Source organism: Umezakia ovalisporum Ak1311 (genome assembly GCF_029891685.1).
Taxonomy (GTDB): Bacteria; Cyanobacteriota; Cyanobacteriia; order Cyanobacteriales; family Nostocaceae; genus Umezakia; species Umezakia ovalisporum.
Genome location: NZ_JANQDJ010000063.1, coordinates 1 through 57,671, shown reverse-complemented (window position 1 = coordinate 57,671; position 57,671 = coordinate 1). Strand labels below are relative to the sequence as shown.

At 41.6% G+C, this 57,671-nt stretch carries 48 protein-coding genes and 1 pseudogene (1 of these 49 running past the window's edge); 29 read left to right on the top strand and 20 right to left on the bottom strand.

Annotated features, from left to right (window positions below; translation table 11 throughout):
- The 3 genes from NWP25_RS11710 to NWP25_RS11700 all read right to left on the bottom strand — a co-directional run.
- On the bottom strand, positions 1 to 3 hold the 5' end (the start) of the coding sequence (locus tag NWP25_RS11710) for a zinc ribbon domain-containing protein (RefSeq protein ID WP_280651739.1). 99 nt of this gene lie to the left of the window's left edge; the window shows 3 of its 102 coding nt (coding positions 1-3); the start codon lies at positions 1 to 3; its stop codon lies off the left edge, out of view.
- Positions 4 to 171: 168 nt separating this feature from the next.
- The gene (locus tag NWP25_RS11705) at positions 172 to 600 is read right to left on the bottom strand and encodes a hypothetical protein (RefSeq protein WP_280651667.1); all 429 of its coding nucleotides are present in this window, start codon (positions 598 to 600) and stop codon (positions 172 to 174) included.
- Between the two features lie 38 nt (positions 601 to 638).
- A complete protein-coding gene (locus tag NWP25_RS11700) occupies positions 639 to 1,619 on the bottom strand; it encodes a M48 family metallopeptidase (RefSeq protein ID WP_280651668.1) in 981 nt (326 codons plus the stop codon).
- A gap of 117 nt (positions 1,620 to 1,736) precedes the next feature.
- Here NWP25_RS11700 and NWP25_RS11695 point away from each other — a divergent pair, with 117 nt between their 5' ends.
- The 3 genes from NWP25_RS11695 to NWP25_RS11685 all read left to right on the top strand — a co-directional run bounded on the left by NWP25_RS11695 (position 1,737) and on the right by NWP25_RS11685 (position 4,858).
- Positions 1,737 to 3,296 carry an ATP-dependent DNA helicase gene (locus tag NWP25_RS11695; protein WP_280699465.1) on the top strand — a complete coding sequence of 520 codons (1,560 nt, stop codon included), beginning with the start codon at positions 1,737 to 1,739 and terminating at the stop codon, positions 3,294 to 3,296.
- Positions 3,297 to 3,403: 107 nt separating this feature from the next.
- Positions 3,404 to 3,619: a DUF2839 domain-containing protein gene (locus NWP25_RS11690; RefSeq protein WP_280651670.1), complete on the top strand. Its 216-nt coding sequence runs from the start codon at positions 3,404 to 3,406 to the stop codon at positions 3,617 to 3,619.
- Positions 3,620 to 4,513: 894 nt separating this feature from the next.
- Positions 4,514 to 4,858, top strand: coding sequence for a DUF1815 family protein (locus NWP25_RS11685; RefSeq protein ID WP_280651671.1), 345 nt, complete (start codon positions 4,514 to 4,516; stop codon positions 4,856 to 4,858).
- An 8-nt stretch (positions 4,859 to 4,866) separates the two neighbouring features.
- Here NWP25_RS11685 and NWP25_RS11680 read toward each other — a convergent pair.
- Positions 4,867 to 5,034: pseudogene (locus tag NWP25_RS11680) on the bottom strand (transposase); the annotation flags it as partial.
- A gap of 205 nt (positions 5,035 to 5,239) precedes the next feature.
- Here NWP25_RS11680 and NWP25_RS11675 point away from each other — a divergent pair.
- Positions 5,240 to 5,740 (top strand): acyl-CoA thioesterase, encoded by a 501-nt coding sequence (locus NWP25_RS11675; RefSeq protein ID WP_280651672.1) that lies wholly within the window; start codon positions 5,240 to 5,242, stop codon positions 5,738 to 5,740.
- A gap of 188 nt (positions 5,741 to 5,928) precedes the next feature.
- On the opposite strand, the gene NWP25_RS11670 is transcribed toward NWP25_RS11675, so the two are convergent.
- Together NWP25_RS11670 and NWP25_RS11665 are read right to left on the bottom strand one after the other, a co-directional pair.
- Positions 5,929 to 6,114 carry a hypothetical protein gene (locus NWP25_RS11670; protein WP_280651673.1) on the bottom strand — a complete coding sequence of 62 codons (186 nt, stop codon included), beginning with the start codon at positions 6,112 to 6,114 and terminating at the stop codon, positions 5,929 to 5,931.
- Between the two features lie 332 nt (positions 6,115 to 6,446).
- Positions 6,447 to 7,643 carry a 1-deoxy-D-xylulose-5-phosphate reductoisomerase gene (locus tag NWP25_RS11665; protein ID WP_280651674.1) on the bottom strand — a complete coding sequence of 399 codons (1,197 nt, stop codon included), beginning with the start codon at positions 7,641 to 7,643 and terminating at the stop codon, positions 6,447 to 6,449.
- 215 nt (positions 7,644 to 7,858) lie between these two features.
- Here NWP25_RS11665 and NWP25_RS11660 point away from each other — a divergent pair, with 215 nt between their 5' ends.
- Positions 7,859 to 9,295, top strand: coding sequence for a DUF2079 domain-containing protein (locus tag NWP25_RS11660; protein WP_280699463.1), 1,437 nt, complete (start codon positions 7,859 to 7,861; stop codon positions 9,293 to 9,295).
- A gap of 20 nt (positions 9,296 to 9,315) precedes the next feature.
- Here NWP25_RS11660 and NWP25_RS11655 read toward each other — a convergent pair whose 3' ends face one another.
- Complete coding sequence (locus NWP25_RS11655; RefSeq protein WP_280656914.1) at positions 9,316 to 10,866, bottom strand: ArnT family glycosyltransferase; 1,551 nt, start codon at positions 10,864 to 10,866, stop codon at positions 9,316 to 9,318.
- Positions 10,867 to 11,651: 785 nt separating this feature from the next.
- Here NWP25_RS11655 and NWP25_RS11650 point away from each other — a divergent pair.
- Positions 11,652 to 12,560, top strand: coding sequence for a polysaccharide deacetylase family protein (locus NWP25_RS11650; RefSeq protein WP_280651677.1), 909 nt, complete (start codon positions 11,652 to 11,654; stop codon positions 12,558 to 12,560).
- A gap of 68 nt (positions 12,561 to 12,628) precedes the next feature.
- On the opposite strand, the gene gltB is transcribed toward NWP25_RS11650, so the two are convergent.
- Positions 12,629 to 17,311 (bottom strand): glutamate synthase large subunit, encoded by a 4,683-nt coding sequence (gltB, locus tag NWP25_RS11645; RefSeq protein ID WP_280651678.1) that lies wholly within the window; start codon positions 17,309 to 17,311, stop codon positions 12,629 to 12,631.
- A gap of 875 nt (positions 17,312 to 18,186) precedes the next feature.
- On the opposite strand from gltB, the gene NWP25_RS11640 reads away from it, so the two are divergent.
- The 9 genes from NWP25_RS11640 (at position 18,187) to NWP25_RS11600 (ending at position 28,032) form a co-directional block, all read left to right on the top strand.
- Complete coding sequence (locus NWP25_RS11640; protein WP_280699460.1) at positions 18,187 to 20,154, top strand: phosphodiester glycosidase family protein; 1,968 nt, start codon at positions 18,187 to 18,189, stop codon at positions 20,152 to 20,154.
- 280 nt (positions 20,155 to 20,434) lie between these two features.
- The gene (locus NWP25_RS11635; protein WP_280651680.1) at positions 20,435 to 20,854 is read left to right on the top strand and encodes a cupin domain-containing protein; all 420 of its coding nucleotides are present in this window, start codon (positions 20,435 to 20,437) and stop codon (positions 20,852 to 20,854) included.
- Positions 20,855 to 21,443: 589 nt separating this feature from the next.
- Complete coding sequence (locus NWP25_RS11630) at positions 21,444 to 21,782, top strand: HesB/IscA family protein (protein ID WP_280651681.1); 339 nt, start codon at positions 21,444 to 21,446, stop codon at positions 21,780 to 21,782.
- Positions 21,783 to 21,879: 97 nt separating this feature from the next.
- A complete protein-coding gene (rpsL, locus tag NWP25_RS11625; protein WP_280651682.1) occupies positions 21,880 to 22,263 on the top strand; it encodes a 30S ribosomal protein S12 in 384 nt (127 codons plus the stop codon).
- Positions 22,264 to 22,617: 354 nt separating this feature from the next.
- Positions 22,618 to 23,088: a 30S ribosomal protein S7 gene (rpsG, locus tag NWP25_RS11620; protein WP_280651683.1), complete on the top strand. Its 471-nt coding sequence runs from the start codon at positions 22,618 to 22,620 to the stop codon at positions 23,086 to 23,088.
- Positions 23,089 to 23,230: 142 nt separating this feature from the next.
- Positions 23,231 to 25,309: an elongation factor G gene (gene fusA, locus NWP25_RS11615; protein WP_280651684.1), complete on the top strand. Its 2,079-nt coding sequence runs from the start codon at positions 23,231 to 23,233 to the stop codon at positions 25,307 to 25,309.
- A gap of 22 nt (positions 25,310 to 25,331) precedes the next feature.
- A complete protein-coding gene (gene tuf, locus NWP25_RS11610; protein ID WP_280651685.1) occupies positions 25,332 to 26,561 on the top strand; it encodes an elongation factor Tu in 1,230 nt (409 codons plus the stop codon).
- Positions 26,562 to 26,745: 184 nt separating this feature from the next.
- Positions 26,746 to 27,063: a 30S ribosomal protein S10 gene (gene rpsJ / locus NWP25_RS11605; RefSeq protein ID WP_006196404.1), complete on the top strand. Its 318-nt coding sequence runs from the start codon at positions 26,746 to 26,748 to the stop codon at positions 27,061 to 27,063.
- Positions 27,064 to 27,384: 321 nt separating this feature from the next.
- The gene (locus tag NWP25_RS11600) at positions 27,385 to 28,032 is read left to right on the top strand and encodes an LON peptidase substrate-binding domain-containing protein (protein WP_280651686.1); all 648 of its coding nucleotides are present in this window, start codon (positions 27,385 to 27,387) and stop codon (positions 28,030 to 28,032) included.
- A 59-nt stretch (positions 28,033 to 28,091) separates the two neighbouring features.
- Here NWP25_RS11600 and pheA read toward each other — a convergent pair whose 3' ends face one another.
- A complete protein-coding gene (gene pheA / locus NWP25_RS11595; protein WP_280651740.1) occupies positions 28,092 to 28,961 on the bottom strand; it encodes a prephenate dehydratase in 870 nt (289 codons plus the stop codon).
- A gap of 44 nt (positions 28,962 to 29,005) precedes the next feature.
- Between pheA and NWP25_RS11590 the strand changes: the two genes are divergently transcribed.
- Together NWP25_RS11590 and NWP25_RS11585 are read left to right on the top strand one after the other, a co-directional pair.
- Complete coding sequence (locus NWP25_RS11590; protein WP_280699458.1) at positions 29,006 to 29,140, top strand: hypothetical protein; 135 nt, start codon at positions 29,006 to 29,008, stop codon at positions 29,138 to 29,140.
- Between the two features lie 325 nt (positions 29,141 to 29,465).
- Positions 29,466 to 30,059 carry a DUF1997 domain-containing protein gene (locus tag NWP25_RS11585; protein ID WP_280651687.1) on the top strand — a complete coding sequence of 198 codons (594 nt, stop codon included), beginning with the start codon at positions 29,466 to 29,468 and terminating at the stop codon, positions 30,057 to 30,059.
- A gap of 12 nt (positions 30,060 to 30,071) precedes the next feature.
- Here NWP25_RS11585 and NWP25_RS11580 read toward each other — a convergent pair whose 3' ends face one another.
- The 3 genes from NWP25_RS11580 to NWP25_RS11570 all read right to left on the bottom strand — a co-directional run bounded on the left by NWP25_RS11580 (position 30,072) and on the right by NWP25_RS11570 (position 36,174).
- Positions 30,072 to 30,743: a ribonuclease HII gene (locus NWP25_RS11580; RefSeq protein WP_280651688.1), complete on the bottom strand. Its 672-nt coding sequence runs from the start codon at positions 30,741 to 30,743 to the stop codon at positions 30,072 to 30,074.
- Between the two features lies 1 nt (position 30,744).
- Positions 30,745 to 32,859, bottom strand: coding sequence for an Rne/Rng family ribonuclease (locus NWP25_RS11575; protein WP_280699456.1), 2,115 nt, complete (start codon positions 32,857 to 32,859; stop codon positions 30,745 to 30,747).
- Between the two features lie 660 nt (positions 32,860 to 33,519).
- Positions 33,520 to 36,174, bottom strand: coding sequence for a TIGR03960 family B12-binding radical SAM protein (locus tag NWP25_RS11570; protein WP_280699455.1), 2,655 nt, complete (start codon positions 36,172 to 36,174; stop codon positions 33,520 to 33,522).
- A 596-nt stretch (positions 36,175 to 36,770) separates the two neighbouring features.
- Between NWP25_RS11570 and NWP25_RS11565 the strand changes: the two genes are divergently transcribed.
- Both NWP25_RS11565 and NWP25_RS11560 read left to right on the top strand, forming a co-directional pair.
- Entirely contained in the window at positions 36,771 to 36,971 is a 201-nt protein-coding gene (locus NWP25_RS11565) for a hypothetical protein (RefSeq protein WP_280651691.1), read from the top strand.
- A gap of 193 nt (positions 36,972 to 37,164) precedes the next feature.
- On the top strand, positions 37,165 to 38,337 hold the full coding sequence (locus NWP25_RS11560) for an LL-diaminopimelate aminotransferase (protein WP_280656917.1): 1,173 nt from the start codon (positions 37,165 to 37,167) through the stop codon (positions 38,335 to 38,337).
- Between the two features lie 49 nt (positions 38,338 to 38,386).
- On the opposite strand, the gene NWP25_RS11555 is transcribed toward NWP25_RS11560, so the two are convergent.
- Positions 38,387 to 38,746 carry a hypothetical protein gene (locus NWP25_RS11555; RefSeq protein WP_280651693.1) on the bottom strand — a complete coding sequence of 120 codons (360 nt, stop codon included), beginning with the start codon at positions 38,744 to 38,746 and terminating at the stop codon, positions 38,387 to 38,389.
- Positions 38,747 to 39,261: 515 nt separating this feature from the next.
- Here NWP25_RS11555 and clpS point away from each other — a divergent pair.
- Positions 39,262 to 39,543, top strand: coding sequence for an ATP-dependent Clp protease adapter ClpS (clpS, locus tag NWP25_RS11550; RefSeq protein ID WP_280651694.1), 282 nt, complete (start codon positions 39,262 to 39,264; stop codon positions 39,541 to 39,543).
- A 178-nt stretch (positions 39,544 to 39,721) separates the two neighbouring features.
- Positions 39,722 to 40,543 (top strand): CPBP family intramembrane glutamic endopeptidase, encoded by an 822-nt coding sequence (locus tag NWP25_RS11545; RefSeq protein ID WP_280651695.1) that lies wholly within the window; start codon positions 39,722 to 39,724, stop codon positions 40,541 to 40,543.
- 29 nt (positions 40,544 to 40,572) lie between these two features.
- On the opposite strand, the gene NWP25_RS11540 is transcribed toward NWP25_RS11545, so the two are convergent.
- The 3 genes from NWP25_RS11540 to NWP25_RS11530 form a co-directional block, all read right to left on the bottom strand.
- Positions 40,573 to 41,211, bottom strand: coding sequence for a pentapeptide repeat-containing protein (locus tag NWP25_RS11540; protein ID WP_280651696.1), 639 nt, complete (start codon positions 41,209 to 41,211; stop codon positions 40,573 to 40,575).
- A 43-nt stretch (positions 41,212 to 41,254) separates the two neighbouring features.
- Entirely contained in the window at positions 41,255 to 42,646 is a 1,392-nt protein-coding gene (locus tag NWP25_RS11535; RefSeq protein ID WP_280651697.1) for a DICT sensory domain-containing protein, read from the bottom strand.
- A gap of 233 nt (positions 42,647 to 42,879) precedes the next feature.
- Complete coding sequence (locus NWP25_RS11530) at positions 42,880 to 44,451, bottom strand: photosystem II high light acclimation radical SAM protein (RefSeq protein WP_280651698.1); 1,572 nt, start codon at positions 44,449 to 44,451, stop codon at positions 42,880 to 42,882.
- A 573-nt stretch (positions 44,452 to 45,024) separates the two neighbouring features.
- On the opposite strand from NWP25_RS11530, the gene NWP25_RS11525 reads away from it, so the two are divergent.
- The 7 genes from NWP25_RS11525 to NWP25_RS11495 all read left to right on the top strand — a co-directional run bounded on the left by NWP25_RS11525 (position 45,025) and on the right by NWP25_RS11495 (position 52,090).
- Positions 45,025 to 45,402 carry a DUF1830 domain-containing protein gene (locus tag NWP25_RS11525; protein WP_280651699.1) on the top strand — a complete coding sequence of 126 codons (378 nt, stop codon included), beginning with the start codon at positions 45,025 to 45,027 and terminating at the stop codon, positions 45,400 to 45,402.
- Between the two features lie 91 nt (positions 45,403 to 45,493).
- The gene (locus NWP25_RS11520; RefSeq protein WP_280651700.1) at positions 45,494 to 45,955 is read left to right on the top strand and encodes a DUF4079 domain-containing protein; all 462 of its coding nucleotides are present in this window, start codon (positions 45,494 to 45,496) and stop codon (positions 45,953 to 45,955) included.
- A gap of 591 nt (positions 45,956 to 46,546) precedes the next feature.
- Positions 46,547 to 47,299, top strand: a complete 753-nt coding sequence (locus NWP25_RS11515; protein ID WP_280651701.1) for a response regulator transcription factor — start codon at positions 46,547 to 46,549, stop codon at positions 47,297 to 47,299.
- 59 nt (positions 47,300 to 47,358) lie between these two features.
- Positions 47,359 to 48,690 (top strand): sensor histidine kinase, encoded by a 1,332-nt coding sequence (locus NWP25_RS11510; protein WP_280699453.1) that lies wholly within the window; start codon positions 47,359 to 47,361, stop codon positions 48,688 to 48,690.
- 28 nt (positions 48,691 to 48,718) lie between these two features.
- Complete coding sequence (gene phoU, locus NWP25_RS11505) at positions 48,719 to 49,393, top strand: phosphate signaling complex protein PhoU (RefSeq protein ID WP_280651703.1); 675 nt, start codon at positions 48,719 to 48,721, stop codon at positions 49,391 to 49,393.
- Positions 49,394 to 49,761: 368 nt separating this feature from the next.
- Positions 49,762 to 50,388 (top strand): Crp/Fnr family transcriptional regulator, encoded by a 627-nt coding sequence (locus tag NWP25_RS11500; protein ID WP_280699451.1) that lies wholly within the window; start codon positions 49,762 to 49,764, stop codon positions 50,386 to 50,388.
- A gap of 124 nt (positions 50,389 to 50,512) precedes the next feature.
- Positions 50,513 to 52,090: an iron uptake porin gene (locus NWP25_RS11495; protein WP_280656920.1), complete on the top strand. Its 1,578-nt coding sequence runs from the start codon at positions 50,513 to 50,515 to the stop codon at positions 52,088 to 52,090.
- A gap of 64 nt (positions 52,091 to 52,154) precedes the next feature.
- On the opposite strand, the gene NWP25_RS11490 is transcribed toward NWP25_RS11495, so the two are convergent.
- Positions 52,155 to 52,415 (bottom strand): hypothetical protein, encoded by a 261-nt coding sequence (locus NWP25_RS11490; protein WP_280699450.1) that lies wholly within the window; start codon positions 52,413 to 52,415, stop codon positions 52,155 to 52,157.
- 134 nt (positions 52,416 to 52,549) lie between these two features.
- Here NWP25_RS11490 and NWP25_RS11485 point away from each other — a divergent pair, with 134 nt between their 5' ends.
- Positions 52,550 to 53,152 (top strand): DUF3318 domain-containing protein, encoded by a 603-nt coding sequence (locus tag NWP25_RS11485; RefSeq protein WP_280651741.1) that lies wholly within the window; start codon positions 52,550 to 52,552, stop codon positions 53,150 to 53,152.
- A gap of 34 nt (positions 53,153 to 53,186) precedes the next feature.
- Here NWP25_RS11485 and NWP25_RS11480 read toward each other — a convergent pair whose 3' ends face one another.
- The 3 genes from NWP25_RS11480 to NWP25_RS11470 form a co-directional block, all read right to left on the bottom strand.
- Entirely contained in the window at positions 53,187 to 54,902 is a 1,716-nt protein-coding gene (locus NWP25_RS11480) for a glycosyltransferase family 39 protein (RefSeq protein ID WP_280651707.1), read from the bottom strand.
- Between the two features lie 222 nt (positions 54,903 to 55,124).
- The gene (locus tag NWP25_RS11475) at positions 55,125 to 55,961 is read right to left on the bottom strand and encodes a polysaccharide deacetylase family protein (RefSeq protein ID WP_280651708.1); all 837 of its coding nucleotides are present in this window, start codon (positions 55,959 to 55,961) and stop codon (positions 55,125 to 55,127) included.
- Between the two features lie 241 nt (positions 55,962 to 56,202).
- The gene (locus NWP25_RS11470) at positions 56,203 to 57,444 is read right to left on the bottom strand and encodes a glycosyltransferase (protein WP_280651709.1); all 1,242 of its coding nucleotides are present in this window, start codon (positions 57,442 to 57,444) and stop codon (positions 56,203 to 56,205) included.
- Positions 57,445 to 57,671: the final 227 nt, after the last annotated feature.

Sequence of the window (57,671 nt, the reverse complement as noted above, 5' to 3'; positions counted from 1 at the left end):
AATCTTGCCCCACTTGCTACAACTAGGTGCGTTTGCCTCATGATTTTAACATCTGTTTCGTTGTGCCTCAATTTATTTTATTGGCCGTAATTGATGAGCTATCCACTAATAAGAGTATCTCTGTGCCAATTTATATTAGCGAAAAAGTGTCAGTAGCAACCAATGAAAACTTTATTCCTGCCCTCTTTGTAGTGAATGCCGAGATGAAGTAGCCTGGATTTTCAGGTTAGTCCATTGGATTATGGCATTGATGAGGTCTTTTTGTTCTGGTGGTAAGTTTAGCTTTTCTAAACCCTGATTTATGTCATTACCAGAGCGCATATTCTCAGCTAGTTTGGCTCGCTGGGATGAATTTAATACCGCGCTTATTTCTTTATTTCTCCTTTGGCGCACCGCTTGGAGTTGTTGCTGCTGTTGGGGTGTGAGGTTAGTATCTGAAAATAAGCTAGATTCAGCATTTGTATTGCTAAATTGGCTAATAATAATCCTGGGAATAGGATTGATTTGAACTGGTGCAGCCAAGGCAATTCCCGGAATCAAAATTACAAAAGCCAAAATATTAGCGAATACTGATAGATGTTTTATAAGCTTAATTGCCATATTCAGAAACGCCATTTGAATAGATTGCTGGAAATTTGTCATGGGTTGTCATTGAAGTTGTCAGACTTTTTAATTTTGTTAATTTGTTGTTGCAATTCTTCAATTTGCCGTCGCAAAGTTTCTGCTTCCTGAGAGGCGGTTTGAGCAGTAATATCTACCGCACCTGATGCAGGGGACTGCTGATAATTTCCTTGGCGAATTTGCTGGTATTGTTCTGATACAGACCACTCCTGTAAATAACGTAAGCGTTCTACTGGGAAAGGATGGCCCAACATCATGCCTTGAGCGCCATTGTAGAGCAAGAATTTATAAACCTGATTCATTCCATTTTCGTCTAGTGAATGATAATTTTCTGACTGTTTAATAAATTCCTGTAAGCTGCATTCATGAGCATATTTAATACTACCGCCAGAAACTTTCATCATGGATGACATGACCGTGTTTAAGTCATCTATCACTAACAAAGCAGCGCGGTCTGCCGTTAATTCAGCTTTGCGTCGCCATTCAAAAAAGGCATAAATCAAAGCTTGAGAGACGAAATTGCCGATACCGAAGGTCATTTCGCCCAGGGCGGAAGCCGCGCTCATCGCCCACATGGCCATTTGAATTAAAATGGTATGACCACACTTAATATGCCCTAGTTCATGGGCTAACACTGCCCGAATCTCCCCTTGGTCGAGTAAATCTAGTATCCCTGTATTTATGAGAATGTAAGGATTCTCTTGCCCAAGGGCATAGCTATTTGCTTCGGGATTCTGCGCGACAAACAGTGTCGGTTCTGGGTAAATGTCCAAATCCCGGACACATTCGCGGAACATCTGGTAAATAGTGGAATATTGACGTGGGCCTACTTGGATGGCATTACCCATGAGATAGACTAACTGAGGGCGTTCGTAGACAAATTCCACAAATTTACGAGCTATTAAATTAAATCCCGGTAAATTTCGTAAAGCTTCCTCGGCTTGGCGATCCAGTGGATGCCTGAAGGCTTCGCTGGAAATTCCTTTGTAAGTTGGCATAATTGAGGGTAATGGTTAATTAGTTATGGGTCTTTAGTAGTTGCTAATGACTAATGACAAGATAATAGAAATGCGGCTATTGGAATTAGAAATTACTTTGTATGGGATGAAAAGCTGGTGATTGAGGCTGAAGTTCATTTGTCACTACATAACTTCCTGCGATCGCAGGCGGGGTTTCCTTCCTGGCCGCATCATTTAACTATGGCAAGGTTGGTAGCACGCGCCTTGCGTGTAGGACGCAGCGCCTTAATTCAAGTCGGGGCAGTTTCTGGCTATCAAGGTCGGTATCGCACTAGTTTTGTGGCATCGGCTTTAATGTGGCATGGCCCCGTGATTATCGTCGCTCCAGAAGCAGTACAGCAACGTCTACTCCAAGTGGAAATTCCCCGTCTTCAGCCATGGCTACAAGCTAATAAACCCATCCGGACTGGTGAAGTTTGGCCTGGCTCTGATTTTCAAGGAATACTTCTCACCTCCCCTGAAGCTTGGTTAAAAGCGCAGTTCACATCCACTGATAATTTTCCCCCAGGCATTCCCACAATTATTGATGGGGTAGATGATTTAGAAGATTGGGTACGTGATCAGCTTACCCAAGTTATTCAACCTCACGACTGGGATCAACTGATATTGGCTTGCCCTAATCAAGCGGAAATAATTCGCTCTGCACGGGCACAACTGACACATGAACTATTTCAGCACCCAGCTAATCCTTATGACTGCTATCTAATGTCTTTGACAGAAATAGATATTTTGGGTGATTTACATTCACAACTGAAATCAGTATCAATCTTACCAGATGCCTGGAAAAATTTCTGGCAGGAATTTCAATTGAGTAATGAAAATGTCCCCGCCTCATGTACCTCTCCTCTTTTCTGGGCAACCATTACCCGTCGTCAAGGATTATTTTCTTTACACTATGCTCCCACTGAATTAGGAAACAGTCTCGCGCCCATTTGGCAAAGACAACCAGTGGTATTGATTGGTAGCGCCCTGGAACCGGAAACTGAAGCGCCATTGTTTCGTCAACGTTTGGGTTTACATGAAGTAACTTGCTTGAAATTCTCCAATGATACTCAAGGGTCAGCAATTCAACTGTATGTACCCCATAAATTACCTCTACCAAATACCCCAGAATTTCAAGCAGCATTTATTCACAAAGTCCGGACGTTGATTTGTCTGAGCGCTACAGCTTTAGGTTTGACCGTGGTATTAGTGGGAGATGTCCCACTTAAGGCTCAAGTAGGTGCTATTCTCGCTTCAGAGTTTGGTTCACGGGTGCGGGTGGAAAAAACTTGTTTGGATGAAAATGGAATCTTGGTCAGTGGGTGGGAATTTTGGCGATCGCATCAAACTGTTTTGCCTGGCCCTCATCTGTTAATTATTGCGACTTTACCGTTACCATCTTTGGAAAATCCCCTCGTGGCTGGTAGAGTGGCTTATTACAAGCGATCACATCAAGATTGGTTTCGTTTATTTTTGTTACCAGCTGCTTTGAATGAACTACAACGAGCCATAGCGCCAGTACGACAAAGTCACGGTATTGTGGCTTTACTTGACAGTCGTGTAGTGAATCGCAGCTATGGCGCTCAAGTGTTGGCTGTCCTCAGTCCTCTAGCACGGATTAACTATCTTGATCCCAGTCTTTTTTCCCATCCTAGTGATGAAGATTCTACCTAGCTAAGTATTTACGTTTTGTCAATTACCTCGCGCTCATGTCATGGCAAGCGCTATCATCAATCTTGGTGTAAGTATCTTAAAACCTGATTGAATTTAGATTGCTGATTATGGGTGAAGCAAAGCGTCGTAAAGCTACACTTGGGGAAAAGTACGGCCAAGAAACTCGCATCTTGCCTTGGCTTCCTATCACCAAAACTCAATCTGAACAGTTTATGAAGTGGACTACTCGTGGAACCTGGTTCTGTATTGGTGCTATGGTGGTAGCTTGGATAACTATCCGTTTTATCGGTCCAGCTTTTGGTTGGTGGCAAGTAGTTTCTTAAAATACCCACCGCCATACTCAAAGCATCGGCTGTGGCGGTGGTTTCCAGTTTCGCCATGAAAAGTGACCAATACAAAAGTTTGTCAAAATTTATATCATTTGGATTTGCTCTGCTCAATATGTTTCTTATGTAGCCAATACAACCCTTTTTGCTCATGCCAGACTAAATTTTAGGTTTCTGGGCAGATGTTGCAGCACAACCCCCACAATGACAAAATAGTGGCAAAATGGCAACATACCTATTCCATGTTCAGTTATTCTCAGTGTTAAGCCATGGGTATTTAGGATACGTATTTGGTACTGTTGTGGAAATCACTTAAACATATCTTAACTATTCCTCCCCCATTGCCCACAGTCCCGAATCCCAAACCTAAATTTATCCACCAAAGTCTATATCTTTAGGAGGACTTGACTTTATATACCCAACAATTAAACACAACAGTGCTAAATTTTCCTTAAGGGAAACATAGGTTGACAACGCCAAAAAGAACCTAAAGCCCTCCCGTCTCAAGACCGGGAGATTCTTGCCTGAATGAGTCTATTGATATTAGACTGTATAAGTCACACAAAAATAATATCCGTAACTTTTCCGTTGTTTACCAATACCAAATTTGCGTTACTCTTAAAGCCGAATCATTACAGTTAAGCATTTAATCAGACAAAAATACATGAGAAAAACTTGACCTCATACAAGCTGTCTGATAAGACTAACTCATAAATTGAATAACTTGATACGGCAGACTGAATATTTATCTAATAACCTGAGCTAGGTAGCGAATTAACGATTTCATGAAGTTTTGGTAAATGTAATGGATAGTTTACAATACCAGTGGATGAAAAAATCTAAAAAAAATATAAAAGAAACTAAAATCACTGTGGTGTGTGGAGGAAAAACGTGTTTCTGAGACTAGCTTATCAACACCGACAATTCGTTCAAGACTTGGTAATGAACCTACAAGCCTTGGCAATCGTGTTAGAACGACGTGGATATCCTGCGTCCTGTTACACCTGTGGTGACCAAATGAATAGTGCTTCGTTTATGGTTAGCTTGGGGGACAATCACTTGATTCGATTCTTGGTATCCGATTACGGGATTACTTGGACAGAAATGCGAGATGACCGTGAGTTAATGAAGTTAGAGGGTGCAGAGGCAATTAGTCAGCTACAAGAGCTGGCTAATCTTGTCAAACAATCTACACCAGGTACTTCAAGTAACAAAACCCTAGCTAAAAAGTTTTAGGAATTGCCTTATGCGATGGGGTACTTCAGTCGAACCATGATGCGAATCATGGCGACATAGATGAGTGTCTCGGAAGTTTGAGGTGGTCGTTCATAATTTTTGCTTAAACACCGAGACAAATTCAGCCAGCCAAAGGTACGCTCCACAACCCAACGTTTAGGTAAATGGAAAAAACTCCTTTTCTTTGCGGAAGGCAGTGGCTTCAGATATGAGGGTAGCAAAAGTTTAGAATCCCCTCCCCTTTAGGCAGTGGAAATGTGAATATAAAGTTATTTGCTTTACTCATTCCAGATCCATCACCTGTTTTAAGCGCGTTAATTAGAACGTTATGAGAGAATTCTTTCAGATGTGGAAAATTCATAGCTGTTAAGAGACTCAAAAATGTCGGAAAAACAACCAAGTTCAACACAATTACCACCAACCAGCGCCATTGATATTCCATCGCACCAGGAATTTGAAAGTTGGTTTGAGTATCCGGTCAGAGTGCAACCCCATCATACTGACTATGGAGGTATTGTCTGGCATGGTGCTTACATTGCCTGGATGGAAGAAGCACGGGTAGAATGTTTGCGATCCATAGGTATTGAATTTGCTGATTTAGTAGCAGTAGGCTGTGATTTACCGGTTGTAGAACTTTCCGTGCGTTATCACCGTACAATTAAGTTAGGAATGGCAGTGATTGTCAAAACACGCATGACTGAAGTCACTGGTGTCCGCATGAACTGGGATTATGGAATTGTCTCAACTGATGGACAGCAGTTGTACACCACTGCTAAGGTGACATTAGTAGCATTGGATCGGGAAAGAGGTAAGGTCATGCGTCAGCTACCTACAAATGTCAAAGACGCCTTAGCCAGGATTTCTGGAATACACAATAATTAACAAAAAAAAGATGAAGAATGCAGATGCTTTGTAAACAGTTTAATATGGGTTTGCTTTGAGATTGTGTTCTTCATCCTGGGCTTTATTTTCATCTAGTTATGGACAAACAAGACCCCGGTCTGCTCCAAAAACAGCTATACCCCAGGGCTTGAGAGTAGTTATTTTGTACAGAGGCCATTAATTTTGTCTCACTTGGGGGAAATTGTTTGCGCAAAGTGCATAATCTGACTCCAAATATCTTCAGGTGTAATTCCAAAACCAATATTTAATAGAACCAATATCGCTGCAATTGTTAAGGCATTCTTCAAAGTAGTTTTCAGAATTTTAAACAATATCACAAATACTATCCAAGCAATGACTAGCGTAGGAATCATTAATATAAATTCCTCAAAAATGTCTGTTATTTAAGGGTTACAGTAAATACTTATGGATTCAAAAATTACTGTTGTTGAGTTAGTAGCACCCAAGTTATGATTAGCAGCCGCCACTTGCCACTAAGTTTGCGGAAATTGCTTCCCATTATTAACCAGTTATTCTACCCTAAAATTTATGGATTTTTTGTAAAAACAAGTTTATTTTTTTTATCAATTGTTAAACAAATAATAAAATTTATTTATATAAAAATAAGTGAAATATGACAGAAGACCAGTGAGGACGTTTTCTAGAAATAACCGTCCTCACTCATGTTTTTGGACTATGGAGTTATTTAATGCAGGGAAATTACCTGGGAAAGAGATTCTAACTTGTTAGCTGCGATTAAAACTTCTTGCCTTGCCCATTTATCTGCTGCCAAAATGTCATCTAAAGAAGGATTTGTACAGTTATGATTTTGATGGCGATCGCACACAATTTCGATACATCGAGGAATATCTAAAAATTGAATTTTCTCTTCTAAAAACAAAGCCACCAACTGTTCATTAGCAGCATTTAAGACAGCTGGCATGGATCCCCCAGCCCGACCAGCAGCATAAGCCAAGCGCATACAAGGATACTTTTGGTGATCTGGTTCACGGAAGGTTAAATTACCAGCTTTGACCAAATCAAGCCTTTCCCAGTTTGAGCGGATGCGCTCAGGCCAAGATAAAGCATAGAGTAAAGGCAAGCGCATATCAGGCCAACCGAGTTGAGCTAAAACAGATGTATCTTGTAACTCAATCAGCGAGTGAATAATGCTCTGGGGATGAATAACAATATCAATGTGTTCATAATCCAAGCCAAAGAGAAAGTGAGCCTCAATCACCTCTAATCCCTTGTTCATTAAAGTAGCCGAGTCTACAGTGATTTTCCGCCCCATTGACCAATTAGGGTGCTTGAGAGCATCAGCAACTTTGACCTGTGCTAACTTTTCTACATCCCAATCTCGGAAAGCCCCACCAGAAGCAGTGAGCAAAATTCGCCGTAAGCCACCCTTGGGAACACCTTGAAGACACTGAAATATTGCTGAATGCTCGGAGTCAGCCGGTAAAAGCTTGACACCATGTTTCTCTACTAGAGGAAGAACTACGGGGCCACCAGCAATTAAAGTTTCTTTGTTCGCTAAGGCGATATCCTTACCAGCTTCAATAGCAGCGATAGTCGGTAATAAACCAGCACAACCCACAATACCCGTGACAACAGTTTCAGCATCACCATAACGGGCGACTTCTATCACTCCAGAAATACCAGCTAGTAAAATCGGTTGCGGATCAAGGTCTTGAATAGCTGCTTGGAGTTCTGGTAATTTCTCCTCAGCAGAAATCGCCGCTACACTCGGTCGAAACTGCCGAATTTGAGCCGCCAACATTTCCACATTGCTCCCAGCCGCCAATCCCACAATCCGAAACTGGTGTGGGTACTGAGTGACGATATCTAAAGTTTGAGTACCTATTGAGCCAGTAGAACCTACAAGAGTAATAGCTTTCACAATTGCTTTAAAATTTACAGACAACTTCTAGTTTGACACTCTCTTGCACCACATTGGGGATCATTCTGAGACTAAACATCACCGCTTTTGGTTTTGTTCATAAATACCTAAAACATTTGCAGCTAAATTGTGAGATAATACCTCGAATTATAGTTTGGGTAATGTTAGGTATTCATTACCAATATCCAGATAGTTAATTATATTTATTGATGAGAATGTTGACTAAAAAAAGTTTTTTAGTGGGATGGAAAAAATATTTTATTCAACCTGGTGTTCTTGGTTGGATGATTGGTGTGAGTATTTTAGTACTATTTATTTCTAGTAGTTTACGTCATTTCTTATTTCAATCAAATGCTCTTGATTTAGCAATTTTCGACCAATGGGTATATCTAACCAGTCAAGGGTTACCACCTATTTCATCTATATTTGGTTTTCACATGGTTGGAGATCATGCTGCTTTTATTCTATATCTTATTGCTTTGCCGTATAAAATTTATCCTGACGTCCATTGGTTGTTTGCAATTCAAGCCATCGCTCTAGCGTTAGGATGTTTACCTATATATGCCTTGAGTTTACAAACTGGTTTATCCGTCCCTTATGGGCGAGCCATAGCTTTGTCTTACTTGCTTTATCCTGCCTTATTTAATATTAACTTTTTTACTGACTTTCGCCCAGAATCCATTGCAGTTCCGGCAATACTATGGGCAATGTGGGCAGCAATTACAAGCAAAACTAGACAGTTGATTATAGCTACTAGTTTAGTTTTAATTTGCAAAGATAGTTTAAGTTTAACTGTTATTGCTTTCGGAATTTGGTTGTGGTTATGCCAACATCGACGTATGTATGGAATCGGTTGTATTGTAGCAGGTACAATTTGGTATTTATTGACCGTTGGTTATCTTGTTCCTCTGCTACGAGGTGGTCAACCTGGGGGGGTTGTATTTTATAGTTCTTTTGGTAATTCCCCTAAGGAAATTATCTGGAATTTTATCAATAATCCCGGATTAATTTTAGGAAAATTATTTTTACCTGATACACTGTTTTATTATTTCCTACTCCTATTACCAGTAATTATTGGATTACATTGGCGAAAATCAATGGTTTTATTGCCTGGGCTGCCAATGTTATTCCTGAATATTATTTCTGATTATTGGGCACAACGAGATTTAATTCATCATTATTCTCTACCAATTTTCCCATTTATTATTGTCTGGCTATTGCAATCCATTGAAGAGTATCAACAAGAAAAAAAAAGACATTGGTTACAACCTCGTATTTTAATAACCTGGGCTGTTATTATGTTTTTACTGTTAGCTAAGTATGAATTTTTTATCACTCGCTATTTATCAAATATACCAAATCTTAAATTTCTACATACTGCCGTTAGCTTGATACCAACTCAAGCCAGTGTTATCACAACCTCCAGAATTGCTCCTCATTTGAGCCAGCGAGAAAATATCCAGCTAATTAATAAAAACTCCAATGCTCTACAAATAACAGAGCAACAATTTGATTATGTTATGTTGGATTTAAATTTCAGTGAAAACAAAGACCCTGAATTTAATCCTCACTTAGTCACTGAACTCAAAACTAGCCAAGGATTCAATTTGTTATATCACAATGGTGATGTTTACTTATTCAATAAACCATAAATCTAAAAAAACTTAAAAAGTTAATTTATTTTTGGCAAAATTAGGGTAAAACCTTCAGACACACCTATAATCTTCCTGTTATAAAAATTCATATTTGCTAAAGTTTTACTATCCAATAGTAAATAAGATTTATCTAACAACATTTGTGGTAAAACCGTGATATCTGCTGGGATGACTTGACAATCACAGTAAAAATCTAAACTGGGGCGACCATAAGCAAAAGAAGTGTAAATTTTAGTTCCCGGTGCAACATGGGAGCGAATTAATGTAGCTACTGGTTTAACGGGAAAAGCTTCGTTTAACTCCCAAATCCAGAATTGGGAACTCATTAATAGTCCTAAAACTAGATACATCCCCGCAAAGAGTACAGGAATAAACAGGCGATGGCGTTGTTTAACTAGCCATGCTGCTGTACCCATACTAATTGCTAAAACTAGACTCATGATTATTAAAATATACTGAGGATCAACAAAGGCAAAATAAATACATCCTCCTAAACCCGCCATAGCTATAGTAGCTAACAATACCGCCCAATATTTGTTAATTAAATGGCGATGTTGCCAAACCTCACTAAGTTTCACCCCAACTGCCAAAGCTAAAAAGGGATAAACCGGCATGACATACCAGGGCAGTTTTGTTCTCATCACAGAAATGCTGACAAAATAAACAATTGTCCCCAGGAGAATTAGACGCGCCCAAGTAGTATGATGTTTTTTTGCCGCTAGATGTAAACTTGTCGGCACAAATATCAGCCAGGGACAACCATATTTAATTAACTCAATTAAATAATACCAAAGAGGTCCACTGTTACCTTCTACAGATTGAACAAGGCGGTTAAAGGTTTGTGACTGAAAATTAATTTGTAAGAAGTTCTCACCATAATGTTGCCATTGGGCAATGTACCATGCCAAAGGTGCACCAGTGCCGAACAACATTCCCGCCCAGAAATAGGGATTTTTCAACAAACTTAATTGTCCTTCAGCAATCAGGAACAAACAAGCGATGGCACCCAGCAACAAAACTAGCATTCCCTTAGTCAGAGTAATTAGCCCCAGACAAATACCCACACCCAGACCGTAATATTTATTTTGCCGTGCTTTTAGCAAGAAAAATAACATTAATAGAAAAAAAGAAATACTCGTGCCATCCAGCATGGCTAGTCTGCCATGACGGACTACAGGCAACATTGTCAAGTAAACCAAAGTTGCAAACACAGCTGGTAAATTTTGTTGAAAAACTAAACCTCCCACTAAGTACAGTATGGGTACTCCCAAGGCCGTCAATACTGCACCCGGTAAACGTGTTGTCCACTCGTTAACTCCTCCTAAGGAGTAAGCCCAAGCAATTAGTAAGTGGAGCAGCGGGGGTTTGTTGTGGTAAGGTTCATCTCCCAAGGTGGGGTACAGCCAACCCATAGAACCAAGTGGAGCACGCCAAATTTCACGGGCAACTTGTGCTACAGTGCCTTCATCCCAATCCCGTAAAGGTAAGTTTCCCAAAAATATTAGCCAGAGAATCAGAGATCCCACCAGGAAGCTAAACAGCCATTCTTTTGCAGTGAATGGACGCATATCTAAAATTAGAATAACTTTTGGACAATGACCTGATAATAATGTTCTCATCCCTCAGGCTTAAGCCTATGGCATTTTGCTTCTTGCTTGATACCCAACTAACTAAACTAGTATTCCTACTATTTGTTAGTGCGAGTTAATAAGCATTTTTTAGCGCTGTACACCCTACAGCACTAAAACTACAATTGATAATGTATTATTCAGAATTAAGTTATTAGTATTATTGGCAAGTAAAAATGTTCAAAAACTTAGAATAAGTTTAGCACAGGTAGCTCAAGCATCACCATACATAAAATAACTGAGATGGTGATCACAATCATTATAAATAAATAAGTAAAAAGTATAGAGATTAACGACTTAGTTAAGCTGAACAATGGGAAACTATATACAGTTCATTATCGTCCGTCTACTTTATAGCAGACAAACGGTGACAATCATTACCCCAGAAATTTAACTTTTTCTTAAGTAAGAACAATAGTAACAACTATTGTTATCAAATTTTTTGGGATAGATAACCTACACCAAAAAAATAACTGCTTTGTAGATATAGGTTTTAGTGTTAAATATTTACATATATTATATGGCTATTTTTTATCGAAAAATAGATTATTTAGGTTACAGTTGCAAATTTATCAGCCATAATCTACATTTTCAGTTTCTGTTAAGCTGTATCCAAAAATTCTGGATACCAGTAAAAATATCTGTATCTAATATTTAGAAAAAAGTGTGCTACAAAGTGCCGTCAGAACCATGATTAATGGTTCTACCCTTGAAGGAGCTATGAAGTGGAAAATAATAAGTCGTTTCTTTGGCCGCAAGGAATATTAATTGCTTTACTTGGGTTGAGTGCTACTTTTAGCCTTGGCTTAATGTTACTCATCAGACCCAATACCTCTGAGGTACAGAGTAAAGTAAGTATAAATGTAAAGAATTTGTTGGTTGCTAAAGTTGGCACTCAGCAGCGGGTTGAGAGATTAAAGGCGACTATGCTTACTAGTTGGTTGCAAGAAGCCAACGCAAAGGGTTTTGTGTCTGCTGCACCAGCACGGTTTGAAGGTGAAACCATTAAGTCCCTGAAACTTAATCAAGGTAAAAAAGTAATTGCTTTGACCTTTGATGATGGACCTTGGCCAAACACCACTTCACAAACCTTGGACATTCTTAAAAAAAATAATGTCAAAGGGACATTTTTTGTCGTAGGAAGGAATGTAAAGAATTATCCCAATGAAGTAAAGCGGTTGATTGCTGAAGGTCACGCTATTGGTAATCATACTTGGCATCATTGGTATCATTATATGAATCCCAAGGTGGCTGCCTACGAAGTTTCTCACACAACAGACCTTATTTTTAAAACTACTGGCGTTAAAACAAATTTGTTTCGACCGCCAGGGGGAATTATGCACAATGGAGTTTCTGCTTACGCAAAAAATAGTCAGTATGCCATCATCATGTGGTCATCTGATTCATTAGACTATTCGCTTCCCAGTGTCCCAAAATTAATCGATAATGTTTTTAGGAACGCAGAACCTGGTGGTATTGTGTTACTGCACGATGGTGGTGGTAATCGTTCCCAAACAGTGCAAGCTCTACCGGAAATTATTAGTAGGTTTCGCAAGCAAGGTTACAGTTTTGTCACTGTTCCAGAACTTTTAGCAATGAAAGATCAGGAGCAAGCAAAGATTAAAGGCAAATAAAAATTCATAATAAAACTGAGACCCCCGACTTTTGATCAAAAGTCAGGGGTCTTGAGTACCTTATGCTTTTAAACCGAACTCAACTGTTTTAGAGAAACAGTTTCGGGATTTGCTTCTGCACTATTAGCTTCAGAAGGTGGAACCAATTGCCAGAACTTGGGCAAATATTCTTGCCAGTTTTCCAGAATCATTTTCGCTTTTGGTGAACCAGTGCGATCGCTATGAGTTCTAATTAATTCTTGCAATTGTTTGGCACCAGCCGCCGTTATGACTCGTTGGATTTTGACAATTTCTGGATTAACTAATTCAGGTAATGAATTGTCTTCATCTAAAAAGTATGCCAATCCACCAGTCATACCCGCGCCGACGTTACGTCCTACTTTGCCGAGAACGACAATTACGCCTCCAGTCATATACTCGCAGCAGTGATCGCCAGCGCCTTCAATAACTGCTACACCTTTAGAGTTGCGGACAGCGAAGCGTTCTCCGGCTAAACCGTTGACAAATAATACTCCACCCGTAGAACCATAAAGACAAGTATTGCCAACTATCACATTTTGTCCGGGATCATAGGTGGCATCAGTTGGGGGTTTGATGATGATTTCACCACCGTGCATCCCCTTACCTACATAGTCGTTTGCTTCGCCTTCCAGTTTCAAAGTTATGCCTGGGAGGTTAAAAGCACCAAAGCTTTGACCCGCACTACCGTGGAAATGAAGATTAACTTGTCCTTCAAAACCACTATCACCATATTTCGACGCGATGACACCAGCTAACCTTGCGCCTACTGTTCTGTCGGTGTTGACTATAGGTAAGGTTTTGGTGACAGTGGATTGATTGCTAATAGCTCCTTGAATTTCAGGGTCAGCAAGCAATTCATCATCCAACACAGCACCGTTGCTGTGGACTTCTTCATGTAGCAACCAGCTACGATCATTTTTGGTATCTGGTAAATGAAGTAGGCAGTGGAGGTTGATGGCTTGGGTTTTGCTGACTTTTACTTTCTCGCGGAGCTTCAACAAATCCGCACGTCCAACAATTTCTAACAAAGAACGATAGCCCAGTCTTGCTAGTATGTGACGCACTTCTTCAGCGATAAAGTAGAAGAAGTTGACCACATGTTCGGGCATTCCTGTAAATCGCTTGCGAAGTTCTTCCCTTTGGGAAGCAACACCCACGGGGCAGTTATTGGTGTGGCAAATCCTCGCCATAATACAGCCTTCAGCAATCATGGCAATGGAACCAAAACCGAATTCTTCACTACCCATCAATGCCGCCATCACCACATCCCAACCGCTTTTTAGTCCGCCGTCTACACGCAAAATTACGCGATCGCGCAGCCCATTTTCCATCAATACACGATGCACTTCGCTTAAACCCAGTTCCCACGGTGAACCAGCGTGTTTAATAGAACTCAGTGGTGATGCTCCAGTACCACCATCATGACCGGATATCTGAATAATATCTGCGTTAGCTTTGGCTACACCAGCCGCAATAGTACCAATACCAATTTCCGCCACTAGCTTCACTGACACTTGAGCTTTGGGGTTAATTTGGTGTAGGTCAAAAATCAGCTGTGCTAAATCTTCAATGGAATAAATATCATGGTGCGGTGGCGGTGAAATTAATGTTACCCCCGGCTTTGAGCGCCTTAACATGGCAATGTAAGGACTAACTTTTGCCCCTGGTAGTTGTCCACCTTCCCCAGGTTTTGCACCTTGGGCAATTTTGATTTCAATTTGTTTGGCGCTGGTTAAATATTCTGGTGTTACCCCAAACCGTCCTGATGCAACTTGCTTGATGGCACTAGAAGCAGTATCACCATTTCGTAATCCATGTAAATGGGGTAGTGTGGTTGATTTACCAGCTGCGTCTACATTATTCAGCACTTCATAGCGCACTGGATCTTCCCCACCTTCCCCAGAGTTAGATTTTCCGCCAATACGGTTCATAGCGATCGCCAAAGTTTCATGGGCTTCTCGTGACAATGCACCTAAAGACATCCCGCCTGTGCAGAAACGTTTGACAATTTCGCTGACTGATTCTACTTCTTCTAGAGGAATTGGTGAGTCATCGCTTTGGAAGTCCAGCAAGTCACGCAAGGCTGTAATTGGTCGCCCTTGTAAATGCTGCTTGTAAACTTCATAGTGGTCGTATTGCTTCCCGTTTACCGCCTTATGTAGCACCTTAGCCAGTTCCGGGTTGTTCATGTGGTATTCGCCCTTGGGCAGACACTGAACAAAACCGAAATTTTGTAATTTCTTGGCGGTCAGTTCTGGAAAAGCTTTGCTATGGAATGACAGTACCTCTTGTGCCAATTCTGTCACACTCAAACCATCGATGCGGGAAGTTGTGCCACAGAATCCCAATGCTAATAAATCCCCACCGATACCAATGGCTTCAAAAATCTGTGCTGCTTGATAGCTGGAAAGCAAAGAAATTCCCATTTTAGAGAGAATTTTGAGTAAACCTGAGTTTACTGCTTGGCGATAATTGCCTAAAGCTTGCTCCATGGTCAGGGTAGGAATTTTACCCCGTTCCATAAACTTTTGCGTTTTGGGTTCCAACCACCAATCGCGGATGGTGTCCAAAGCTGTGTAAGGACAAACTGCGTCCACACCATAACCAATGAGACAAGCAAAGTGATGTGTACTCCAGCACTGGGCTGTGTTGACAATCAGTGAAGTTTTTGTTCGTAATCCTTGGCGAATCAGGTGATGATGTACAGCACCTGCCGCTAGTAAAGCAGGAATATAGGTATATTCCGCACTGATCCCATTTTCTGCTTCTAGGTCGGTTTGGCGCAGCTTATCCAACGGAGAATCGCTCAAAATCAAAATTTTCGCGCCTGCTTTGACAGATTCAGCAGCTTTTGCTTGTAAAGAATTTACGGCATCTTTCAAACCTTCTGGCCCCTTAGCAATGGGAAACAAGGTTGATAATTCCGCCGTAGCAAATCCTGATAACCGAATCGCCTCAAGTTCTGTTTCCATCAACACTGGCGATTCCAATTTCAATTTGCGGGCGTGTTCTGGCTTTACTTCCAATAAGTTACCCCGTTCCCCCAGTTCAACATTCAAGGACATGACCAACTTTTCCCGTAGGGGGTCAATAGCTGGATTTGTGACTTGAGCGAAACGCTGTTTAAAATAGTCATACAGCAGGTGGGGTTTTTCTGACAGCACCGCTAAAGGAATATCATCTCCCATGCAAAAAGTCGGTTCTTTACCCTCAACCGCCATTGGTTGAATCACCATTTCCACATCTTCTGTAGTGTAGCCAAAGGCTAATTGATTACGTAGTAAGGTTTCTTTGTCAATTCCGCTTGTGGAAGTATGACCCTTACCGTTACCGTTGACTAATGCTGACTGACTACTAACAAGATTTTTCAGCTCTTGGCGATATTCCTTGAGCCATTCGCCATAAGGATATTGTTTGGCAACTCGCTGCTTAATTTGCCAATTTTTCAGCACTTCATGGTTAACTAAATCCACGGCAATCATTTGTCCTGGGCCTAGTCTACCTTTTTCAATAATCTTGGCTTCCGGGAAATCAACTACCCCCGCTTCGGAAGCAACAACAATATAATCATCTTCGGTAATAACGTAACGTGCTGGTCTTAAACCATTACGGTCTAATGTTGCGCCAACCTTTTCACCATCACTAAATACTAGCAGCGCTGGGCCGTCCCATGCTTCTTGCAAACCACTGTAATATTCGTAGAAATCAACAATTTCTGGATATTTAGCTAAAGAAGGCTGATTTTGGTATGCCTCTGGTACCATCATCATTAAGGCTTCCAAGGGGCTACGTCCAGAACGTACCATTAATTCTAGGACGTTATCTAGAGTAGCTGAGTCACTGTTGTCAATATGAACTAAGGGTTTAAATTCATCGCAGCGATGGCCCCACACTGGATGATTGAGGTTCGCTTCTCTTGCCATCATCCAGTTAATGTTACCCAATAGGGTGTTAATTTCACCATTGTGACCCAACAACCGCATTGGTTGAGCCAGAGGCCACTTGGGCATTGTATTAGTACTAAAGCGACGGTGATAGACAGCAAAAGCGCTTTTGTATGCCGGATTTTTTAGATCAAGATAAAATTCTCCCAATATGGAAGAACGCACCATGCCTTTATAAACAATTGTGCGACTCGACAAGGAGCAAACATAAAACTCTTCCGAAATATTTTTGGTAGCTTTGAAAATTCTTCTGCGCGTAATATACAGTTGCCTTTCTAGTTCTTCACCAGTTTTATCAGCTGATGCTAGAAAAACTTGTTCTATTTGAGGTTGATTTTCTTTCGCTTTTATGCCGAGTACATTAGGTTGCACTGGTACTACTCGCCAACCCACCACAGTTAATTTTTCTTGTGCGGCTATTTCCTCGATTCTTGCCTTAATTTTTGCGACTACTTGGGGATCTTGCGGTAAAAAGAGCATTCCCACCGCTAATTTTCCAGGGTAATAGTCTGTTTGGAACAACTCCCAAGGTATAGCTGTCAATATTCCCGCACCATCACCAGAATCTTGGTCAGCGCTACAACCTCCCCTGTGTTCTAAACAGGTCAAAGCAGTTAAAGCCTTGGTCACAATTTCGTGGCTGGCATGATTCTGACGATGAGCAATAAAACCTACACCACAGGCATCTCGTTCTTCTACTAACCACCTTTGTCCTTGGTAGTTTTCCTGAGAGTTAATATCCAAAGTTTTCATTGTTTGTGATTGATGCATCGCTTGATTTTTCATAGCCTGTTCCTGAGATGGTTAGTCACAAATATTGCCAGTATTTGTGAGAAGAATTTGTTAGCCCTTTGACTACGGTCACGGCTAAAGTTGCTTCCCTGAAAGATACATAAACCAAAATTTAGGGAAAAATTTTAACTTCGGGTTGACTTTATTTTTTAACCGTGTTAAAATCATCTTATTTTTTTATACTTTATCTAATAACTCTGTGTTCGACAAATTACTTTTGCCCCCACAGCCTTTTATTGATATCCTCATAGCTCAACGTGGCCTTAGCCATAGCTACTTTTTTGCTCAATTCGCTGTTCACAGATTAAGATTAGCTTTCAAGTCAAACGTCTTTGGCTTACCCGTAACACAACTTAGTTTCCAAGGTCCAAATAATCCTGATTTATAGACAAAATCACCGTATTACAAAGTATATACATTTGACAATTCCTAGAAATGTCTTTTGTGTATATTTATTTTATGCTGATGATGTCATCTGTATCCCTAGCAGACATAGCTCACGACCTAAATAGCAACTATCAGTGACGATTAAACATTCTCAGCCAGCTTTCAGCACTCAAACTACTGAATATAGACTGACTATAACTAGTGATGGTTAAAACACTTAGTAAAAGTGCTTTTAGTGGTACAATTACTTTTTGAAGTTTACAAGGGATAGATACCCAGCTTATACAATATCACATTTTTGCAAAAATTAAATCACTATTTTTTAATATTTTTCGACAATAAGCTAGTTGCTGTAGTGATATGGCAAAGTGCAACATCCTCTGTTCTGAGTATAAAGCCAGTTTCTTCATTGCCCTATTGGAATCAACACTGTCCTCACCCATGTGACTAGGACTATATTGGTCAAAAGTACGTAGTAAGTTATGGTAAAAATATTAAATCCCCGCAGCAAAAAATATGACATATCTGTTGCCAAAAAGGCTCATCAAAGGTCATTTTGCTCCGTAGCGCCAATCATCCTAGCATTTGCTCTATTGTGCTTGTCTGCTGCCAAGACTACTAGTGCCGAAGAATCCCCCATTAACACCAAAACGCTAAATTTGATTGTCCAGCCACTCACCTCAAGGGCCAAAGCGTTAGCCTATGGTAACCAAATTATCCTCAATGGTCGCACCTTGTCAGGTGCTTGGTTACAGGAACTGGGAACAGACGGTCAGGTAAAAACACATCTGAGTGACGGGGCTTTGAGGCAGTTCATTGGTGTGGATTTTTTAAGTACTAACAATCCAGCCAGTCAACCAGTTGAATGGTTTTCCTCAGTTAATCAGCCAGTAGCTTTAGCTACTAAGCTGCTACAAGGGTATCGTTACGTCGATATTACAAATTTTGCCCAAAGAGCAGGATGGCAGTTACAAACAAATAATAATATCTTGGCCATCACTATTCCAAAAGCCCAAGTAAAAAATATTCGTCAAAGTCAGCGACTTTCTGGCCTAAGTAATCTTTCTTTGCAGTCGGCTCGCATTGTTTTAGATTTAGATCGTCCAGCCCCTTGGCAAGTTTCCCCAGGCTTACCCATAAACAGGGTTGAACCTGATACACCAAACACCCTAGCCAACAGAGAGTGGATAGTGGCTGTAGAAGGTATCCCCCATCCAGATTTAATCCAACGCTACCCACAGCCAACTGCTGATAGCTTCGCTGGCAAGAGGGCTACACCAGTGATTAGAAAATTGGAAGTAATCAATAATCGCACAATTATCAGTCTGAGTGTACCTTTTGGTATGTCTCCTCAAATCATTACTTTATCCAATCCTCATCGCTTGGTGATTGATCTTCGTGTTGATGCTCTGGTACAACGAGATATCACCTGGGCACCAGGATTACGTTGGCGACAGCAATTAATCAATTTAGGTACAGACCGCTTTCCTGTGGTTTGGTTAGATATTAATCCCCGCCAAGTGGGGCTAACCCTAAAACCCATTGGTACAGACCCCAACAGCCAAACGGGTATTACACCGCTAATTCAAATGGCACAGCAATATTCGGCTGTAGCAGCCATCAACGCTGGTTATTTTAACCGCAATAATAAGTTGCCCTTGGGGGCAATTCGTCGGGATGGTCAGTGGTTATCAGGGCCGATTCTCAACCGAGGAGCAATCGCTTGGAATGATTCTGGCGAATTTTACCTCGGTCGTCTCAGGTTGCAAGAAACTTTAATTGCTGCCAATAATCAGAGGTTACCCATTCCATTTCTCAACAGTGGCTACGTTCAGAATGGCATTGCTCGTTACACTCCCACTTGGGGAATTAGCTACACCCCTTTAACAGATAACGAAGTTGTTGTCATAGTCCAACAAGACCGAATTATCAATCAGTTAGCAGGTGGCAAAGCTGGTGGAACACCCATTCCTATTCCCCGGGATGGGTATCTCTTAACTTTACGTGCCAGTGCTACCACTGCTGCATCACAATTGCCTATTGGTACAGCAGTAAGCATTGTTAGTACCACTCATTCGGCTGAGTTCAACCGTTATCCCCACATCATAGGAGCCGGGCCGCTGTTGGTACAAAACAATCAAATTGTTCTTGATGCTGAAAGCGAAAAATTCAGTCCGGCTTTTATTAAACAAAGAGCTATTCGCAGTGGCATTTGCACAACAGCAGTCGGCTCTTTAATCATTGCCAGTATACACAATCGTGTGGGTGGTCTAGGCCCCACTTTGGCAGAACACGCCAAATTAATGAAAAATATTGGTTGTATCAATGCCCTCAATTTAGACGGTGGTAGTTCAACTAGCCTTTATTTGGGGGGGCAACTAATCGACCGTTCCCCGAATACTGGTGCTCGTGTTCACAACGGCATTGGAGTGTTCTTGCAACAACAGTAATTACACGGCTGGGAAGAGAGAGGGTGTTTTTCCTTTTTTTAATTAATCAGTAATGGTCAACCCTTTTTTAAAGTTAAGAATAAGTTGCTATTTGTTGAATGAAGACTTAGTATGGAAAAAGCAATTTTGCCAGTAATCCTTTACACCTTCAAGTTAAATTTTGTTATGATTACCGGGGAGCAAATAAATTAATGAGTTTTACCGTCGCAAAAATACGGCAAGATTTTCCATTAATGCTTAAGAGTAATGAAAGTTTGTTATGTCGATCAATGAGGTAAACATGGCTCAATTTCAAGAAACCACACAAACTAACACCCTGCCTCTACCCGTTGCGACCGCTAATAAAAGCATTACTGCAACTGAACTTCGTCCTTGGGGTTCTTTTACAGTTTTGGAAGAAGGGCGCGGATATAAGATTAAACGAATCGAAGTTAAGCCTGGACACCGCCTCAGTCTGCAAATGCACCATCACCGCAGTGAACACTGGATTGTTGTTTCTGGTACGGCTAGGGTAGTTTGTGGCGACCAAGAAATACTATTGAGTAATAATGAGTCAACCTATGTTCCACAATGTACGTCTCATCGTCTAGAGAATCCTGGTGTGATTCCCCTAGTCCTAATTGAAGTACAAAATGGCGAATACTTAGGTGAAGACGATATTATTCGCTACCAAGATGACTATGCCCGTAATGAAGTTTAAATCTGCCAGAGGGGTGCTCAGGCTGTAGTAATGACACAGCCAATATACTGAACTACTTCTGTAAAGCGTCTGAATAACATTCTCCCCTGCTAACCCCTTGCGTTGTGTAGCGGGAGATGAAAAAAATAGCTTGTTGAACCCAGACAACTTAACTTTTAATAGTTGGAGGCACTTTTTGGCTTTATGCCAGTGTTTAGGATTATTAACCGTATTACTTTCACTGTCTGTATAGAAATGGCTAAGTCCCACGGCAACAACAATGGTCTCACCATGGTGCAATCTTGCCGTAGCTATTCCTAAATGTTCAACTACCCCTGTCCTTGTCCACGGGAGATTTCATTTGTTTAAGGGTTATCTCGCTTTCAGCCCACAATCCATCTCACCACCGGCTGTTGTGGTGTGGCGCTACCATTCTCTTTTTTTTTAGGTAAATTATCAATAAACAAATAGGATAGAAAGTACTTAATCCAGCAGAAACTGCTATCTAGTCAAAATAAATAAAAAAAGGTTTTTGGTTCAGCGTGGTTTTTGTAGTTCGCCCTTCTGTAACATTTAAGATGGGGTTTTTATATTGCCACAACTAAATTCTATGATTCACCTGAGTCAAGCAGCCATCACTGAAATTGAGCGCCTAAGGTCGAAACATCAACCCAATAGTTTGCTAAGACTAACGGTTAGGTCAGGCGGTTGTTCTGGTTTGTTTTACGATATGTCTTTTGATGAAACTGTAAAAGTTGAGGATCACGTCTTTGACTTGAGCAGCATCAGATTTATCATAGACAATGAAAGCTTTACTTATGTAAATGGGCTGGCATTGGATTATTCAGAAGATTTAATGGGTGGAGGTTTTCGTTTCCACAACCCTCAAGCTATCACTACCTGTGGATGTGGTAATTCTTTCTCAGTTGCTACCCCCACTTTTGTTTAACTAAAAAAATTATAAGTTTGACATAAAAGCCCTAAAAAAGATATAATCAGGATTTGTTAAAAGTTAGACTACTAAGCAGCTTTACGCGCTGTAACCCATGCCAACAATACAGCAACTGATACGTAATGAACGCGAAAAAGCGCGTCAAAAAACAAAATCTCCTGCTCTAAGACAATGCCCACAACGTCGGGGTGTTTGCACTAGGGTATACACAACCACGCCTAAAAAGCCTAACTCAGCTCTACGCAAAGTAGCAAGGGTAAGATTAACCTCTGGATTTGAAGTGACAGCTTACATTCCGGGTATAGGTCACAACTTGCAAGAACATTCAGTGGTAATGATTCGTGGGGGTCGTGTCAAGGATTTACCAGGTGTCAGATACCACATTATCCGTGGCACCTTAGACACAGCTGGAGTTAAAGACCGCAAGCAAGGGCGTTCCAAATACGGAACCAAGCGTCCGAAAGAAGCGAAAAAATAGAAACTAGGCAATTAATCCCATAGGACGACGATTCAGCGTCTTCGGTCAGCAGCACCCAAGAACAAACTGTCTGCCCTTGCCGATTTCAAAAACATCGCTAAATCCTGTATGAAGCAGGTAAGAGTAGGTAACTTTCAGCGGCATTCAGCCTGTCCTAGGTAATTGCAGCGGTTGCATCTAAATGTTTACGTTTATGATGTTGTCGCCTTCTCAAGTTGTAGTAAGGAAACTAATAGACCAGTCCATCGGCAACTGTAGAGAAAAAACAAAGTTTGAAAGGCGGCCTTACCCGCCCGTATATCCAGTGTCTGATAGCATATAATTTCGTTGCCAAATCCGAATTAAAGGTGAAGTATGTCTCGTCGTGGTGTTATTCAAAGGCGTCCAGTTCCGCCTGATTCCGTATATAACAGTCGCCTGGTAAGCATGATAATCCGGCGGGTGATGCGTCATGGAAAGAAATCACTGGCTGCCAGGCTGGTTTATGATGCAATGAAAACTATTGAAGAACGCACTGGTGGTGCCCCTTTGGAAACCTTTGAAAGAGCAGTGCGAAACGCCACACCCTTGGTAGAGGTAAAAGCTCGGCGAGTTGGCGGAGCAACTTATCAAGTACCAATGGAGGTGCGCTCAGATCGCGGTACAACCCTAGCCTTGCGCTGGCTGGTAAAATTTGCCCGGTCTAGGCCTGGTCGGACAATGGCAAGTAAATTAGCCAATGAGTTAATGGATGCCGCCAATGAAACCGGGAATGCAATTCGTAAGCGGGAAGAAACACACCGCATGGCAGAAGCTAACAAAGCTTTTGCACACTATCGTTACTAAGAAAAGCGGCGGTATATCCTGGATATCAACCGGTATATCCCGTACTCACAAAAATAAATACGGTTTTCCGTAGAAGTATAGAATCTTAACAAAGAGTAATATACAAGATATCATGAAGCAAAAACTATAATAGGAGGCTACTGTGGCACGTACCATCCCGCTAGAGAGAGTACGCAATATCGGTATTGCGGCGCATATAGATGCGGGCAAGACAACGACAACCGAGAGAATATTGTTTTACTCCGGCATAATTCATAAAATTGGCGAAGTTCATGAAGGAACCGCCGTCACTGACTGGATGGCTCAGGAACGTGAACGGGGAATTACCATCACTGCGGCTGCAATCAGCACCAGTTGGAAAGATCATCAAATTAACATTATCGATACTCCAGGACACGTTGACTTCACAATTGAAGTAGAACGTTCCATGCGCGTGTTGGATGGTGTAATCGCAGTATTTTGTTCTGTAGGCGGCGTGCAACCGCAGTCAGAAACAGTATGGCGACAAGCAGACCGTTACAAAGTACCCCGCATAGCCTTCGTGAACAAGATGGATCGCACAGGGGCGAACTTCTATAAAGTTCATGAACAAATGCGCGATCGCCTGCGGGCTAATGCCATTGCCATTCAACTGCCAATTGGTAGTGAAAATGAATTTCAAGGAATCGTTGATCTGGTACGCATGCGTGCCTACATTTACACCAACGATCAGGGAACAGATATCCAAGAAACAGAAATCCCCGCAGAACTACAAGAACAGGCAAAGAGTTACCATACCAAACTTGTAGAAGCTGTAGCAGAAACCGATGACCATCTGATGAATAAGTACTTCGAGGGAGAACCACTAACAGAAGATGAAATTGGTAATGCCCTACGTAAAGGTACTATTGCAGGAACGATAGTGCCGGTACTCTGCGGTTCGGCATTTAAGAACAAAGGCGTGCAGTTGATGCTGGATGCGGTAGTAGATTATCTACCAGCACCAATTGAAGTACCAGCAATTCAAGGTACATTACCAACGGGTGAAAGTGTTGAGCGCAAAGCTGATGACCAAGAACCCCTATCAGCTCTGGCGTTCAAGATTATGGCTGATCCCTACGGTCGTCTCACCTTTGTTCGTGTTTATTCTGGGGTTCTGAAAAAAGGTAGTTATGTTCTTAACGCTACCAAGAATAAAAAAGAGCGCATTTCTCGTCTGGTGGTTTTGAAAGCAGATGAACGACTAGATGTGGAAGAATTGCGGGCTGGTGATTTGGGAGCAGCATTAGGACTAAAGGAAACCTTGACAGGTGATACCATTACGGATGAAGCATCACCAGTAATTCTGGAATCTTTATTCGTTCCTGAGCCTGTAATCTCGGTGGCGGTTGAACCCAAAACCAAGAATGACATGGACAAGCTCTCCAAAGCTCTGCAATCTCTTTCAGAAGAAGATCCTACCTTCCGCGTCAGTGTAGATCCGGAAACCAACCAAACCGTAATCGCGGGAATGGGAGAACTACACCTGGAAATTCTCGTAGACCGCATGTTACGGGAATTCAAGGTAGAAGCGAATGTCGGTGCGCCCCAAGTAGCTTACCGCGAAACGATTCGCAAAGCAGTCACCAAGGTTGAAGGTAAATTCATTCGTCAAAGTGGTGGTAAAGGTCAATATGGTCACGTTGTGATCGATTTGGAACCAGGGGAACCCGGTAGCGGCTTTGAATTTGTTTCTAAAATTGTGGGTGGTGTTGTACCAAAAGAATACGTCGGCCCCGCAGAACAAGGAATGAAAGAAAGCTGCGAATCCGGTGTTTTAGCAGGATATCCACTAATTGATGTCAAAGCAACCCTGGTGGATGGGTCATACCACGATGTAGACTCTTCAGAAATGGCTTTCAAAATTGCTGGGTCAATGGCAATGAAAGAGGCAGTGCTGAAAGCTTCACCCGTACTCTTAGAACCTATGATGAAAGTTGAGGTTGAAGTACCCGAAAACTTCCTTGGGGATGTAATGGGCGACCTCAATTCCCGTCGTGGGCAAATTGAGGGTATGGGATCTGAGGATGGTTTGGCCAAAGTAACTGCTAAAGTTCCATTGGCAGAAATGTTTGGCTACGCCACTGATATCCGCTCTAAGACCCAAGGTCGAGGTATCTTCTCAATGGAGTTTAGCCACTACGAAGAAATACCTCGGAACGTGGCTGAAGCAATCATAGCTAAAAGCAAAGGGAACGCTTAATTAAAAAAGGAAACGAGCATTCATGGCACGCGCAAAGTTTGAAAGGACGAAACCACACGTTAATATCGGGACAATCGGCCACGTTGACCACGGTAAAACCACGTTAACAGCAGCCATCACCATGACTCTAGCAGCGCTAGGTCAAGCTACAGCTAAAGGCTACGATCAAATTGATAACGCACCTGAAGAAAAAGCACGGGGCATCACCATCAATACGGCTCACGTTGAGTACGAAACCGACAAACGGCACTATGCTCACGTAGACTGTCCCGGTCACGCTGACTATGTGAAAAACATGATCACTGGTGCGGCACAAATGGACGGAGCTATTCTGGTAGTGGCAGCCACAGATGGACCTATGCCCCAAACCCGTGAGCATATCCTGTTGGCACGTCAGGTAGGTGTTCCTAGACTGGTAGTCTTCCTGAATAAAGAAGATATGATGGAGGACGAAGAACTTTTGGAACTCGTAGAATTAGAACTCCGGGAATTGTTGACCGAATACGGTTTTGAGGGCGACGATATTCCCATTGTCAGAGGTTCTGGCTTACAAGCTCTAGAAACAATGACCAGCAATTCCAAAACCAAACGCGGAGAAAATCCTTGGGTAGATAAAATCTACATGCTGATGGACGCTGTAGATTCCTATATTCCCGACCCAGAGCGCGATATTGATAAGCCCTTCCTGATGGCTGTAGAAGACGTGTTCTCCATCACAGGTCGTGGTACTGTGGCCACTGGACGGATTGAACGTGGTAAGGTCAAAGTAGGTGATGTTGTTGAACTAGTAGGAATTAGGGAGACTCGCAACACCACCGTTACCGGGATTGAGATGTTTAAAAAGAGTCTCGAAGAAGGTATGGCTGGAGATAACGCTGGTGTACTTCTACGGGGTATCCAAAAGGCTGACATTGAACGCGGGATGGTTATAGCCAAACCAGGTTCCATTACTCCCCACACTCAATTTGAAGGTGAAGTGTACGTCCTGACAGAAAAAGAAGGCGGTCGCAAAACACCATTCTTCTCTGGATACCGTCCTCAGTTTTACGTACGCACAACTGATGTAACCGGTACAATCACTTCCTTTACTTCCGATGATGGTAGCGCAGCAGAAATGGTTATGCCAGGCGATCGCATCAAAATGACAGTAGAACTGATCAACGCCATCGCCATTGAGCAAGGAATGCGCTTCGCGATTCGTGAAGGTGGCCGCACCATTGGTGCTGGTGTTGTCTCCAAAATTCTGAAGTAATACCTTTTTGTCCCATAACCAAGGAGCAAAGATGGTAGAATTCCTCTTTGCTCCTTTCTTTTCCTTCTATAAAAGAAAGTGGGAACTAAAAAAATAGGAAGTCAACTAAAACTAAGTTTGAACTACTCCCCACTCCCCACTCGCTACTCCCCTAATTAATTAATCAGAACCTGGAAAATTAAACATGGCAACTCTACAGCAGCAGAAAATTAGAATTCGTTTACAGGCTTTTGACCGTCGCTTATTAGACACATCTTGCGAGAAGATTGTAGACACCGCCAACAGAACTAACGCCACAGCCATAGGGCCAATTCCTTTGCCGACAAAACGCAAAATCTACTGTGTGCTGCGATCGCCTCACGTAGATAAAGATGCCCGAGAACACTTTGAAACCCGTACCCATCGTCGGATTATTGACATTTATCAGCCTTCTTCTAAAACTATTGATGCTCTGATGAAACTAGATTTGCCCTCTGGTGTGGATATTGAAGTAAAACTATAATTTAGTCATTGGTTATTAGTCATTAGTCTTGAGTCCATCAAACTAGTGTAAAAACAGGATTAATCCCTTCTCTGTTGATGAGTCACCCATTCGCATTACTTGCCATAAAACTAGCAACACTGATGTTTTCATGGATGGCACATGCGTTAAATTCATCCCTGTGAATATTTACCCAGCCCTGGATAAATTTATCTCAGGGCTTTTTATTGGTTGGGAAAGAAATGATAGAATGTAAACAAAGTGCGGGAAAAACAGAGAACAGTAAATTTTAAAATAAAAATTTTAAAATAAATTTAAAAATAAATTTATACCAAGGTAACAATGACATCCTCTTCTCAAATTGCAGTTCGCGAACTACCTCTGTTCCCGCTACCTGAAGTAGTTCTGTTTCCAACTAGACCATTACCTTTGCACATCTTTGAATTTCGCTACCGCATCATGATGAACACGATTTTGGAGGGCGATCGCAGGTTCGGGGTGTTAATGGTCGATCCAGTTGAAGGTAAAATTGCCAACGTCGGTTGCTGTGCAGAAATCATTCATTACCAACGGATGCCAGATGACCGCATGAAAATGCTGACCTTAGGACAGCAAAGGTTTCGTGTCCTAGAGTATGTGCGTGAAAAGCCTTACCGTGTCGGCTTGGTTGAGTGGCTAGAAGACCAGCCACCAACTAAAGATTTGCGCCCTTTGGCTAATGAGGTAGAACAACTACTGCGAGATGTAGTGCGTCTCTCAGCAAAGTTAACTGAACAAAATATGGAATTACCAGAAGAGTTACCCGACTTGCCCACAGAACTTTCTTATTGGGTGGCAAGTAACCTCTATGGCGTTGCCTCGGAGCAGCAGGCGTTGCTAGAAACACAAGATACTGTGCTTCGCCTCGAAAGAGAAGCGGAAATTTTGACTTCTACTCGCAATCATTTAGCAGCTCGTGCTGTGCTCAAAGACACTTTTAAGAATTCCTAATTCCTAATGCTTCTTTCAGAGGATCTTTGCTAACGTAATTCGTAATTTTTAATTACGAGTTACGGTTCAACGCTCATGGATAGAATATTGTAGCTCCCAAAAATTTTTAATATTTCTATATGCTGAGTTAGTTGTGCTAAAGCATTTCGCATTTGTGGTTCCTGAACATCAGCTTCTAGGTCAACAAAAAACAAGTATTCTCCCAGCGATCGCTTGGTTGGTCGCGATTCTATTCGGCTGAGATTAATTCCTTGTTGAGCAAATATTTGTAGCGGTTTGAGCAATGCGCCGGGTAAATTTGCAGGTACGCTGAAGGCTATGGAACTGTGGGTGGCACTTGCGGAAGTATTGATTAAATCGTCTTGACTTTGACTGACCACCCAAAAACGAGTGCAGTTTTCTGGATAGTCGTTAATTTTACTGGCTAATATGGGCAGGTTATAAAGTTGAGCCGCTCGACAGGATGCAATGGCAGCCGCTGTTAAATCCTGATCTAGTCCCTGTAGTACTTCTGTGGTAGAGTTGCTGGGTATTAACCGTACAGCGGGGAGAAATTGCCCCAACCATCCTTGACATTGGGCCAAAGCTTGGGGGTGAGAATAAACGGTTTGAATGCTATGTAAACTGTCGGCACAGGAGATTAAAGCATGGGCAATAGGCATTACCAAAGCCACCTGAATTTGCAAACTATCCAACTGCCACAAAGCATCCATTGTCATGGTCACACTTCCTTCAATTGAATTTTCCACTGGCACAACAGCTAACCGAGTTTGTCCTTTAGCAACAGCTTGGAGTGATTGAGCAATGCTGGGATAGGGACATAACAGAACTTGGTTTTCTGTATTTTGAGCAAGCCAGTTGGCATAAAAGACGGTTGCTTGTTCTGCGTAAGTCCCAGGAGGCCCTAAATGGGCAATAGATATAGACATAGACAAGAGCGTTTCGTCCTTTGTTACAAAGTGCTGAATAGAGAATGGGGATCCGTTACCAATCACCAATTACTAAGAACTTATTTGAGCAGGACGGTGATATACTTTATAGCCATATTCACCAGCAAATTTACCGTATTTTTAATCGACGACCCAGTGCTGAGATTTTAGATCAATAGCAGAACATGGCAAAAATTGATAAAACTCCTAAACAAGGACTCCCGCCATCGCGCCGCTACAATAGGGGCTACTTCTTTAGAAGATGAAAAAATTTTCATCCAGAGATGAGCTAGTATAAAATATATGGGATAATGAACACTTTAATCCAACAAACACGTAATTACGGTGTTAACTCCAACTAATGGTGCAGTTTAGGGTGATTCTAACAAAATATGCGAACTAATCAGTTCATTGAGTAGCACCGAACAAAAACGGCAATAAAAAGTAGTTATGGTTAAAAAAAATGTTAAGTCTCAACTAGCAAATATCAACCATCTTTAAATCATGGCTACCGAGTTTACTGCTTCCCAAACCGTAAAAATAAACATTCCACCACAACCCATTCCTATTCAACACTATTTGCGCCAGCCCCAACGTCTGGTTCATGCTTTAACAGATAGCAGCCGGATACATCAACTTTCAGAAGAAGTATTTCGTTTGAAAATGCGACCTCTAGTTTTTATGTCGCTGAACATTCAACCCACGGTAGACTTGAGAGTTTGGGCAGAATCAAATAGCACAATTAAATTGCAATCACTCGGTTGTGAAATCCTCGGTTTTGAGTACATTAACCAGCGCTTTGCCTTAAATTTACAAGGAAATTTGTCTTTGCATGACAACTCTAATACTATTACTATTTTGCAAGGCAGAGCGGACTTAGAAGTACAGGTAGACATACCACCACCACTTTCTTTTACACCCAAGCCAATTTTAGAAGCCACAGGCAATGGTTTACTCAAGAGTATATTAATAACTATTAAACAACGCTTACTACATCAACTTTTAGCCGATTATCGCTCCTGGGTAACATTACAAATATCAGAAAATCCGCTCTTATATAAAAGTGCGGAATTACCTTTTCTGAATTTTGATAGTTAATGACTGGAGACTTCAACTCTTAAACTGACAACGGCGAAAAGATTGGCGATGCAGTGGTGATACCCCGTGTTCTTGCAAAGCCACCAAATGCTTCGGTGATCCATAGCCCTTATTATGCTCAAGATCATATAGGGGATACCTTAAAGCCAAACGTGACATCAGGTCATCGCGCCACACCTTAGCCACAATACTAGCAGCTGCAATATTAAGCGATCGCTCATCCCCCTTGACAATTGTTTGTTGCTCTACAGGCAAATCCCTTATGAGCTGATTACCATCAACCAAGCACAGCTGAGGCTGTACTTTTAATTTCAGTACAGCCCGCTTCATAGCTAACAAACTCCCCTGCAAAACATTTATTTGATCAACTTCAGAACTTGAAGCAAAACCAATCTTCCAGTCTATAGCCAAGCGACAAATTTCCCTTGCCAGTACAGTTCTTCGAGAACTAGACAGCTTTTTACTGTCCCTAATATTAGCTGCAATGAGTTTAGGCAAAGCACAACAAGGCAAAATCACCGCCGCCGCAACCACAGGACCAAAAAGAGCACCACGCCCAACCTCATCTATGCCCGCAATTAACCCTGGAAAACCCGATAAACTTGAGGACAACTCTAGCCAAAAAAGTTCCTCAGATTTTACTGGAGAACAAAAATCTGCCGCCGTTAGCTCAGTCTTAACCAAATTAATTATCCTCTGCTGTGGACGAATCTAATTCTAAAGCAGAAGAACGACGGCGGCGACGACGATTACCAAAAGAAGATGTGTTCACAGGATTTTCCTCAGAGACAAGAGAACTTCCATGAAAAGTCTCAGAAGCAGATATAGTAGTATTTTTGAGAATAGGCTTCTGTTCTATTTCCACAGTAGAACTGTTCACCTCCGCGCTGATAACAGAGTCTGATAGCTGGCGTGGAGTAGCCATAATTGATTCAGTTTGTTGAATATCACATTGCCCAGGACTGATCACGTTGATAATTACAGACTTAGGACTTTTAACATCCTCATCTAACTTCACCAAAGGAGAAACACCCATCAAAGCAAAAACATCTTGCTCCTCTAGGGTCATTTCTACCGTTTTGATTTCCGGTGGTTCTACCACTGGCTTCGTCGGCTCTACTTTCGGGACTTTACTGCGCTCTGCTCTTTCATGCCAACCTGATTTGGCTTGGGTGGGAGACGGGACTTCCAGCCTGGGTCTTGCTAGTTCCTGGAGGGAATAACCATCCACCTCACCATCACTATCCCCATCTAAATCTGTCTCGTTATCAAAACCTAGAGCCAGAGGAGTAACCGGAGATTGATCTTTGCCATTTGTGCCATTGATACCAGTGCGATCACGACGATTGCGGATCCGACGCCTATTGTTTTCCCCTGGTTCTTGATAACTAGGATGATTAATTAAATCCAAAGAGCTAGTTTCTGAATCAGTCTCAAAAATCTCCCCAAAAGAATCATAATTTTCCCGTGGTTCCGTCATCCGCCCCGTTGGCATACGTGGTTCTTTCTGAGGCAAAGATACAAAACGCTCTGGTAAATCCGCTGTCGTTGGTAGAGTTACCCTATCTCCAGGCATACGCACAACGTGCCCCAAACCACCGCAAGTAGGGCAAGTATGACCAAACAACTCGTAAATATTTTGACCTTGCCGCTTACGGGTAAGTTCTACAAGACCTAACTCAGTTAGTTGGGCAATCTGAGGACGAGCTTTGTCAGCCTTGAGAGCTTTGTTAAAGTGTTCTAGAACTTGTAACTGGTCACGTCGAGATTCCATATCAATGAAATCCACCACAATAACACCGGCAATATTTCGCAGACGTAACTGACGAGCAATTTCTGTTGCAGCTTCGCAGTTTGTCCACAAAACCGTTTCTCTAGCCGTTGCCGACCGAGTGAAAGAACCAGAATTAACATCAACTACAGTTAAAGCTTCTGTGGGCTCAATAATAATATAGCCCCCCGAAGGTAAATCTACTCTCGGTTTGAGAGCTTCTTTAATAGCTGCACTGATGCGGAAGTACTCTAATATTGGTGAGCGATCACGGTGATGATCGAATAATACGCCCTGTGGGGTTTGACCTCCACTCCAGTTTTGCAAATACTGTTTTACTCGTTTTAAACCTGTACTGGAATCAACGACGATACGATTCACATCAGCACCGTACATATCCCGCAGTACCCGCTGGATAAAATCATCGTCTCGATTGAGTAGGGCTGGCGCACGAGTGGAATGTGCTTCTTGCTGAATGGCTTCCCATTGTTTTTGCAAGAGTTCTAAATCTTCAATAATTGCTTCTTCTGGTTTACCTTCTGCTTCCGTACGCACCAGCAAACCCATTCCTGCTGGTTTGATCAAAATCGCTAGCGCCCGCAAGCGGTTGCGCTCACTTTCACTTTTAATCCGTCGGGATAAATTTACGCCGCGACCATAAGGCATCAGAACTACATAGCGTCCAGGTGTAGTGATGTTACCTGTCAGCCTTGGCCCTTTAGTCCCCGTTGGTTCTTTCATTACTTGCACCAACACTTTTTGCTGTGGTGCTAATAGTTCCGTAATTGCCGCAGCCGTACGCTTGAGCTTCAATGGCCCCAAGTCTGTTACATGAATAAAGCCGTTGCGCTCCGGGTCGCCGATGTTGACAAAAGCCGCATCTATCCCAGGCAATACATTTTCTACTACACCTAAGTAGATATCACCGATTTGGTGATGACCAGTAGCTACAACGAGTTCTTGTATTTGATCTTCAGAAAAAACAGCAGCTATTTGATGCTGTTCTGCTATGATAATTTGCTTTGGCATTCAATTTCCTCAAAAATTGGCAGCACCAACGAAGAAGTATTAGAGGTTTGTTATGCCTTTTGCCCCTACCAACCTCAAAAGGTGCTGCTGATCATAAAAATGGTGACTTCTTTGCTCAAATTTAAAGAAGCTCTGACTAAAAAATTGCGTTTACACGTGTAATTATTCCAAAATGGCTGCATATTGTTGAACCAAACAAATCAACCGTCTGTAGTTGATTCTTGATACCATACCACTACCGCCTAGGGATTAGGCATATGGCTACGCTACGCAAGCTATCAGCAGTTGTTTAAAAAGCAAAGAGGAAGAGCTGCTGACGGACAGCACTGTTTTTAAGTTACTAGTTCACTAGGTAAGTTATTGAGAGTGTGGGTTCTTTAATCTGCCTCACCGTTTGGTTGGGCGCTTATCTGGAAGCCAAGTCTTGGATACAATCCTAGAAATCACAATCTCACATCTTCGCTTCCGCCCCCTGATTACTGAGGGAGTGAACTAGCTTACAAAGTGCGGCGCCAGAAAATTATCTTACTCTGATTCTAACGCAACCGAGGGAATTAATTCCCATTATGTCCTGTGTGAGGGCAACTACTAGCAAGTCACCCTATGGCTCTAAGGGCATCTGTGCCCGCAGATTTTTACGCCGCGAGCTACTATTAGGAATTATACCCCTAAAACCAGCTGATTGCGGTGGATTTGCAGCAGTTGAAATTTTTCCCCTGCAACTATTTCCAGCATAGACAGAATTTGTTCTGGACGCAAGACCACACCATCATGACGACAACTACCTAGATAACGGAGAACAGCCGTGTAATCGGCAATACTTGTGTTCGCTGTAACTAATTCCACATCGAACAAGCGCGATCGCAGATTTACTAAGGACTGATTGCCCGACTTAGTTTTTTTCTCCCACCAAAGCTCGTCTTTGGCTTTGATACAATCTATCCAGTGTCGCCATTGTGCATCTGTTACCGATTTCAGTGCTGCTACTGTAATTAAATATTCCGCTGCTTCCATAACTTGGTTAGCTGCGGCTGCTTTTAGGTCTATAGTAGCAACTTTATATATGGGTATGTCTGTGGGCAGTTCCTCAACTAGTTTTTGCCGGAAAGTTTCTACATCCACTGGTTCGGTCAACTCAAAATCAACAATTTCCCCACTGCTGGTAGCTCCCAGAGCTAAAGCACTAGCAATGGCAATGCGGGGACTAGGATGAAATCCACCTGTAAAAGCAATTGGCAACCCGGCTCTGCGGATCACTCGATCAAACAGACGCATCAAATCAAGGTGACTGACTAAAGCCATTGACCCTTGCTTACCAAACCAAACCCGCAGTCTTTGAGTTTTGGTTGTCTTCGGGACAAAATTGCCAGCAAAGTTTGGGACTGGTGGCGGCGAAATCACAATGTTATGTCCGAAATCTGTGCCACAGACTCCGCAGTGTGAGCAACCCGCAAATGAGCAATCGGGAACTATTGCTGCTTGTAAAGCACGTTTTAAGTCTTCCTGGAGCCATTTTTTATCGATGCCTGTATCTATATGATCCCAAGGTAGGGGTAAATCGAGGGAGTCAGGAGCAGGAAGTAGAGAGGTGCAGCAAGATGACACTTCCTCCTTTTCCTGTTCTATCTCCACCTCGGGCTTTTGGATATCAAACAGATTCCACTCGCCTTTTTCTACCTGACGATATTTCCAATTTAATCCAGATTCAGCGATTGCTGTTTCCCAAGCACCAAAAGCTGCATCTAAATTTTCATACCAGGAATCCATTCCTGCACCGAGTTCCCAGGCACGACGAATGACTTTTCCCAAAGAGCGATCGCCTCTGCCCACAAAGTCTTCCATTGCTGAAATACGCACATCAGTGAAGTTCACCTTCACCCCCCCCATGCGGCGGAATGCCTGCCTGAGCTGATTCTGTTTACGTTTAAACTCTGTATTTGAAACTGAATGCCACTGAAAAGGGGTATGGGGCTTAGGTGTAAAGTTAGAAATCGTCAAGTTAAAGTTCAGCGGTTTTCTACCTCTACCCCGACATTCTCGTTGTAGCCAGCCCACGGTTTCCGCGATGCCCTCCACATCAGCATCTGTTTCACCGGGCAAGCCAATCATGAAATATAACTTAATTTTGTCCCACCCTTGTTCCCAAGCGGTTTTTACACCTCTTAACAATTCTTCATTAGTTAAACCCTTATTTACAATATCCCGCATTCTTTGGGTTCCCGCTTCCGGAGCAAAGGTCAATCCTCCTTGCCGCGTCCCACCCAGTATATTAGCAATATTTTGATCAAACCTATCTACCCGTTGACTGGGAAGACTCAGGGAAATATTTTCATTTTTTAGGCGATTTTTGATTTCCATCCCTACTGCCGGCAGGGATAAATAATCAGAACAACTCAAAGACAGGAGGGAAAACTCGTTGTAACCTGTATCCCGCATTCCTTGCTCTATGGCCGTTACTACTTCGTCTGGTTCCACATCCCTAGCCGGACGAGTCAGCATTCCTGGTTGACAAAAGCGACAACCACGTGTGCATCCTCGGCGAATTTCCAGCGTCAGGCGGTCATGCACCGTTTCTATATAAGGAACCAATCCAATGGAATAAGCTGGAATGGGTGACGCTACCCGACGCAGTATCCGTTTAGGGACATTTGGGCCCTGGGGATGAACCGAACCATCCGCTGCCATGTCGTAAAACTGAGGAACGTATACACCTGGTATCTGTGCCAAGTCCAGTAGCAATTGTTCCCGGTTCAATTTGGCTTTTTTACCTTCTTCCAAGACTAAACCGATTTCTGGTAGTAATTCTTCTCCATCTCCGAGGGCGAAAAAGTCAAAAAAATCAGCGTATGGTTCAGGGTTTGATGTTGCTGTTTGTCCTCCGGCAAAAATTAACGGGTAGTTCCCCTTGGCTCTTTCTGTCCATGTGAGCGGAATTGCCGCCAAATCTAACATTTCTAGGATATTAGTTGCTCCCAGTTCGTAACTGAGACTAAAGCCTAAAACATCAAATTCTTTGAGCCATCGCTTCGACTCCACTGCAAACAGCGGTGTATTGGTTGTCCGCAGTTTTTCTGCCAGGTCAGGACCCGGTAGATAAGAGCGATCGCACAACTGCCGAGGCTGGAAATTCAGAATGTTATACAGAATGATGTGTCCTAAGTTGGATGATCCGACTTCATATATTTCTGGGTATGTTAACGCCCAGCGTATTGTTGCCGTATCCCAAGGTTTATGTACCGCCAAATGTTCGTTACCTAAGTAACGACCTGGCTTCAAAATATCCGGTGTGATTAATTTTTCAACTGCAACAGCCACTATGCTATCTTCTAGCTACCTTAATTACAGCCAATCAAATCTAATTTAGCATTGATTTCGGTTTTTAAGTACAATTTATGCTTGCAACTTACAACTCTTTTACACAAATTTACTTTTTGACTGTTCACACAGGGAAAAATCACAATTGTAATTTTTAGTTTTTTAGCCAACCACTCCACAAATATAAACTTTTTTTTCGGAAATTAACCCAATTCTTCCGGGTCTTTACTGAATCTTTATAACTTTCCTGGCTCTGTTTGAAGATTGTCATAATTACAGGATAAAATGTGTTTATATATACTTTTTTTCTGATAAAGTTCCAAAACAATCTACATAGACGGTTATAGAGCAGAGATATTCAGTGTAAATTTGCTGAAAGAGTCCACTTACTCCGGAGCTTCAGCCAATTTAGCCAAATCTCAGGTTTAGATTCTCAAACTTTATTTTTGCGTGACTAGGTTTGAATACCCTGTTTAAGGACAATTTGCTATGTGAGTTATTAGTGATCCATATCACATAATATGGTAGATTAATATCATATTTTATACCAATGTATATCTTGGATAATTTTTATCAAATAAATTGGTTTATTAATTATGAGAACTAAGTACGTTATTCGTCAATTGGTACAAAAAGCGCTTGACATTAAAAAATTAACCCCCGAAATCGAAAATGAAATCAATTCGGAACTGACTCAAATGGGTCACATTTCTGATGTTGACTATGAAGCTTTAGAGCTGTTAATGGCAGAAATGGATGCTGGTCGAGTTAAGTTAGTACCTAGTTGGGGATATTAATCTTAACTTTGGCATTTACATTAATTTTGAACATTAAAAGCAAAATAAAGCCAAAAATATAAATTAACAGCAGTGCTGATGATAGTCACGATACAATTGCTGGAACTTTTCTGTGAACTTTAGTAGTTATCTCACCAGTGTGGCGTAAACTGTGCTAGTGAGCATCGATAATTTGCACTAGTAATTAACCGCCATGCAGCCTGCTAAACGTTTAGAAACAATTCCCCCCTATTTGTTTGCTGAAATTAACCGCAAACGGGAACAACTTGTGGCGCAGGGAGTAGATATCATCAATCTGGCACTGGGGGATCCAGATAAACAGACTCCTGCTCACATTCTTCAGGCAATGCATGAAGCAATTGATGATACTTCCACCCATAACTATCCACCTTATCAAGGAACAAAAGAATTTCGGGAAGGGGCGGTCAATTGGATGGAAAGCCGATTTGGGGTGAGAGGGTTAAATCCAGATAGAGAAGTTATTTCTACTCTTGGTTCAAAAGAAGCAATACACAACACCTTCTTAGCTTTCGTAGAAGCAGGAGACTATACCATCATCCCAGACCCTGGTTATCCGGTGTACCACACGGCGACAGTTTTCGCTGGTGGTAAACCTTATACTATGGCCTTGAAGGCAGAGAATAATTTTTTACCAGATTTAAATACGATTCCTGAAGAAATTGCTCGTCAGGCAAAATTACTGTGGATTAATTATCCTAACAACCCCACTGGAGCCTTAGCCAGTTTAGAGTTTTTTGAGGAGTTGGTGGGGTTTTGCAAACAATATGATATTTTACTCTGTCATGACCATGCTTACTCAGAAATGGCATATGACGGCTATAAACCGCCCAGTGTTCTACAAGTTGATAGAGCAAAAGATGTAGCCATTGAGTTTCACAGTTTGTCTAAGTCCTATAACATGACAGGCTGGCGCATTGGCTTTGTAGTTGGTAACGCCATTGGCATTCAAGCCTTGAAACAGGTAAAAAGCAACGTTGATTCTGGAGTATTTAAGGCAATTCAAAAAGCCGCCATCGCTGCATATTCCACTGGTGAAGTAGAACTTCAAGCTTTGATGTCAGTCTACCAAAAACGCCGTGACATTATTGTCCAAGGTTTGCAATCTCTGGGGTGGCCGATTGAGCCGCCCAAGGCTACACTTTATGTATGGGTACCTGTACCTAAAGGATATTCGTCAGCAGAATTTGTTTCTTTATTACTTGACAAATGCGCCATTATGGTAGTTCCTGGTAATGGTTATGGTGCAGTGGGGGAGGGCTTTTTCCGAATTGCCCTCACAATTCCCCATGAGCGGATGCATGAAGCCATTCAACGCATGAGAGATGCTGGCATTCGTTACCCTTGATTTGGGACTGGGTATTGAAGCCTAGCATTTTAGATTACACTACTAAAATCTAAAATTCACTACTCCTGATTTCTTGTTGATACGCTTGCCAAGTTTGGTTAATGAACTGATGAAATTGTAGTTTTGCCGCTGAGTCAGGTTCCGTTTTGCGTTCTTTTGCCAAAATTTCGCTCAATAGGGTAATTACTTCCGTATCTAAAGCTGGTCTAAATAAATTTACAGGCCAAAGCAAATCAGAAGCATCTCGTATATCAGTGACGAGGGGTGCTTCTGGGGTAAAGCTGACCAGCAGCAGGGGACGTACCCAGCACAACTGACGGGAAACTACTAATTGGATCACTTCTGCAAACAGATTTGTGTCACTGTGGTCTAAAGAAACAATTTGTCCTGGTTGAAAGTCTAGGCTCATGTTCACGCAGTTGCAGCAGTGGCAAGGAAGAATTTTTTTGCAGTTTCTTTTATTTTAAAAGTGAGAATACGCTATTCTGAAATGGAAATACTTTAAAATCAAATTATTACTCTCATAGCTATCAGGTATGGCGACTTTGCAATTAGCCCGTAAACCGAGATAAGACAAAAAACTTAATCAATAACGTACGGCAAAGCACACCGGAACGTCGGGAAAACAGAGAAACACCTTGTTAAGGCACTCTCAGCAAAGTAGCCGAAAACCTCAGGACACATCCCCTGTCAATTTTTTGTCAACCAGCTTGACACTTTTTACGCTAGTCGTCAGTGTTAACTTGGGTAACGCCGACAAGCTATTTAGTGGATAGAAATAGGGACACAAAACTTAAAGGGTTGGTTCTTTAACCAAGCATCTCCTCACTGGAGAGACCCTGGGGCCAATGCCTTGAAGTGGGAGAGTTTCAAAACATAAATCAATAACTTTTAAGTAAACCATCGCAAAAAGAGCAAAGAGCCGTGTCAGTCGAAACTATTGAGAAGCCTTCCACGTCCCGCAAGCTCGCGCCTAGGTATCGTGTTTTACTCCATAACGATGACTACAATTCTATGGAACATGTAGTGCAGTCCTTATTAACTACAGTACCGAGCCTTACCCAGCCTCAAGCTGTAAGTATTATGATGGAAGCCCACACCAACGGTTTAGCCTTAGTCATTACTTGCGCTCAAGAACATGCTGAGTTTTATTGCGAAACCCTAAAAAGTCACAATTTAACCAGCACAATTGAACCTGAAGAATAAATAAAAATTTTGGTAAAGGAAGACAAGGCAAATACAGCGCCTTTCATCTGAGTTAGGTACAAAAGGGCGGGAAAAATGCCCAACCCACAAAAGTCTTATCATTACCTGTACCTCATCTGTACCTCAGATTTTCCCAAGGTGCTGTATATAATCTATTGTCATCTTCCTCGCTTTTTTGATGAAAACTCACCTAATTCGTTTAGCCCAACGCCCTGTCCATATTCGGCTGGGTTATTTTGTTTTAACTTTACTGCTGCTATGGCTGCCATTTGCTGTACCGATTTACTTATTAGTCAGTGATTCTAACTTAGTTAGTATCTTGACAATGGTAATATTATATGCAGAATTTATTTTTCTTTTACAGCTATGGGGGAAAAATGTCTATCAGCAACCCCAGATATTAAAGCAGTATGGGTGGGAAATTACGCAGATAAACGCTGTGGATTTACTGCGTGGTTTAGCTGCTGGGGTAATCAACATTTTTATAGTATTTGGGCTACAAGGTTTGTTAGGCTGGCTGACGTGGCAGCAACCACAGACTTTTTTGCCAAGAATAATACTAGAAGGTTTAATAGCCTCCTTGGGTATTGGGTTTGCTGAAGAGCTGTTGTTTCGAGGTTGGTTACTTGATGAGTTGGAACGAGACCATAGCCTGGGTGTGGCACTTTGGATAGATGCTTTAGCCTTTGCTGCATTGCATTTTATTAAGCCTTTGGAGGCAATTATTCACACAATGCCACAGTTCCCAGCATTAGTACTGCTGGGACTAACGCTGGGATGGGCAAAACGCTGGCGTAGGGGACGCTTAAGTTTACCAATGGGTTTGCATGGTGGTTTAGTTTGGGGCTACTACATTATCAATGTAGGGGAATTAATTAAATATTCCGGTCAAGTTCCTGATTGGATAACTGGTGTAAATCAAAATCCTCTCCAAGGAGTGATGGGGGTGTTGTTCATGGGTATATTGGCTTTGTGGATGAGGAGGCGAACAACAGCTTAATATTGTTTTTAGCCTACTGCTGGAGATACCTACTCAATCTTGGCAATTAATGTCCCCATTAAACAGGCTTGATCTAAATTGACACCACTCAAATTTGCCCCTTCTAATTCTGCACAGAGTAAATTTGCCCCTGTGAAGTTTGCCCCAGCTAAATTAGACCCGCGTAAATCCGCTTCTTCTAAATTAGCTTCACTTAACAAAGTTCCCTGCAAATCAGCCCGACTCAGATCAGCACCTTTAAGATTAGCCCTGGTCAGGTTTGCACCCCGCAAGTCAGCACCCCGCAAGTCAACACCTTGTAAATTGACATTGATTAAATTGGCACCACTCAAAAAAGCCCCAGCCAAAGATACATTGCTGAGTCTAGCCCCCATCAAGTTAGCGCCGCGCAAGTTACTACCGCGTAAGTCAGCATTCGTCAAATCTGCTTGCATTAAGTTGGCTCCCATCAGGTTAGCCCGCAAGTCAGTTTTTTGCAGGTTTGCCCCCATGAGGTTTGCTCCCTGGAAATGCCCACCTTCGAGTTTAGAACCAATAAAATTAGTACCGACAAGGTTAGCACCTGCAAGATTGATTCGGTTTAAATCTAGTTCAGAGAATTCCTCGTCTTCTAGATTTACTCCTGGGAGCTGTTTTACTTTTCCTGATTTAATGGCTTCGATATTCATTGGGGGTAGTTCGTAATTCGTAATTAGGAAACTCAGAGTTTTTTTATACTTGGGGTTGTTTTGTATTACTTTGTTTGTAGCTATCCCATTGAGAGTCAAGTAGCCATAGGCCTGTGCTGACTTTGGGTGACATTAGGGGCAAGTCTAGCCCTTGCTGTAAACCCATAACTAATAAAGCTAGTGCATCTAAAAGTTTAGGGTCAAAGCGAGTTGACTGTTGTTGTCTACATTCGTCTAAAGCTTGAGCGAATATTTGTGCAGGAGTTCTTAGGGATGATTTAATGTGATTAATTCGATATTGAAAATCCGCAATTAAGCCCAAAATTCTCGATTCTAAGGGAATTTCATCTCCTGCTAAACCTGCTGGTTCTCCTGTACCGTTCCACCATTCAGTTTGGTGGGTGATAATTTGGGCCACTGCTCGTAGTCTGGGCATGGTTCGTAATACCTGCGCTCCTGGTACCAAGGGACAAGTTAAGGGACAGGAGGGAGCTTGTTCTTGGTAACGGTTGGATGTACCCACAGTCAGCACACTTTCTGCTTTTTGGAGTGGGTATATACGATGTAAATGAGCTGCTAGTCGCAAGCGCTTAATCTGCCATGCCGGTAGTTCTAAAAGTTGCCCCATAGTTTCACAAAGTACTACTACTTCTGCGGCGGCCATGGGATTGTGGATATCTGCCATATCCATTAATTGCGCCATCCGCAAAAATGCTTGCACTTCGTTAGAAACTAAATTGTGATCTAGTGCTTGTTGTACCGGGGCTGTGGGGATAGATAAATGATTCTGCCCTGTCTGGAGGTAATCCACCACAAGGGAAACAACCGCACTTAAATTTTCCGGTGTCGCTAAACTGGGTTGTATACCATTTTGATAACTGATAAGTTTTTGTGCTAGTTCTGGATTGTATGTTGCGATGTGAGCGATGGCTAACTTTGCTGTTTCTTGCACTAAATCCGGTTCAAATGTCCATAATCCATAGAATTTACGCTCCAGGTCTGAATCTGGGATGCCGCCAATACCATAATCAGCTTCTGATAATTCTTGACAAAGTACCATTGCTGTGTATTGTGGCGATAGAATCATTAAGTGCCACTCTTGGGCTACTGGGTCAGTAGCATTTAATGCCACTAAGTCTACGTTAGGCAGTTGGCTGGTGGGATGTTCAGCAAAACCAGTATCCGCTGCTGCCATGATCACAATTTCGCGGCTACACTTAGCGATATCTGCGTATCTTTCGGCTTCTTGCAGATACCATTTACCTTGCTGAAAGGCTGTGATGACTAGGGGTTGACTATCCTGACTTAAGATATAGTCTTCTAGAGCATGGCACAGAGAAACTAAAGTGTTTTTATAGTAGACTCCAAATCGAATTGGTCTAGTACTATTGCGGTGCGCTGCTTCGAGTTGTTGTAGTATTGAACCTGCTAACATAGGCCTTCATAATCAGTAAGTCATTCTTGATTTGTAGTTCCAATTTAATCTGGGTGGTTAGAGGGAACTACTATTACTTTTCAGTGGCTAGGGGGAGAAGTTGGTCATTTAAACTTTTTACTCAATTCCCCAGTCCCCAGCTAATTAATTTGGGATTTTTGATTGGCGATTTTTGATTGTAGTTTCAGTCAAAATCTCAAATCTCAAATCTCAAATTTCCCAGTTGCTGGATGCTATGATATCCCAGCTAACTGTTTTTCTTTCTTTTCTATGGGTGCAGAAAGTGCTTCTTCCAAGTCGGCACGACCCAGTTTCTGTTCCAAGATGTTCATAACTTCCCGTCCAAAATCATTGGGGTTTTGTCGCCAAGCTTGTAAGCACACTTCTCCAAAAAATGAACCAAGGGGTTCAGGATTCCAGAGCAGTTTTTTAGCAGTCCAGGGCATCAAGCTCATAGGGTTATACCCTGGTTTAAGGATACCTTCTTTAAAGGCATATTCTTCTAAATGGGTATGGGGTTGTAATCCAATAAAGAAAATGGCAGGTTCAACTTTATCAACGCCAAAAATCCGTTCTAGTTCCCGGTGGTAGGCGATGGTTTGGCGAATGGTTTCCTGACGTTCATCAATAACGTTAAAAGAGTAGTTGACAGAAACTATGTCGTTAAAACCAGCTGCTTTCAAGTCACGGCAGTTTTGCAAAACCGTGCGCAAGTTGTAACCCATCCGCATTTTTCGCACGAGTTCCTGAGAACCACTGGTAATACCAATTTCAAAGTAGTTCATCCCAGTTTTAGCCATCAAATCACACAATTCTGGTGTGAGGTTGTCAGCTCTGATGTATGCTGCCCAGTGGATATCTGTCATACCAGAATCGACGATTTTCTGTAGGAGTTCTACAGCATCCTCAATAAATTTACGTGCAGGGATGAATTGAGCATCAGTAAACCAAAAATTGCGAATGCCACGATTATATAATTGGCGAATCTCAGCAACTACTTCGTCAGCCGGGTTAATGCGTACTTGTTTACCTTCCACCACTGTGTAGACGCAATAACAACAGTTATGGGGACAACCGCGCTTTGTTTGTACACCTATATAAAAGTCTTGTTCTTGCAGGTAATAGTTAAATTCCGGCCAGATGCTTTCTATATAGTCGTAGTTACAGGCAGTTTTTTGTAGGGGGGTGGGTTGTTCATGAATCATTCGTTGCCGTGGTTGAGTTTCTCCCACTACATAGCAGCGTTCATCATCAAAATCTCTGCCGCTTAAAAGTTTTTCTAAGAGTGTTTCCCCTTCACCCACAGAAATAATCGTACCTTGGGGTAAACTTTTGCCTAATTGTTGGTAAAATACGCTGACTGCACCACCACCTACAATGGCACGGGCTTGAGGATGATATTTTTGAGCCCGTCGTAAACCACGTTTGATTAATCCCTGGTTGCGCCACAACTCCAGATAGTAAGCGATAAAAATTCGTAACCCGCCCAATGCCCCACGTAATTTAATTAAGGGATTCTGGGCGTAATAAAATTCAAAGGCGTTTTGTAGTGGGTTCCCTCCACGTCCACCCACTGGGGCATAGATTTGAATATCCCGCCAAGAAAATACCAGGAGTGTGGGTTTACATTCGTCTATACAGGCGTCTAGGGCAAGGGCGTAATCTATGGGTGGTACTGTTCCTAAATCAAAAATACGCTGTTGAATATTGGGGAATAGCTTGTGGACGTGATCTGAAAGATATACTACCCCAATGGGAAAGATGGGGTTGCACGGAAGGCGAACGTAGAGGATGCGATTTTCCATTTTGCACTTATTTATGAACACTCTAGAGAGATAAGCAGTTTAAAGCTGTTTGTTTGACTGTGCTGTGTTTTTCACAATTATGATTGGCATTGAAGCCAATGGCTGAATCAGATGAGCTTGTGTTAACAATTGTGGGAATAGTCGAATTTCCTCTGCATCAAACAAAATAAATAGATTTTATGAGGAAGATTGTTATATATCTTTACCATAACATTGACTTTGGCTATTACGCGATGAACCCTGCCCATCACTCGAAAGATAGATGAAACAAATTACCTTAATCCCCTATTCAAGGAGAAATTTCCTCATAACTGCCATACTGAATTCACCATTACAGAATAAAAGTGATATTTAATACTTTTACTTATTAAGTAAATGAAAATCCTTCTAGCGTAGTATATTTTTTTGCTCTCTGGATAGTTTTTGATCAAATTTTCATAACTTGAACATATATTTAGATAGAAACAACGTAGAAAATTACAGTTGGTAGTCGGAGTTACAGCATATTGGGATCAGTCAATGTTAGTTTGTCCCGTGTAACGTAAAATTGTGGCGTAAAGCTCCTCCGCAGCTATGGCTCAAATATTAGATCCTCTACCACCTGAGCAATCAACGAATATTATTTGTTGCTACGTTAATACTACGAGCAAAATCCAAATAGCTCGCATCGCCAATGTTGCTAATTGGTATTTTGAAAGAGTTGTTTTTCCTGGGCAGCGCCTTGTCTTTGAAGCGCCACTACAAGCTCAAATGGAGATTCATACAGGTATGATGGCCAGTTCAATTTTGTCGGATACAATTCCGTGCGAACGCCTTGCTATTGATGAGCCTAGTACTAAAGAGTTTCATACAGACTCAATAGGCATCGACACTATCAGTACAAAACCAATGGTGCAGTCAATTAATACAAAAACTGAAAATACAACAAAACCGTTAACAATTGCTGGCTAAGGTTTCATTGATTTAAAAAAACAATTTATATTAATTCAGGGTTGCAAATTCAGCAACCCTTTTTTTGAATTTACTCAACTCTCTCCATTTTATGAATTTGCCTTCTTTTATTTGGTTGTGGAAAATAGCCGCTTGGTCTATGGGGTTGTCACTACTGGGGTATCTGCTCCTCTTGGTGACGGGTATTTGGATGTTTCGACACAGAACTTCCCAGCGTTTCCCTAGTTTTCCTTGGTTTATTGGCGGACGTGGAGAGGTGCGATCGCTACACTATACAATTGGCATCACTATGGTTAGCTTAGTGTTGCTACTGTTGGCCATTGGTATTGTTGGCACTTTAGGACACTTTGGTTCCCTAGGACACTCATCACACCTGATTGCTGGTTTAACAGTCGTAGTTTTGGTTTTGCTCTCTGGTTTCAGCGCCACACAAATTAACACCCGGCGTTCTTGGGCTAGACCTCTACATATTGGTGTTAATATCATTCTCTTTGCCGGTTTTGCTTGGGTATCGGTCACTGGTTGGATTGTAGTACAAAAGTATCTGCCCTAGGAAATGCCAAAAAAACCGATGCTATATACTCATATAGGCATATGAGTATATAGGTAAATAAATTTACAACCGAACATGTCTGTCCTTCTCCAAAAAATTTTAGTTTTATCTGGAATTACTCATGTCTCAGGTGTATTTAAATTTGTAGTTAATTTTCCGATTAAGTCTCATGCCTAATCAAGTATCTAGTTCAACCTCATCATCTGATAAAAAAGTCAAAGAAACGACAAGAGATGACAAAAGACGCCCTTTAAACAACGGTAGACCTGATAAGACAGATCACTAAATTGAGAAAAATATCGATAAAGTGTGAGGAAAATCAGGTGTTGTGGCCCTAAGCCCCTATTGTAATACATAGTTTAGGGGTTTTCTCTCCTTTATTAAGAAAAAATTGCAACTATCTGAAAATTCCAACGGCTAGGTTGCTAAAAGGACTGTGGGCAGCTTGCAATTACAGGTATTGATAATGTATTGTCATATATGTTACTTTTAAAAAAATTACCTCGGTAGAAAAATAAAGCTACTGAAATTAAACAATTAATTGCAAAATGTTAATTGATACAACCACAAACCTAGATTTTTGTGATATCAATGTATACCACTGAATCAATCAAGTATGCTGCCAGAGCAGACATCGGCCAAACGAGCCGTATTCTGGTTGTAGAAGATGAAGAATTAATCCAAGAGATGCTAGCTGTAGCATTAGAAGAGGAGGGTTTTGCAGTAACAACTGCTCCGGATGGCCGCTCCGCCATGGAATATCTCAAAAGTTGCGAAGCCAACTCTGGAGAAGCTGGTTTTGACCTGATTATTCTTGATTTGATGCTTCCTCACATTAACGGGCTAGATATTTGCCGATTGCTGCGTCATCAAGGAAACCCAGTACCAATTTTGATTCTTAGTGCTAAGGGTAGTGAAACTGACCGCGTTTTGGGCTTAGAAGTAGGAGCTGATGATTACTTAACTAAACCCTTTAGCATGAGGGAACTAGTGGCTCGTTGTCGTGCTCTACTTCGTCGCCAACGTTTAAGTAGCTTGCCACAATTACAAGTTCTCAAGCATAAGAATGTCACTTTGAACCCTCAAGAGTGCCGTGTGCTTGTTCGTGGTCAAGAAGTGAATCTCTCGCCGAAAGAGTTTCGCTTACTCGAACTGTTTATGAGTTATGCTCGACGGGTCTGGTCACGAGAGCAATTGCTAGATCAGGTTTGGGGCCCAGATTTTGTTGGTGACAGTAAAACTGTAGATGTTCACATTCGCTGGTTACGGGAAAAACTAGAGGAAGACCCCAGCCACCCAGAGTACATTGTGACTGTAAGAGGTTTTGGCTATCGGTTTGGATAATTTGTTGAAATAGTTGTTAGTTTTTAGTAATCACAAAGCAACTAGCAACTCTGAATCGAATGCTTTTATTGGGATTTTTTCTGGGTTTAGCGGTAGGTATTGGGTTTTGGATTTGGCAACAGGTTCAATTGAAACGTTACTTGGGGCGGGTTTTACAACCTTCAAGCTCTGGTTCCTCCCAGGTAATGCTACCGCTAATGCCTCGCCTGCAGCGCGAAATAGCAACAGTAAAACAGCAGCGACAAGATTTGCAGCAGTCACTACAAACTTACCAAGACCTGCTGGATTTTGCTCCATTGGGATATTTGCAGGTAGATGAAGAAAATCAATTGCTGTGGTGTAATCAGCAAGCGCGAGAAATATTGTATTTGCAAAGATGGCAACCAGGGCAAGTACGCTTGTTGCTAGAGTTGGTGAGGTCCTATGAACTTGATCAGTTAATTGAGCACACTCGTGATTGGCAGCAACCACAGACAAATGAGTGGGTATTTCATCCGTCTTGTGATAGTGCGGTACAGATACCAACTGTAAAATCCTTGACTTTGCGAGCATCAAGTTTGCCTTTACCTCATGGCCAAGTCGGGGTGTTTCTGGAAAATCGCCAACCTTTACTGGACGTGAATCAAGAACGCGATCGCTCTTTTTCTGATCTAGCCCACGAACTAAGAACGCCATTGACTTCTATTCGTCTAGTTGTGGAAACTTTACAAAACCGATTAGATCCACCCTTAGATCGTTGGGTGAATCGGTTGATGCAGGAAGTTGATCGGCTGATTAATTTAGTCCAAAGCTGGTTGGAACTGACGCAAATGGAAGCCAATCCAACTATGCAGCTGCATTCAGAAATTTTAGAGGTGCGATCGCTGATTGCATCAGTTTGGGAAACATTAGAACCATTAACCCAAAAGCAGCATTTACTTCTTGACTATTCTGGTCCAGAAAGTTTATGGATTAAAGCAGATCCTGCCCGTATTTACCAAGTTTTTCTCAACTTGCTAGCTAACAGTATCAAATACAGTCCTCCTGGTACTTCGATCCAAATTCAAGCTAAAATTTTAGCTAAACAAGGTAATCATAGTAAAAGTAGCGAAGGTTCTGTTTTGGAAATAAATCTAATTGATTGTGGATTAGGCTTTTCTGAAACAGACTTGCCATACGTTTTCGAGCGATTTTACCGCGGAGATAAAGCGAGGACTCATTCGTCATTGCCTGAAAATAATTCTCTGGGGACCATAGTGGGGAATGGGTTAGGTTTGTCCATCGTTCGGCAAATTATTGTTGCCCACGGCGGTTCCATCAAAGCCATGAACCATCCCCAAACAGGAGGAGCCTGGATGCAGTTTCAACTTCCTGAAGTTATGGCAAACCGCCAAAGCCAGGATTATATTTAAGAATATCTTCATCTTTGAGACCATAAGTGTGACAGCTGCCTTGTATGATCACAACTCCAACCCCAAAAATCCCCAGTTGGCACGTGCCATTAGGCGCTTAGAACGGGACGTATTACGTATGGGAGCTTTGGTAGAACAATCGTTTCGCCTGAGCCATCAGGCCCTATTTGCCCGTGATTTAATCGCAGCTGAGGAACTTCCGCGATTAGATCAAAAAATTGACCGTTTTTATCGACAAATAGAATCAGATTGTACGGCAATCATGACGTTGCAAACGCCTACAGCTCAAGATTTACGCTGCTTGAGTGCGTTTATGCAATTAGTACGAGACTTAGAGCGCATAGGCGATTATGCTGAGGATTTAGCTAATATTGCCATTAAAATTTTTCCTTATCCACCGCATCAATCTTTACCAGAGATTGAAAATATGTCTCACCATGCCCAAGCAATGTTAGCAACTAGCTTAAAGGCTTTAGCCGATTTGGATGAAGTTGGTGGACGGGGCTTAAAGCATCTGGATGATGCTGTAGACAATGCCTATGATCGTGTTTATAACACTTTAGCCCAGCAACGGGATATCCCTGGAGTAGTGGAACCAATTTTGCTCCTAGCACTGGCAATTCGTTGTTTGGAACGGATGGCAGATCATGCCACTAATATTGGACAAAGGGTGGCATACATTGTCACCGGACAACGTTTTTAATTAGGTCTGAGGGTTCAGGTATGGGAACATAACAGCAATGCAAGTAACAATACTTAGTGAGAAAAATTAAATTTTTCTACAAAAAATACAATAATTAAAATTTTGTTAACCAACATACAATTTACCCCACAATTACCTTTTCTTAAACTTGCTCAATTAAAGTAGTTCCAGACAAAAGAAAAATTTATGTTTTACATGACTAGCTCCAGATTTTTAGGCGAAAGTACTGGGCGTTTAGCTAAAAGGTTTTGATTTCCACCATTTTGATACATTCACAAGTTGGGCAAAGTTTGGGTTTGTTGGTGAAACTTTGCCATTGGTTAGTTAACAGCAGAATTTAAATTTGTACTCTTACAAGTAATTGCATAATGTCTACCACAAATCTCACCCCAAACTTATCCAATGTATCGAATGAACATAACGCCACTGGTGATTTACCACAAAGGTTATTTACCCGCAAAGAATTGATTCCACCTCGTAATGATGTGCTGTGGCGCATTGAACGCGGAGCAGTTCGTACCTTAACCTGGAACGAAGAGGGAATATTTGTTACTCTGGGCTACTGGGGTGCTGGTGATGTGATTGGCTATTCTTTATCAAAAGTTCAACCCTACAACATTGAATGCTTGACAAGCGTAGAAGCAAGCATGATACCTTCTCACCTGTGGTACAGAGATATTGATGCTTTCTTGTCCCATATTAAGCATTCAGAAGAGCTTTTAAGCATTGTACATATTAAACCCATGTCGCTACGTTTGGGGAAGTTTTTGCTGTGGCTAAGTGAAAAATTTGGACGGGATGTAGAACAAGGGAAGTTAGTTGATCTAAATATTACCCATCAGGAAATATCTGAAGTACTAAATACTACTCGTGTCACAGTGACACGTATGCTACAGCAGTTTGAAGAACAAGGAGCATTATTACGCTATAAGCGGAGAATTATTATTATTTCAACAAATAAATTAATCAAGGGCTACCATAGTATAAAAAAATAAAAATTGACTTGTATTAGTTATCAAAACTTTGCTATCTTAATTACTGAAAGCTTAAGTGTATCACCTGAAAAAGCTGAAAGTTTTTTCATTGTTTCAATCGTTCGGTGTGAGTGAAATTAACAAGATGACAAAACTACTTTGGAATGTTCTAAAGCTTAGTCCAGCCATTGCAGCCACATTCTTCGCTGCTAACAGTGCCCTAGCTATTGAAGTCAACGAACAAGTAAACAGCATTGCCCAGTTATCTCAACAGGCCAATAGCATCGGTCAAGTAACATCTGTTTCTCAGTTTTCTGATGTACAACCAACAGACTGGGCTTTCCAAGCTTTACAGTCCTTAGTTGAACGTTACGGCTGTATCGCAGGTTATCCTAACTCTACCTACCGTGGTAATCGTGCTTTAAGTCGTTTTGAATTTGCGGCTGGTTTAAACGCTTGTTTAGACAGAGTTAATGAACTGATTGCTACAGCAACCGCAGACGTAATCACTAAAGAAGACTTAGCTACATTACAGCGCTTACAAGAAGAATTTTCTGCTGAATTAGCAACCCTGCGCGGTCGTGTAGACGCCTTGGAAGCTCGTACTGGGGAATTAGAAGCGAATCAGTTTTCTACTACCACCAAGTTAAAAGGTGAGGCTATATTTGCTCTAGCAGGCGCTTTTGGAGATGGGAAAGCAGGCAGTGGCGACCTACAAGACAATATCTTTTTCGCTGATCGCGTTCGTTTGAGTTTAGAAAGCAGCTTCACTGGAAAAGACAAGCTGCAAGTCCGTTTGAATACTGGTAACATCACCCAGTTTGATACAGCCACAGGAACCAGAATGACCCGTTTAGGGTTTGCTGGTGATAGCGGTAACAGCGTCGCAATTGATAAAGTTAACTACGCTTTCAACCTAAGTGATGCAGTACGCGTCCAAATAGATGCTAGACTTGCAGAGGTTTATGAAAATGGGGTCGAAGTTTTCAACCCTGACTTCAGGAGTAGTGGTGGTGGTGCTCTTTCTCGCTACGGACGTTTCAGCCCCATCTATCGCCAAGGTGCCGGTGGTGCGGGTGTGACTGTGCTAGTTAATCCTAAAGGTGCCCTAAGTTTGAGTGCAGCTTATTTGGCACCTAATGGTGCTAACAGTCCAGAGGATAAAAATGGTATTTTTGATGGTAATAACGCCATCTTTGGTCAGGTCGCCTTCAAACCCAGCAAAGCTTTCAATATAGGCTTAACCTACGCTCGCACCTATCAAAGGCGTGGTACTGTAAGCCTTTTTGACAGTACGGGAAGTGCATTTGCTAACAGACCTTTTGGTAATGTTGCAACCTCATCCAACAACTATGGTGTACAAGCTACCTTCAAACCTAGCTCCAAGCTAACAGTTGGTGGTTGGGCTGGCTACACTACAGCAGAATCTGAAATCAGTAATGCTGATGCAGATATTTTTTACTGGGGTGCTAGCTTAGGTATTAAAGACTTTGGTAGAGAAGGAAACTTGCTCGGTTTTATCTTCGGTCAACCCCCCAAAGTAACTGGTGGTTCTGTCAACTCTGAGCCTGACACCTCTTATCATCTAGAAGGCCTCTACAACGTGCGCCTGACTGACAATATCGCCATCACCCCCGGTTTGTTAGTGATTCTCAACCCTGAGCACAATGACGATAACGACACCATTTATGTAGGTACTTTACGTACCACCTTCAAGTTCTAAAATTAGTCTTTGCCAAGACATTAAATCAAAGCCCGCCTAAGAGCGGGCTTTTCAGCAGAAATAGTCATGTGGGATGATAATCCTGTGGATTTTGTATATCTAATGGTGGGCGATCGATACTCCACGCCCACCAAACATAACCACATTGGCAATTATAAAATTCCTGCCATTTCCGACGACGGTCTTGTGTAACTACAGGTGTTCGCCTATTAATCCAGACTTGTACAGCTTCCAGACTACTAGCGTGACAACTAGGACAACAGAACTGGTAAGCGTGAACCGCCTGAGTTGTCCATTTGGGCGGGATGGGAGCAAATGCGTCCATTTAACAATTCTTAGTTTGTACTTAAGAACTTAACTTGTATTATCTCATTGACATGGTAATGGAATACATAATTCAACCTAGAGCTACACTGAGTAAAAATTGTGGATAATAATTACGAATTACAAATTATTACAATGGAACCAAGGGTTGAAATTCGCCGTTTATTAGATATAATTCCTGCTTCTAGTCGCATGACAACAAAAATTGTCAGTAAACCAGAACAGTCAAAAGTGATTGATGCTGCTTTTCCCCTACCTTGGAAGCGGGAGCGACCAATATATATTAATTTTGATTTGTGGTTTCGCTTGACAAAACCCCAACGCGATTTATTACTGTTGCAAAAAGTTAGCTGGTTAAATGGGGTGAAGTGGTTTAAACCTGATATTTATCAAGGTGTAGTTATGGTGGGGCTATTAGCGGGATTACTAGAATCAGCAGAAGCAGATGTGGTTGGTATCGCGGTAGCCGGAGCATTAAGCGCCATGGCTTTAGTGCGGATTTGGCGAAATAATAAATCTTCTCAATTAGATTTAAACGCCGATTTAGCAGCGATACGCATAGCCCAACGCCGGGGTTACTTAGAAACCGAAGCCGCCGAGCACTTATTATTTGCTATTCAGGCCATAGCTAATATGGAAAAAAACTCAACTTTGGACTTTAACGAATTAATTCGTTGTCAAAATCTACAATCCATCGCCGGTTTATCAGTTGTAGCTGCACCAAAAAATTATCAATAGTAAAGTGGGTCAACCTAATTAAACATAAAAATTACTAACGACAGTGATAAAGTTCATACACATAGCCGTTAATTGCAGGTAAATTTTGTTTTTCTGCATCACATTTTTTCACTTCCTCAGCTATCGGAGCATGAAAATTTACTAACCATAAATCAAAAGGTCGCCGTAACTGCTTTAAAGTATTTTCTAAAGCGGTAGTAGAAGTATTGGGGTCTTGGTCTTGATGGGCGAGCAGAAATAAAGGAGAAGGATTAGATGAATTTTGCACTTTAAATTCCCTTGCTACTCCCATCATTTCCCCTATGTGTACATGAGTCATGTGGCTAGTAGCAATCAGTACTGCATCTGGGGATGTTTTTTGAATAAGTTGGACAAAAACATCAGGGCGGTAGTATTTTTGATAGCCAAGGTTACAAACAACTGTAACAGCACTCAAAAATCCCATCAGCCAAATTAGGCTTACAGCCTTTTTGCCAGTTATTCCCAATTTACTAATACTTTCATCATGCCAACAAACCGCCAGACTCGCCCCTAATAAAACTATGACTGCGGGAAAGTAAACAAAGTTGTAACGAGCCCCCCTTGTTAAATCAATGCCGAGAAAATAGGTAAAAATAAAGAACAATGCCATCGCTCCCACAACTAAACCAGCTACTACTTGAGTGATGAAGCGATTTTCCGGTTGTTGTAGTTGCATTTTCAAGCCACGAATAAGTATTGGTAGTGCCCAAATCAAGAAAATCAGCATCACCAACCCAGAAGCAATGACAATACTTAGCTGTGGTGCTTCCACTGGTAGTAAGTAAAGCATAGTGAGCCAGGCCGCAAAAGCTTGAAAAATTGGGCTAATCCAAGCAATTCCCACTCGTGGTTGCTGAATCCATTCGGTTAATTTACTACCATAGGTATTTTGTAAAAATACAGGTAACCACACTAAACCCGCTACAAAAGTACCAGCAACAGCGACATATATACGCTGCCAAACACAAGAAAAGAAAATAGAAAATTTCGCCTTAGTTCGGCTTTGATGCCAAGCTAGAACAATGATGACCAATGCTTCTGTTAACAAAGTAAGAGCAAAGAAATAATGAGTAGCAATCCCAAAAGCATTAATTACTACCCAGTAAAGTACCAAAGAAACCGGTAATTGAGTTTCATTTTGAATGTGACGGACCACCATTACTAAACAAGCAAAGGAAGCAATCACCCATAAAATAGCTAAAGTATAATGACGGGCTTCTTGGGCGAGAAATATACCAAAAGGTGATACCGCCATCATAGCAGCAGCTAACTGACTCACCAGTGGAGAGCCAAAACCTAGCCAGCCTAAAGCATAGATAGCTGGAATCGAGGCTGCGCCAAAAATAGCTGCAAGTGATCGCGCCCCCCATACAGAGACTAGACCTCCTGTTGTAGGAAATAATCCCATCCACCAATGAGCTATGAAAAAGTAAAGCGGAGGATGGTTAGTTTCTTGACTCAAATGTTTCCATACCTCTTGGATATTGGCAGTTGCTTGTGGTTGGAGTGGCTGTAATAAAATATCAGGTGCGATGGCTTGATCTAGAGGTACCGATAAAAAACTATTTCCCAGACTAAACACCAAGGTAGAAAACTCATCAGTCCAAGGTGGTTTTCCACTCAAATTAGCTAAACGTAAGCTCAGACCAATAATTAACCAAATCAGCAACAGTAAAGGATGAAACCAGCGAGTTGAAACAGTAGAGCGCCAATAATTATATAAGTACATATGTTTTTACACAGAATTTTTCCTGGCTGAAGGTACAAAGCCAACTACCCCATAATTTTATTGATTGTGTAATCCCACATATTTTACGGTAAAGTTGTGTTTCTATTTTTGTTTTCACTCCAGAACAAGCCAGTGGATGGTTTTGTTAATAGGAGATATTTCCATAATTGACCATAAATTCAAATTTTTGTGCCCAGACTGTTACCAATTCTGAGTGACAATTTATCTTTTTAGACAGAGGTTTTTTGCTCTAACTATAGTTCCTCGATTTAATAACTCTGATATCGTCACAAATTCATACCCGAGGGGAGTGTAAGCACTCAAAATTTCTTCCACAACCTCGACGGTATTTTCGCGATTCGCATATACTCCTCCTCTGGCTACACCATCTGAATCATGTAAAAGTATAATGGAACCATTATGAAAATTATGTTCAAATATATTCATCATTTCTGCTGTGGAATTACCACGCCAATCTTGTAAGTCAACATCCCAAAAAATCATAGGTTTTTGCATTCGCCTTAAAACCTTAGTTACGAAAAGACCTGCTCGACCGAAAGGAGGTCTAAAATAAACATGACTTGAGTAGCCTAATTCATGAATTAAATTATCTGTTTCCGCAATTTCCCAATAAATTAAATCAGAAAACTTACTATTTAGATTGTTATGGTTCCAGGTATGGTTAGCTATTTCGTGACCTTGTTTTGCCAAATATTGGACAATTTGAGGATACTTTTGGCTGTGTTTGCCTAACACAAAAAATGTTCCTTTAGCTTCATAATTTAAAAGTGTTTCGGCAATTGCTATTGTATATACTGGATCCGGACCGTCGTCAAATGTCAATGCTAAAACTTTATCCGGACTGTTGACACAAAAGACTGACTCTCCAAAAAAAGCTGGAAGCAAGAACCTTTGTGGCCAAGCAAAGTTCAAAAAACAGTAAATCCCTACCACCATCAACAAAAAAGGTAATAAGGAAGAAAATTTAAGTTTTCCTTGCCCATTTGTGGCTAAACCCAAACAAAAAAATCGGGGATGAAATCGTTTAAGTAAATGCACTGTTACGGTTAAATATTATGTATATTTATTTACTAAAATATTAAACCGTAATAGTATAACACATTACTGGTAACTTTGTATATATTTTGTATATATTTAGACTTCTTACAGTTCCATTAGACAGAGACGTTAAACCCTAGATTGTTTAATTTCTTCTTCTCAATGCCTGAGCATACAATAAAGAAAAAAGAAAGTTAGGTATTGAACCTCAGAATTTGTAATGGACAGAAGGCGGGATTTATTATTTGACATCGGTGACCCGCCAACTGAGTTTTAAGTTCACCCAGAAATTCCAAATAGTAGCCACTGCGATCGCAATCAAATTAGCAATATAACGGTTACGAATAATCAAGTTAAACACCAAATTCAACACCAGGACGTTTAACACCAACCCAGCAAGACAAATTAAATTAAATTTCAAAAATCGCTTGAGGCGTTGATGTGGTTCTTGCTGGTTTTTACTGACATCAGCAAAAGTCCAAGCATCATTCCAGAAAAAATTATTGAAAATGGCAATTTCACCAGCAATAATTTTGCTCCGCGTTAGAGGTAAAGCTAAAGTAGTCGGATCACTGAGTAAATAAAGTATAGCCATATCTACAAACACCCCACTCATTCCCACCAATGCAAACCGCATAAACCTACCAACGGGAAAACCGATTTTTTGATTGACCCTTCCCAGAAATCCACTAGACAATCGTAAGCGCACTAAATGGTGTAAATATTCTACATATTGCTTCCATGTCACCTTACTTTCCCCTTGTTGACGCTCACAAAACACATAACCAACTTCAGCAATTTCACTGATATTTCCCCGTGCGATTATTTCTAAAAGAATTTTGTATCCCACCGGATTGAGGATAACACCTGCTATGCAAGTGCGACGCACGACAAAATAACCACTCATGGGATCTGAAACTCTACCCAGTACTCCTGGTAGGATAATTAATCCTAATACTTGAGCGCCACGAGACAAAAAACGCCTGATAACATTCCAACTACTCACGCCGCCGCCTTCGATATGACGGCTAGCTACTGCTAAATCTGCTCCTTTTTTAATGGCAATTAATAGTTGTATTAATATTTCTGGTGGATGTTGTAAGTCTCCGTCCATTACCCCTAAGATACTACCCTTTGCCACTTGCCATCCCCGAATTACAGCTGAAGATAGCCCCCGTTCTTGTTCACGTCGGATTACCTGGATCTGTGGGTATTCCCCCGTCAGAGACTGTGCTACCTCCCAAGTGCCATCGGGACTATTATCATCAACTACAATTAGTTCATATTGCCCAGGAATAAGTTCATTGAGTAGTTCACTTAACATTTTGAGAATATTTTCTATGTTTCCCCGCTCTTGATACGTGGGAATGACAAGGGAAAAATAGATATGTTCACTATCTTCATCTAAGCTGGGAGGGGATAATTCCAAAATTTTTAATGGGGTAGTTGTTGCTGTCGGTGAAGCATTAATTTTTTCACTCATGCTGGTTGATAAAGAATAGATAAAAAATAGTTTCTATTTATATAAGTTGCATTTGGACATTAGTTTCATAAGCTAATATACTGAGACACAAGTGTTGAATGTTAAGAAAGAGGTGATAAAAATAGCCCAAAATATGGTAAATTCTGGGCGAAGTATTAAAATAGAATAATTGATAATGATTATAAATTCATTTCCCAAGATTGTCAAAGACATCCTCAGACCGTTGC

Bases quoted from the DNA above. Each gene is read 5' to 3' on its own strand.
- NWP25_RS11705 (WP_280651667.1), bottom strand. From the start codon at position 600: ATGGCAATTAAGCTTATAAAACATCTATCAGTATTCGCTAATATTTTG.
- NWP25_RS11700 (WP_280651668.1), bottom strand. From the start codon at position 1,619: ATGCCAACTTACAAAGGAATTTCCAGCGAAGCCTTCAGGCATCCACTG.
- NWP25_RS11690 (WP_280651670.1), top strand. From the start codon at position 3,404: ATGGGTGAAGCAAAGCGTCGTAAAGCTACACTTGGGGAAAAGTACGGC.
- NWP25_RS11675 (WP_280651672.1), top strand. From the start codon at position 5,240: ATGTCGGAAAAACAACCAAGTTCAACACAATTACCACCAACCAGCGCC.
- NWP25_RS11670 (WP_280651673.1), bottom strand. From the start codon at position 6,114: ATGATTCCTACGCTAGTCATTGCTTGGATAGTATTTGTGATATTGTTT.
- NWP25_RS11660 (WP_280699463.1), top strand. From the start codon at position 7,859: ATGTTGACTAAAAAAAGTTTTTTAGTGGGATGGAAAAAATATTTTATT.
- NWP25_RS11655 (WP_280656914.1), bottom strand. From the start codon at position 10,866: ATGCGTCCATTCACTGCAAAAGAATGGCTGTTTAGCTTCCTGGTGGGA.
- gltB (WP_280651678.1), bottom strand. From the start codon at position 17,311: ATGAAAAATCAAGCGATGCATCAATCACAAACAATGAAAACTTTGGAT.
- NWP25_RS11640 (WP_280699460.1), top strand. From the start codon at position 18,187: ATGGTAAAAATATTAAATCCCCGCAGCAAAAAATATGACATATCTGTT.
- NWP25_RS11635 (WP_280651680.1), top strand. From the start codon at position 20,435: ATGGCTCAATTTCAAGAAACCACACAAACTAACACCCTGCCTCTACCC.
- NWP25_RS11630 (WP_280651681.1), top strand. From the start codon at position 21,444: ATGATTCACCTGAGTCAAGCAGCCATCACTGAAATTGAGCGCCTAAGG.
- rpsL (WP_280651682.1), top strand. From the start codon at position 21,880: ATGCCAACAATACAGCAACTGATACGTAATGAACGCGAAAAAGCGCGT.
- rpsG (WP_280651683.1), top strand. From the start codon at position 22,618: ATGTCTCGTCGTGGTGTTATTCAAAGGCGTCCAGTTCCGCCTGATTCC.
- tuf (WP_280651685.1), top strand. From the start codon at position 25,332: ATGGCACGCGCAAAGTTTGAAAGGACGAAACCACACGTTAATATCGGG.
- rpsJ (WP_006196404.1), top strand. From the start codon at position 26,746: ATGGCAACTCTACAGCAGCAGAAAATTAGAATTCGTTTACAGGCTTTT.
- NWP25_RS11600 (WP_280651686.1), top strand. From the start codon at position 27,385: ATGACATCCTCTTCTCAAATTGCAGTTCGCGAACTACCTCTGTTCCCG.
- pheA (WP_280651740.1), bottom strand. From the start codon at position 28,961: ATGTCTATATCTATTGCCCATTTAGGGCCTCCTGGGACTTACGCAGAA.
- NWP25_RS11590 (WP_280699458.1), top strand. From the start codon at position 29,006: ATGGGGATCCGTTACCAATCACCAATTACTAAGAACTTATTTGAGCAG.
- NWP25_RS11585 (WP_280651687.1), top strand. From the start codon at position 29,466: ATGGCTACCGAGTTTACTGCTTCCCAAACCGTAAAAATAAACATTCCA.
- NWP25_RS11575 (WP_280699456.1), bottom strand. From the start codon at position 32,859: ATGCCAAAGCAAATTATCATAGCAGAACAGCATCAAATAGCTGCTGTT.
- NWP25_RS11565 (WP_280651691.1), top strand. From the start codon at position 36,771: ATGAGAACTAAGTACGTTATTCGTCAATTGGTACAAAAAGCGCTTGAC.
- NWP25_RS11560 (WP_280656917.1), top strand. From the start codon at position 37,165: ATGCAGCCTGCTAAACGTTTAGAAACAATTCCCCCCTATTTGTTTGCT.
- NWP25_RS11555 (WP_280651693.1), bottom strand. From the start codon at position 38,746: ATGAGCCTAGACTTTCAACCAGGACAAATTGTTTCTTTAGACCACAGT.
- NWP25_RS11545 (WP_280651695.1), top strand. From the start codon at position 39,722: ATGAAAACTCACCTAATTCGTTTAGCCCAACGCCCTGTCCATATTCGG.
- NWP25_RS11540 (WP_280651696.1), bottom strand. From the start codon at position 41,211: ATGAATATCGAAGCCATTAAATCAGGAAAAGTAAAACAGCTCCCAGGA.
- NWP25_RS11535 (WP_280651697.1), bottom strand. From the start codon at position 42,646: ATGTTAGCAGGTTCAATACTACAACAACTCGAAGCAGCGCACCGCAAT.
- NWP25_RS11530 (WP_280651698.1), bottom strand. From the start codon at position 44,451: ATGGAAAATCGCATCCTCTACGTTCGCCTTCCGTGCAACCCCATCTTT.
- NWP25_RS11525 (WP_280651699.1), top strand. From the start codon at position 45,025: ATGGCTCAAATATTAGATCCTCTACCACCTGAGCAATCAACGAATATT.
- NWP25_RS11520 (WP_280651700.1), top strand. From the start codon at position 45,494: ATGAATTTGCCTTCTTTTATTTGGTTGTGGAAAATAGCCGCTTGGTCT.
- NWP25_RS11515 (WP_280651701.1), top strand. From the start codon at position 46,547: ATGTATACCACTGAATCAATCAAGTATGCTGCCAGAGCAGACATCGGC.
- NWP25_RS11510 (WP_280699453.1), top strand. From the start codon at position 47,359: ATGCTTTTATTGGGATTTTTTCTGGGTTTAGCGGTAGGTATTGGGTTT.
- NWP25_RS11500 (WP_280699451.1), top strand. From the start codon at position 49,762: ATGTCTACCACAAATCTCACCCCAAACTTATCCAATGTATCGAATGAA.
- NWP25_RS11495 (WP_280656920.1), top strand. From the start codon at position 50,513: ATGACAAAACTACTTTGGAATGTTCTAAAGCTTAGTCCAGCCATTGCA.
- NWP25_RS11490 (WP_280699450.1), bottom strand. From the start codon at position 52,415: ATGGACGCATTTGCTCCCATCCCGCCCAAATGGACAACTCAGGCGGTT.
- NWP25_RS11485 (WP_280651741.1), top strand. From the start codon at position 52,550: ATGGAACCAAGGGTTGAAATTCGCCGTTTATTAGATATAATTCCTGCT.
- NWP25_RS11480 (WP_280651707.1), bottom strand. From the start codon at position 54,902: ATGTACTTATATAATTATTGGCGCTCTACTGTTTCAACTCGCTGGTTT.
- NWP25_RS11470 (WP_280651709.1), bottom strand. From the start codon at position 57,444: ATGAGTGAAAAAATTAATGCTTCACCGACAGCAACAACTACCCCATTA.